This is a genomic window from Hominilimicola sp. (assembly GCF_046972485.1).
Taxonomy (GTDB): Bacteria; Bacillota; Clostridia; order UBA1381; family UBA1381; genus Hominilimicola; species Hominilimicola fabiformis.
The window spans coordinates 1-57,671 of the sequence record NZ_JBKVWU010000001.1; the positions used below are offsets into that span (position 1 = coordinate 1).

Annotated in this window: 25 protein-coding genes and 5 tRNA genes (1 of these 30 running past the window's edge); 19 read left to right on the forward strand and 11 right to left on the reverse strand. The window is 38.0% G+C overall.

Features of this window, described 5'->3' with window-relative positions:
* Window positions 1-52 precede the first annotated feature (52 nt).
* From ACLTU0_RS00005 to ACLTU0_RS00035, 7 genes are all read left to right on the forward strand, one after another.
* On the forward strand, window positions 53-7,510 hold the full coding sequence (locus ACLTU0_RS00005; RefSeq protein WP_412320881.1) for a cadherin-like beta sandwich domain-containing protein: 7,458 nt from the start codon (window positions 53-55) through the stop codon (window positions 7,508-7,510).
* 234 nt (window positions 7,511-7,744) lie between these two features.
* Entirely contained in the window at window positions 7,745-11,608 is a 3,864-nt protein-coding gene (locus ACLTU0_RS00010) for an InlB B-repeat-containing protein (RefSeq protein ID WP_412320883.1), read from the forward strand.
* Window positions 11,608-13,635: a cadherin-like beta sandwich domain-containing protein gene (locus ACLTU0_RS00015; protein WP_412320884.1), complete on the forward strand. Its 2,028-nt coding sequence runs from the start codon at window positions 11,608-11,610 to the stop codon at window positions 13,633-13,635. Before ACLTU0_RS00010 ends, ACLTU0_RS00015 begins: the two co-directional genes overlap by 1 nt.
* A gap of 40 nt (window positions 13,636-13,675) precedes the next feature.
* On the forward strand, window positions 13,676-19,423 hold the full coding sequence (locus tag ACLTU0_RS00020) for an InlB B-repeat-containing protein (RefSeq protein WP_412320885.1): 5,748 nt from the start codon (window positions 13,676-13,678) through the stop codon (window positions 19,421-19,423).
* 30 nt (window positions 19,424-19,453) lie between these two features.
* Window positions 19,454-24,190 (forward strand): S-layer homology domain-containing protein, encoded by a 4,737-nt coding sequence (locus ACLTU0_RS00025; RefSeq protein WP_412320886.1) that lies wholly within the window; start codon window positions 19,454-19,456, stop codon window positions 24,188-24,190.
* A 181-nt stretch (window positions 24,191-24,371) separates the two neighbouring features.
* The gene (locus tag ACLTU0_RS00030) at window positions 24,372-26,495 is read left to right on the forward strand and encodes an MBG domain-containing protein (RefSeq protein ID WP_412320887.1); all 2,124 of its coding nucleotides are present in this window, start codon (window positions 24,372-24,374) and stop codon (window positions 26,493-26,495) included.
* A 197-nt stretch (window positions 26,496-26,692) separates the two neighbouring features.
* On the forward strand, window positions 26,693-34,846 hold the full coding sequence (locus ACLTU0_RS00035) for an S-layer homology domain-containing protein (protein ID WP_412320888.1): 8,154 nt from the start codon (window positions 26,693-26,695) through the stop codon (window positions 34,844-34,846).
* A gap of 235 nt (window positions 34,847-35,081) precedes the next feature.
* Here the strand turns inward: ACLTU0_RS00035 and ACLTU0_RS00040 are convergent.
* The 5 genes from ACLTU0_RS00040 to ACLTU0_RS00060 all read right to left on the reverse strand — a co-directional run bounded on the left by ACLTU0_RS00040 (window position 35,082) and on the right by ACLTU0_RS00060 (window position 38,863).
* Window positions 35,082-35,168, reverse strand: a tRNA-Leu gene (locus ACLTU0_RS00040).
* 50 nt (window positions 35,169-35,218) lie between these two features.
* Entirely contained in the window at window positions 35,219-35,866 is a 648-nt protein-coding gene (locus ACLTU0_RS00045; RefSeq protein WP_412320889.1) for a YczE/YyaS/YitT family protein, read from the reverse strand.
* Window positions 35,863-36,294, reverse strand: a complete 432-nt coding sequence (locus tag ACLTU0_RS00050; RefSeq protein WP_412320890.1) for a MarR family winged helix-turn-helix transcriptional regulator — start codon at window positions 36,292-36,294, stop codon at window positions 35,863-35,865. Before ACLTU0_RS00050 ends, ACLTU0_RS00045 begins: the two co-directional genes overlap by 4 nt.
* Before the next feature lie 192 nt (window positions 36,295-36,486).
* Window positions 36,487-37,479 carry a copper amine oxidase N-terminal domain-containing protein gene (locus tag ACLTU0_RS00055; protein WP_412320891.1) on the reverse strand — a complete coding sequence of 331 codons (993 nt, stop codon included), beginning with the start codon at window positions 37,477-37,479 and terminating at the stop codon, window positions 36,487-36,489.
* A gap of 142 nt (window positions 37,480-37,621) precedes the next feature.
* A complete protein-coding gene (locus tag ACLTU0_RS00060; RefSeq protein WP_118445703.1) occupies window positions 37,622-38,863 on the reverse strand; it encodes a C40 family peptidase in 1,242 nt (413 codons plus the stop codon).
* A gap of 450 nt (window positions 38,864-39,313) precedes the next feature.
* Here ACLTU0_RS00060 and ACLTU0_RS00065 point away from each other — a divergent pair, with 450 nt between their 5' ends.
* From ACLTU0_RS00065 to ACLTU0_RS00085, 5 genes are all read left to right on the forward strand, one after another.
* Window positions 39,314-41,617 (forward strand): DNA internalization-related competence protein ComEC/Rec2, encoded by a 2,304-nt coding sequence (locus ACLTU0_RS00065; RefSeq protein WP_412320892.1) that lies wholly within the window; start codon window positions 39,314-39,316, stop codon window positions 41,615-41,617.
* Between the two features lie 2 nt (window positions 41,618-41,619).
* Window positions 41,620-42,657, forward strand: a complete 1,038-nt coding sequence (gene holA, locus ACLTU0_RS00070) for a DNA polymerase III subunit delta (RefSeq protein WP_022229571.1) — start codon at window positions 41,620-41,622, stop codon at window positions 42,655-42,657.
* 26 nt (window positions 42,658-42,683) lie between these two features.
* Window positions 42,684-46,778, forward strand: coding sequence for an S-layer homology domain-containing protein (locus ACLTU0_RS00075; RefSeq protein ID WP_412320894.1), 4,095 nt, complete (start codon window positions 42,684-42,686; stop codon window positions 46,776-46,778).
* Between the two features lie 130 nt (window positions 46,779-46,908).
* Window positions 46,909-47,772, forward strand: a complete 864-nt coding sequence (locus ACLTU0_RS00080) for a glycoside hydrolase family 43 protein (RefSeq protein ID WP_117964767.1) — start codon at window positions 46,909-46,911, stop codon at window positions 47,770-47,772.
* Window positions 47,773-47,782: 10 nt separating this feature from the next.
* Window positions 47,783-48,853 (forward strand): glycoside hydrolase family 3 N-terminal domain-containing protein, encoded by a 1,071-nt coding sequence (locus ACLTU0_RS00085; protein ID WP_412320896.1) that lies wholly within the window; start codon window positions 47,783-47,785, stop codon window positions 48,851-48,853.
* Between the two features lie 47 nt (window positions 48,854-48,900).
* On the opposite strand, the gene ACLTU0_RS00090 is transcribed toward ACLTU0_RS00085, so the two are convergent.
* Entirely contained in the window at window positions 48,901-51,117 is a 2,217-nt protein-coding gene (locus tag ACLTU0_RS00090; protein WP_412320898.1) for an EAL domain-containing protein, read from the reverse strand.
* Between the two features lie 135 nt (window positions 51,118-51,252).
* A complete protein-coding gene (locus ACLTU0_RS00095) occupies window positions 51,253-52,308 on the reverse strand; it encodes a substrate-binding domain-containing protein (protein WP_412320899.1) in 1,056 nt (351 codons plus the stop codon).
* A 208-nt stretch (window positions 52,309-52,516) separates the two neighbouring features.
* On the opposite strand from ACLTU0_RS00095, the gene ACLTU0_RS00100 reads away from it, so the two are divergent.
* From ACLTU0_RS00100 to ACLTU0_RS00115, 4 genes are all read left to right on the forward strand, one after another.
* Window positions 52,517-52,592: transfer RNA gene (locus ACLTU0_RS00100), tRNA-Val, on the forward strand.
* A gap of 28 nt (window positions 52,593-52,620) precedes the next feature.
* Window positions 52,621-52,697, forward strand: a tRNA-Asp gene (locus ACLTU0_RS00105).
* Window positions 52,698-52,700: 3 nt separating this feature from the next.
* A tRNA-Phe gene (locus ACLTU0_RS00110) sits at window positions 52,701-52,776 on the forward strand.
* Window positions 52,777-52,804: 28 nt separating this feature from the next.
* Window positions 52,805-52,879, forward strand: a tRNA-Gly gene (locus tag ACLTU0_RS00115).
* Between the two features lie 87 nt (window positions 52,880-52,966).
* Here the strand turns inward: ACLTU0_RS00115 and ACLTU0_RS00120 are convergent.
* Window positions 52,967-54,325 (reverse strand): PLP-dependent aminotransferase family protein, encoded by a 1,359-nt coding sequence (locus tag ACLTU0_RS00120; protein WP_412320900.1) that lies wholly within the window; start codon window positions 54,323-54,325, stop codon window positions 52,967-52,969.
* Between the two features lie 136 nt (window positions 54,326-54,461).
* Between ACLTU0_RS00120 and pdxS the strand changes: the two genes are divergently transcribed.
* From pdxS to ACLTU0_RS00135, 3 genes are all read left to right on the forward strand, one after another.
* Entirely contained in the window at window positions 54,462-55,334 is an 873-nt protein-coding gene (gene pdxS, locus ACLTU0_RS00125; protein WP_412294337.1) for a pyridoxal 5'-phosphate synthase lyase subunit PdxS, read from the forward strand.
* Window positions 55,334-55,900 (forward strand): pyridoxal 5'-phosphate synthase glutaminase subunit PdxT, encoded by a 567-nt coding sequence (pdxT, locus tag ACLTU0_RS00130; RefSeq protein ID WP_412275725.1) that lies wholly within the window; start codon window positions 55,334-55,336, stop codon window positions 55,898-55,900. Before pdxS ends, pdxT begins: the two co-directional genes overlap by 1 nt.
* An 86-nt stretch (window positions 55,901-55,986) precedes the next feature.
* A complete protein-coding gene (locus ACLTU0_RS00135) occupies window positions 55,987-56,181 on the forward strand; it encodes a hypothetical protein (RefSeq protein ID WP_412275728.1) in 195 nt (64 codons plus the stop codon).
* Here the strand turns inward: ACLTU0_RS00135 and ACLTU0_RS00140 are convergent.
* The 3 genes in view from ACLTU0_RS00140 to ACLTU0_RS00150 are tightly spaced (at most 25 nt apart) and all read right to left on the reverse strand, a layout consistent with a single transcriptional unit that may run on beyond the window.
* Complete coding sequence (locus ACLTU0_RS00140; protein WP_412275730.1) at window positions 56,169-56,756, reverse strand: 4'-phosphopantetheinyl transferase family protein; 588 nt, start codon at window positions 56,754-56,756, stop codon at window positions 56,169-56,171. The two genes, ACLTU0_RS00135 and ACLTU0_RS00140, sit on opposite strands and share 13 nt — an antisense overlap.
* Window positions 56,753-57,460, reverse strand: coding sequence for an NAD-dependent protein deacylase (locus ACLTU0_RS00145; RefSeq protein WP_412275732.1), 708 nt, complete (start codon window positions 57,458-57,460; stop codon window positions 56,753-56,755). Before ACLTU0_RS00145 ends, ACLTU0_RS00140 begins: the two co-directional genes overlap by 4 nt.
* A gap of 25 nt (window positions 57,461-57,485) precedes the next feature.
* Window positions 57,486-57,671, reverse strand: the 3' end of a protein-coding gene (locus ACLTU0_RS00150; RefSeq protein ID WP_308455746.1) for a 16S rRNA (uracil(1498)-N(3))-methyltransferase. 558 nt of this gene lie beyond the right edge of the window; only the last 186 of its 744 coding nucleotides appear in the window; its start codon lies off the right edge, out of view; its stop codon occupies window positions 57,486-57,488.

Genomic DNA, 57,671 nt, shown 5'->3' on the forward strand with positions numbered 1-57,671 from the left:
CTATTATACATTACGTATCAAGCATATTCCGGTTGACGTATATCTTGATGATTTGTATATCACAAAGAAGGACAATTCAAATAAGATACCGTTCTATAATTCATCATTTATAAAGACGGTTACAACTTATTCGATTAAGACTGAAAATGATTTACATGAGTATGATGTATATGCAAATGCACATGAAACACATCAGAAACTACTTGACTATGCGAAGACACAAGGCTGGAATCCTAATGATTATGAAACAAGAATCAAGATTACAGACGCAGGCAGTGAGCAAATCGACGATTTGAGTAAATATATTAAGCAGTATGTCAACAGTATGAAGACAGACGGAACAACTTCGGAATACTTCAGAATACCTATTTACTTGAGAGTTCCTCACTACACAAAAACTTATTATATAGAAGTTCATGACCCGAGCGATGAAAACCGACTTGCAGATTTACAAGTTATCGGTTATGACTTGGATCCTGACTTTGATAAGGATAATTATAAGATAAATAAGCCTACAACAGATGATGAAAAGAAACAGGGTATTTATACGGTAAATGTTGAATCAGAAAAGACAAATGCAGACATTTACGCTAAGGCATATCATAATCATGATGGTGCTAAGACGATGGTTACAATTCTTGATTCAAACAAAAAACCGATGAGTAATGCGTTTGTTACAATTACTCAAAACGTAAATCTTGAATATGGCGATAACGTATTCTATGTAAAAGTAACAAGTGAAACATCTAAGGAATTGGAATACGAACTTCATATTTATCGTAAGCCGATAGACGCAAGCGTTAAGTATGTCATGGTAAATGATATGCCTGCCGCATTGCAGCCGGACGGAACATATGTTGCATATGTTGAATCGGGTACAAATCCGATTGTTAAGGCTATGGCAAGCGATTCAAGAGCAACAACAACATTAAAGACAAATGGCGCAGCAGATGTTTCGTCTACCGGTTGGGTAACGATAACTATGCCGACTATATCGTCTGTAACTACAAATGTTGATATTAATGTTTCTTTGACAGCCGGTAATGATACAATCAGCAGAGATTATGTATTGAAGTTGATTAGTGTAACGGGTGATATTCTAAGCATCTACATGGATGTTGACAACGGCGACTTTGTAACAGATACAACTCGTCAATATGCAAATCCTATTGCAGCTGTTTGGAACAGTGAAAATAACCGCTTTGAAATAGGTATTCCGCATAATGCGACATATACACCGATGATGAGAGTAACAACTCTTGCCGAAGGTAAGACAGTTAAGATTGGTACTCTTGCTGAACAAAATCCTGATGCGGGAACAACAAAGCAGTTTACCAATAAGACATACTTGATGAATAATCCTCAAGATATAACCGTTACTGTAAAGGATGTTGCAACAGATATAACCAAGACATATATTGTACACGTAACAAGAATGTCAGGCGATGCAGACCTTATCGAACTTGAACCTGAAAGCGGCGTAGTGATGAAACCTACATTCGATAAGGATGTTCATAACTACGAAATCGATGTAGATACAGCTGTTACACAGGTGACATTTGATAAGATTACAGCAAGCAATAATGCTACAATCAAGCTTATGACATCTACAAGCAACGGTTCAAAGCCGGTTATCAACCACACAAGCGGAAATAGTTTTGTATTTGATAACTTGACAGTTGGTAACAACATATTGAAGATTGAAGTAACATCTGAAGACAGAATAACAACTAAGACATATACGGTTACAATAAATCGTAAGATTCCTGATACTGACGCTACTTTGGACGACATCAGAGTCGTTATCGGCGGTAAGTATTACAGCTTAGTTCCGATGTTCGACAGAGATATTACGGATTACTACTTTATTGTTGAAGGTGAAAATATTAATGATATTAATATTGAAGCAACACCGAGCAGTGCTGCAAGCGATGTGGCTTACAAGATTGACGGCGGTTCTACCACAAAGGGAACAAGCGTGACAATCAAAGACGGTTTGACTGAGAAATCAACAACCGAAGTTGCATTCAATGTATCGGCAAGCGGCGTAGTAATGAAAGAGTATAAGATTACACTTTATAAGAATACTAATGCTAATATCAATCCAAAGCAAAACTTCTTATCAAGTATATCTCTTGCAAATCATACATTGACAATGATGAACAGCTCATCAGATGTAGATTATAATTACTATTCAAATGTAACTAATACGGAAACAGAAGAAGCAATCACAGTAATTCCGAATACAAATGTTACGGGTACAGACGGTAATATGACTGCAACATTGTATGATGTAGCCAATAATACAACCGAAACTATGTTGTCCGGTCAGCCGACGCCGGTTAAGCTTGATGCGGGTAATAACTTGTTTATTGTCAAAGTAAGCGATGGCAACGGCAACAGTCGTTACTACTCAATTACAATAAACAGAGCAATAGATAAGAATACAAGCGCATTGCTTTCATCTCTGACAGCAAGTGGTCAAAGTATGACGCCGACATTTGATAAGAATGTAACATCATATAAGATTACTGTTGCAAATGACGTTGATTCAATTAAGATTAACGCTAAATCCGAAAATACAATGTCTGCTATTTGGGTAAGAAGCGAAGCCTTAGATATTGACGTTGATGCGGTTGGTACGATAAACACCGATATTAAGCTTGTAGAGGGTAGCAATAAGATTGTTATTACGGTAACTGCTCCTAACAATACTGCAAAAGCAGGTAATAGAACATGGAATAACACTAAGAAGGTTTATGTAATTAATATTTACAGAGGCAGTGAAAATGATAATGCTGACCTAATAGATATTAAGTACACAGCAGGCGGTATACTCACTCCTATATTTGACAGTGATGAAACAAATTATCATTTGACTTATACTTATGAGCATGAAAATGTTGATTTGATACCGGTTGCAAGAACTCCGGATGCTATAAAGGATATAACCGTTACATCAAGCGGAACTTCTAAGGTGATAAGCAGCGGAGATACATTCTCATTGTCACCGCTTGCTGTAGGCGAAACGGTAGTAACATTCATTGTAAGAACAGTAAACGGTACAGAAAAGACTTATACGGTTTCGGTATATCGTAATAAGTTTGAAACTCCGATACCTGAAATTACAGGTTTGGAACTAAAAGACCAACACTTTGATGACTATGCTATAACGCCTGCATTCGATAATGATGAACATTCATATTATGCAAGTGTTCCAAGTACATTTGAAAAGGCAGATATTAAGGTAACTGCTATATCAAATGACCCATCGGATGAAGATAATCTAACGATTAGAGTAAACGGCAGAGTAATATCAAGCGGTACATGGAATAATATCTTTGAACCTATTGAATACGGTGATAACATATTCACGATTGAACTATCGAATGCTCAGGAAAATAAAGAGTATTATACATTGGTAATCAATCGTCAACAACCTGACCTTGACCCTAAACTTATCGACTTGGCAGTTAAACAGAACTTTGCATTGTCACCGGCATTTGATCCGGATAAGACGGCATATGAAATTAATGTAGATGAATCAACATCATACATTAACCTTATCCCAACTGCCAATGATGCGAAGATTACTGTTAACAACCTTGAAGTTGTAAGCGGTATGGCATCAGAAAATATCGAACTTAAGAAGGGTAAGAATCAGATTAAGGTTGTTGTAACTGCAATAGATAATACAAAATCTCCTGCAGAGTTATCAATAACTAAGCGTGTATATCTTGTAAATGTATATCGTCCTGATTCGGATAACGATAATGCTCTAACAGAACTTGTTCTTAATAAGGGTACAGTCGTACCGGCATTTACAAGAGACGTAAAGAACTATTATGTAACAGTTCCTTATCAGGTAAATAAGGTAACTCTTGAAACAGCTGCATTAAATCCGGGCAGTGTGATTAAAGTAAACGGCACAGAATATACAGGCGCTATGGATATAGACTTGACAGACGGAGTATATAACTCAGTTGCAATCAAGGTATATGCATCAGCTGATGATTCATTGCCTGAAGTAACATACACATTGGATATATTCAGAAAGAATATGGCAGCCGATATTCCTGACCTAAGCAGCTTGACTGTAGACGGTAAGGACATAATTCCGGATTTCTCGGCAAGAGAGCTTAACTACTACACATATGTAGATGCATCAACAACCCGTGTAACAATAAATGCTAAGGCAGCAAGCAGTTCTGCAAACGTAAGCGGTATCGGAACATTTGCATTGAACGGTAATAAGACAGTAAGAATTATTACAGTCAGAAACGGTGCTACAATGCAGAAGTATTCTGTAACAATCTTGCGTGATACTGCAATCAACGGTATCAGCGGTACATTGAACGGAGATGCGATAACAAACAGCACTCTTGAAACAATAACAGTACCGGAAGGTACAACAACAATTCCGCTTAATATAACTTCAGCCGACAGCGATGCAATAATTACTGTAAACGGCAGAGAGATTGAAAGCGGAAAGGACATTGACTTTACAATGTCAACACAAAAGGAAAGATTCGACATTAATGTTGTAAGCACAATAAGCGGTATTAACAAGTCGTTCGTTGTATATGCTGAAAGCGATGCAGACAAGCCTTATGAACCGTTCATCAATCATATTATGATTGATCCGACAATCAACCAGACAGGCAAGGATGCAACATTCTTCACAGCGTTTGACGAAAAAGTATTTGTTTACAGTGCCGTTAATGACGGTGCTACACCGTACTTGTTTGCTAAGAGTGATGACCCGAATGTTTACATTGAAGTAATCAATGAAACAATGAGAGATTACTCATTGCAAGAAGGTATGGGTTCATACTTGGCACAGTCTATAGGCGAAAGCGGACAGGCAACATTCACATTCCGTGCAACTAAGTTTACTGAAAGCGGATACGAGCTTATTAATGAATATGTAGTAACTGTTTATAATACAGACGCACCTATCTTAACTGATTTGTGGACAGATAATGCTACTATGAAGACTAAGTTCTCACCGATAGTAAGAAATTATGATGTTGAAATAGGTAAGGATACCGAAGCATTTACCGTACATACAAAGAATACTTATGAAAATGCACAAGTAAGTATGAGTATCGACGGCGGAGCTTATGTAGACGGTGACGTAAGAACATTTGATAAACTTCCTCTTGATACTAAGAACTTTACCGTAACGGTTAAGATAACAGTTGACGAAAAAGACGGAATTTATGTTCTGAATGTAACTCGTCTTGATAAGTTAATTCCTGAGGCATTCCTTGAAAACATTGAACTTGAGGATGAAACAGCTGCAGGCGACGGATTATATGAAATGACTCCTGCATTTGAAGAAAAAGATGCTGAATATTCTGCCAAGGTTAATTACACAGACAATACAATTACATTGACTGTAACAGCTAAAGATCCGGCAAATGATAAACTTGCCGTTACTACAAGCGACGGTAAGGTTACAACGGTAACAAGCGGCACAGCCACTGAAATTACATTGCCGTCAAGCTTCCTTGACAGTGAACATTCAACAGAAACTGTAACGGTAACTGTTGAAAATAAGGACGGTAAGATTGGTAAGTACGAATTGAAGATTACTCGTGATGACAGAGCAAACGGAGATGCAAGACTTGCAAGTCTGACAACCGATAAGTTCGATTTGTCAAAGGTATTTAACCCTGAAATCTTTAGTTATGTTGTTAATATCTCACCTTATGATGAGGATATTACGGTAACAGCAGAAGCTAAAAACCCAACTGACAGTATAGTATTTACTCATAAGGGTAAAAATTCGGCAGAATCAATCGGCAGTGCAAGTGAGAAATTTGAGCTTGACGCGGGTGAAGCTGTAGATTATGTATTCGTAACAGTAGCTGAAACTCCATACACTTATGTAATTAAGATTGTAAGAGAGAACACAGCTTACCTAAGCAACATTATCGTAACAGATACAGTTGATGGAGACGGATACGAAGAACTAAATCCTAAGTTCGATGCAAGTGTAATAAGCTACGATGTTCTTGTAGATCCGCTTGCAACAGAAATCGAATTTACGATTAAGACTACAGAATATAATCCAATCCTAAATATGAGCATTGAAGGCACGCAGGTAGCAAGTAAGTCGGCATCAGAATTAACACATATGTTTGACCTTGCACTTAACCAAAAGTCGTTCACAATCGACTTTGAGATTGTAAGTCAGGTAAGCTCTACGGTAACTAACGGCGGTAAGTATCGTGTAACTGTTACAAGAGATACTGCCGAAACAGTTCCAGAACTTCAAACTTACATAACAGGCAGAGTTCATTCGGTTGCTCAAGGTGACGATACTGCAGAAATAAGAATGTATGACAGCAGCAATAATCTTGTTGCGGTAGATGCAGCAGGAAATACGGTTTACCAAGTTGGTCTGAACGGCAACTTTGAAATCTCGCTTCCTGATGCAGATACATATCATATTGTAATAAGCAGAACAGGTTATTTGGATTATGAAATCACCAACATTGTTTCAACCGAAACTTTTGTGAAAGCTAAATATGACTTTGGTATGATTAGAATTACACCGGGTAACGTTACAGATTATGATGTAAGTGACGGCGTCATAGATTATGTTGATATTAACTTAGTAAATGTATTCCTATATAACATTATTATGGATGACTATACAGGACAAATTATTAAGGATTCGATAACAACAACTGAAGACGAAACCAAGGATGAAACTAAGGATACTGATAAGAAAGACGATTCGAGTGATAATCCTGAACCTCCGGATAACGGAGCAACGGATAATCCGTCAACGCCGTCAACTCCTGACAGCGGAACAACGGATAATCCGTCAACACCGTCAACTCCTGACAGCGGAACAACAGATAATCCTGAAACTCCGAGTGAAACGCCGGATACACCATCAACTCCAAGTGATGGAACAAACAGTGGTGACAGTAAGGATGACAGTACAACGACTGATACACCTAATAAGGGTGAAACAGGCGATAATACATCATCAGATACTGAAACGGGAGATAAATCCGATAATACAGAAACACCGTCAGATGGTAATACATCAAGTGATAATACATCAAATGGTGATACATCATCAGACAGCAAGTCAGATAGCACAACAGACAGTGCGACATCAGACAGCAAGTCGGACAGCACAACAGACAGTGTGACATCAGACAGTAAGTCGGATAGCAAATCAGACAGTGATAAGAGTTCAGAATCATCATATTCTGTTTCAACAGCAGTAGCAGGTGTATCTGCTCATACAGAAATCCAATATGGTGATGGCACTAATACAGCCGGCGCTTATTACGAAGCAAATGGCAAGAAGATAATTTCTTGGATTAACTTTGAGGGCGGACGTGTTGAAAGAGCTGATTGTGATTTTGACGGTGACGGCTCAATCACAACAAAAGACCTTCTGTATGCAGGTATGTATTTTGGAAAGAAGACTCCTGTATTGGATAACCAAGGTCCCGACAAAGTCAAAATAAAAGCATATTAATTAGCTTTAAGGAATCGACAGATTTAATTCTGTCGATTCTTTTTTCGTTTTATACGTTTTATGTAATTTTATTAAACAGTAATAATTGTAACATTTACACAATATACGATAATGAACTGTAAAGAATAAACGGTGTTTTCTTGAATAGAAATGTTGACTTTTGGTATAAGTTGGTGTACAATTAAAGTATAAAATTACTCATAATAGGGATAATTGCAGTAGGGGGGGGAGAGCATGCATATTGGGAAAAAGAAAATCACAATAAGTGCATTTATTGTGGTTGTTTTTGTATCTGTTATTGTTTGGGCTGCAACATCTTACCCAAATGCAGCTATATCATTCAGTGGCATAAAAATGGTGGCTAACGGTTCAACAACTCAAGGCTTCGTTGATATATCTCTGAAAAATATTGATTCAACTGCAATATCTTATTGTATTGAATATGATAAAAATTACATAGAGCTTTCGGATGTGGCGACGAATACGCCGATTAAAAACCCTACAACTTCTTCGGGAAGTGTCGGATATTCATATGATATTGCTCATGATTATTTTGAACAAAATACTGATGATTTCCCAATCGGAAGCTTTGGTGACTTTAAGTTACCGTCTATGATTGGTGTAAGTATGCCGATTATAGGTATTGCAGATGCCGACAACGGCAGAGCAATAATGAACTTCTTACCGCAAGAAGGTACAACTTCTAAATACATAACTGCGGTAAAAGGTCGTGACGAACATCTTATTCTTGCAAACGGTAAAAATTTAAAACTCGGACGATTGAGCTTTTATATAAAAGACCCTGCAAAGTTTGCAAAGCTTTCAAAAAGCGAACTTAAGGATGTTATTAAAATTGTACCGTTTTCGACAATGATTACAGTGCAGGACGATACTATTACAGATGATGACGGTGTTCATATAGGTTATATCGACAGCAGTGACGGAGATGTCAAATGGTACTCAAGAGCTGATAAAAATGTTGAGTGTAATTTTGAGATTGAAGCGGCACTTTCAAATGTTAAGGCATTGAATGAGGAGCTGACAGTTACTTCTTATGACATCTATAAGAATGGTACAATAGATGATTTACTTGATTTCATAAATGATAAAATGTCGATTATATCACTCCAATATGCAGACGGTTCCGAAAGACCGGCAGTGTTTAAGTGGGATAAGACGACAAGCAATCTAAGCTCGATTTCGTGGAATCCAAAAGAAGGTGACTATACGGTTGTTCAAAAATACAATGATGATTTTGATATAACCGTTACAATACATGTGACGCCGATTAATTTGATTGGTTTCACGGCAGAAAATGAGAATTTGACGTATTGGACCGGCGCGGCGGATTATCCTGCAACAATAGACGATTTGAAACTTGCACCAAAAGCAAAACCGATACTTGATAAATATATTCCAAACGGCGGAGTGCCGGAGTTTAATATCGGATGGTACCAGCTTAGCACTGAAACATCGCAGCTGCTTGATATACCTGACGATATCAAAAACAAAGTGGTAGGCAAATATACAATTTTGGGACACATTGCGGATATAAACAAAATATCGATTAATTATCCGTGGCTTACAGTAAAGGACAGCTCTGATGTCAACTTTATAAGAAATGTTGTCGATAACGAGAGTGAGCTTCCAAAAGAGTTGGAGGTTGTAAGTGCTGTCACGGCTGATGACGGTACTTTGACAATAACAGTTAAAAATAAAGATGGGAACACAATTCCTACAGGTACAACATTTGATGTGAAAATGCCGGGCGGAGAACTTATTGATTCTTCAATGACGGGTTATAATGCTGTTGTAAATGATGACGGAACGGCAACAATTACTGTAAAGGCTGATATTGCAATAGACTCTGAAAAGAAACTTGCACAGATTATAAACCTTGGAAGTAAAGCCGGTAAGTTTGAAATATCATCAACGGAACCGGGAAAAAATCCGGGACCATATACTGAATTCAGTACAAATCCGAGAAAAAATATTTATTTAGACAGCTATACTTTTGATTATTCGGATTTGCAATCGGCAATGTTTCCTATCAAAGCGGGTGTGAGTTTGCCGACAACTGTAACGCTTCCTGTACTTTCTGATTTTGTTGGAACAACATATGATGGATACGACGGTACGGAAATAGGTAAGCTTTCGACCTTTACAGTTGATTCGTGGGATGTTATTGACGGAGACCCTACATTGGTTGGCAGTGTTGTAACTGTAAGGGGTGCGCTTTCAACAACGTCATATACAAACTACGGAAATGTTGTAAATGAGAATAATAACACAGTTGAGATTAAGTATTTGGTTGTCAACGGTGATGATAGAGATGAAATTGATGTAATACCCGATTTTACATATGACAAAAAACAAGTTGGGTATGATTATAACGATTTGCAAACAAATTCATTTACTGTTAAAAATATAGGCTCAACCGATATATACGGCTTGACAGCTGCTATTTCTTTGAGTAAAGATGGGAATAAAGAAGCATTTACCATCAGCAAAAAGTTGCCTCAGATTTTACAAAAAGGTGAAAGTGTAGACTTTGATATAACAACTAATATAGGTCTTGATGTAGGAACTTATGAATGTACAGTTTCTGTTATATCAAATGATGGAGTTCTTCGAACGTTTAAAATCTCTTTTGAAGTTACGGAAGCTCCTACATATAAAATAGAGCTTGTTTCTGATAATGTAAATTATGGTAAAGCAGAAACGGACTCGGGATTATATACTGCAAGTGAAGGTGAAGCTGTTTCAATAACAGCAACTCCCGAAGAAGATTGCGTTTTCACCGGATGGACCTGTGAAACCGGTAATGTGACATTCGCAGACAGCACATTGGCTAATACGACATTTGAAATGCCGGCAGAAAATGTTAAAATAACGGCTCACTTTAAAGAGTCGCTTGGAGCGAAACTCAGAGCGACAGAACTTATGGTTAAAGATACAAATGACAATGATCAGGATTTGCATGATCAGAATTGGAAAATTGTAAAGTTTGACCCTGTAAAACGTGAGTATTATGTTGCAGTGCCAAATAGTGTTGACAAAGTAAAGCTTTGGTTCAAACTTAGAGATGAAGCAAAAAATGCGACGCTGTCTCTTTCGCGTGAACATAATTCTGTAACTGATACATTGACCACGCCAACGGAGGACGCAACGGATAATTATTATAAGTCGGAGGATATAGAACTTGACGTCAGCCCTGTTGATAACCTGCTTACATTGACGATGACATATGATGATCCTAATGACGATCCTGATGAAGGCGAAGTTACAAGGTCGTATAAGATTCACGTTTACAGAAAAATAGAAGAGTCCAAATTGATGAAATTTAATTATGGTAACTCGCCGTATGGCTTGATTATGCGTGATACGGCAATAACGGATAAGGCGACGGCTAAAAATGAATTTGACAAAAATGATTATACATTTACTGCAGGATATACGCCGGCAGGTGCAACGGTGGGTGTAAATTATTGCGGTGAAGCTTGGACGTCGGGTGTGAATTATGATTTGGATGATACAGCATTGTTTGTTTTGAATTCGGGAACTTTTACAGACCCGGGATATGAAAGCGTTATTAATTCGATTGGCGGAGCGGTAACCGATGTCACCAAAAAGATAACGGTTAATGTTTTAACGGAAACAAATGCGGCATATCAAGATGGCGGTTCTACGGATTATTCATCTGTCAATGCACAGACAATTAATCTGCCGTCGAGCGGTACAATATCCGAATTAAATGCGGAACGAATCCGACCTGATAAATATGAACTTGTTTATTCATTCGCAGATTTTGACGGTTCAATCGTTTCAATAAAAAGACCGTTAATCTTGCTTAATACTCTTGGAGATGTCAATAATGATAAACAAGCAGATACAAAAGATGTTTCAAGAATAAGAAACAGATTCAGCGCAGATTTAGCTAACAACACAAATGTTACAGGTTATGATGTTGGCGGATTGCTCAATAGATATCGTATCTGCGATGTAAATAAAGATAGAGCGGTGAATTTGATAGATGCAAATAATATACGTGCTAAAAAAATGATTCAGTTCTATACTAATGATGGAGGTGGTGCGTAATGAATAAGATTCTCAAAAGCTTAGTGTCAGGATTTACGTCACTATCTATGTGTGCTGTATGTATGATTAGTATTCCTGCTACTGCGGATGAATACGAAAATATAGAAACACAGGCAACAAACAGAACTTTATCTGTAGATTTTATGGGCAGAGGTTCTACACCAAATGATGCAAGTCCCGGTAAAGCAGGATTTACTAAAGATGATGTAAACTTAACCAATCCTCTTGAATTTTGGGTAGGTATCGGCGTTGAAAATGTAAACGATTTACCGTTGTTTACTGACGGTGTTTATTCATTAGATGTAGCGTTTGAATATGATCCGAATTACGTAAAGCCGTATTGGGATAAAACAACTGCATCTTCAACTGCAGAACAAAGCTGGAATGATGAGCTGGTAAAGGGAAACCTGAGCTCAACAGGTGACAGCAGTGCTTGGTGGAATGATACACAATATGAGATTACATCTGTTCGTGAATGCGATATAGATACTGCGTTAAATGATAGAGAAAATAGCACAGAAGCTGCTCAACGTGCTTTAGACGGCTGGAAAATGTGCTATGTAGGTGTGGTATTTAAAGGGGACTCGCTGTTAAGATTTAAAGACTTGGCAAGTAATTCAAAGCAGTATTTGCTGAAATTGCCTTTCGTTCTTTTGAGTGCTCCCGATGAAACTGCGGCAGACCAGAATCCTACTGTATTGAGTATGGTTCGAGGTGGAGATACGTTTGCTATCGGTTCCGGTAGTGACGGTACAAATCCTTATGCATCATGGTTTGCTACGACACATCCGGCTCCGGATGATACTAACCTTAAAAATTTATTTGATTTCAGCGGCGATATAAGTCTGTTTGGAACAAATGATGCAATAGATAATATAGTTGCGGTAAAACCGGGAGAAACTCCGTCAGATCCGGGAGCGACTCCGTCACCGGATACAACTTATTATTTATCATCGGACAAGACTTTACAAGAAGATAAGTTTAAAGCGGAAACTAAAACGTATTATGTAAGTGTTCCTAATGAAACGGAACAAATCAGAATGGACGTAAGTTCATCCGAAAAGCCGACTGTAACTGTTAATTCGGCAAGCGTCAATGTGACAGCATCAGACGCTAAAAAGTATTCGTCAGATTTATTTGATCTTGCTGAATTGGACAAGACTGTGAACGACGGATATAATAATACTGTTACAATTACAGCCGGAGGTACAACATATACGGTTTATATAAGAAGACTGCTAAAACCAAAGATTACATTAAATTACGGTAATTCACCTTATGGTGAAATTATGAAGGCTTCTAATATTGCGGATGCAGATAAACAAGCTGCAAAGGATGCGTTTAATGTGAAGAATAAATATGATGCAAGTTATTTGCCAAGTGATGTTGCTTCAAAGCAAAGAATAATATATACATTGAATGCTTGGGGAAAATCAACAGATCCAGAAGTAAATATGGATAGAAATGACTATGCACTTTTCGTATATGAACAGACTGATTTTAGTGATCCGGGATATACCGCAACAGATTCTTTGGGAGAACCTTATGATGTAACACAGGTACAGAGAGAAATTGAAGTATGTCGTTTGTCTGGTGGTAACATTTCGGAAAATGTATCTGCTAAAAATTATGAAGTATATACGATTGTTAATGAGCCGAGTAATTATTTGTTTACTCAGATAACAAGCAAATCAAAGAAATTTCTTCGACCTGACATATACGATTTAAAATATAGTTTTTATGACAGTGTAGCCAATGAAACTGTGGAATGTGTCCGTAAGATAATCGTTATACCGAAAATGTCGGACACTAATATGGATGGTGCTGTAAATACAAATGATATAGCATATGTTAAAATTGCTTCACAGGGAGGAACAATTGTTGCAACAAATGTTCCGGAAAGAATAAAAAATTTATTCTTGAACAGAGTCTTTGACGGTAACTATGATACAGCAATTAATACAAACGATATAGCATATGTAAAATTAGCATCACAAGGTAAGGTATTAGAACCTTTTTATAGATAAAAAGGTTTAATATATAAATAATAAAAGGAGGAAAATTATTATGAAGAAAATAGTAGCGTCTTTGTTAAGCGTTATCATGTTAGTATTTGCGTGCGGACCGGTTGGTTTGGCGTATAATTTTTCAGATGGTGTTTTAACAAGCGGTACAACAGAAAATGATATGCCAACCCTACAGGCGGTATATATGAAACGTAATGCAGATGCACCGGATGGTACCTGCAAGTTCGAGGAAGATACTATAGGAAGTCTAAAAGCTGGTGATGACTTTTACATAGGTCTAAGAGCTAAGAATTTCTCGCATTTTTCCGGTATAACAAAAGGTTTATACTCGATAGCGGGAGGTATCGCATATAGTACAGATTATATTGAACCATATGAGTATTATGAAGACGCCCCTTCAACGATTATCAATGATGATTCAGATTTTTTGGGTGTATTAGAGGAGAGAATGGAAAATGATACAAGTTCATCGTCATTCTATAAATACAAAAATGGTAGAACAACATATGGTATAACTGGTGCTGCATTGTCAAAGAGTTCGGATGGATATAACGCAGAAATTACAAATGCTAAGGTTGTACAATTCGGTATTCAATTTGGAAGTATAAAAAAGACGCCAGGTCCAATAGCTGATGATGAATATGTTATGTTCATACATTTTAGAGTAAAAGCAACCCCAAGTGATCCGGAAAAAGTAATGGCAATTTCTAATGCTACAGAAATTGGTGTTCAGTTTGGTATGCCGGATGATATGTCTACTTTTGAGGATTATTCTTATTCAGCAACTAGTCAGTTGGAAAATTATTTGAAGTTAGATAACAGTAAAATTGATTTATTCCCTGCATCGTATGACATTAAGTTTTACGAAGATAATACATACACAAATGTGATGACAAGTGCTGACGGAAGCACAACATTTGGAGCTACAGGCATAGCAGATGGTACAGCGTATGCTGATTCGGGAATTACTATTCCAAAAGCGGGTACAGACTTTAGTCTGATAAATTCAAATAATGAATACTTTTACGGATTTAAATATGTAGATTCAACTGGTACAGAACAGTCTCTTGACGATTTATCAACAATTGATGCAAATGCTGTTGCTAAAGGTTACAGTGACTCTGTTATAAGAGTTTATCCTAAATATGATGTAGGTAAAACAATTACATTTAACAGTAACTATCCGGCAGACGTATCAACTTCGCCGAAAACAAAAGATGTTATAGTATCATTAAATCAAGATGCAACAATTCATGTATCGCAAAAACCAACAGTTGGTACATCAAGCGATGACTTTGAAATACCTGCAGGTTACACGTTCAAGGGTTGGTTTACACAAGCAACGGGTGGTGACAAAATTGAGTTTAAAGGCGACACCGGTGTAACGGCTCCAACTAATGTTTCTTCACTTTCTGCTGTTTATGCACAGTGGGACAAAGAGTTAACAGTAACATTCCATGAGAATTATGGACAAACAGAAAACACAACAAACAAAACAATCAGTGCCGGTTCAAGTTTGAAATCAAGTGATATTCCGACATTTACAAGAGCAGATTATGCATTTAAAGAATGGAATACAAAAGCAGACGGCTCAGGCACTACATACTCAAATACACAATTACAGGCAGAAACAATTTCAAGCAATACTGACTATTATGCAATGTGGACACCGGAGAATCCGGACAATGCAGTAACATTGACATTTAGTCCTACAGGATGTGACGCACAAGTAACACCTGCATCTATGACGGTTGTCAAAGGTGATACAGTTTACGCATATCAGATGCCTACTCCGACAAAGACGTCAGCGACAGGTGATGCATACACATTTAATGGTTGGTACGGAGCGGCTTCAGAATCCGATACTACTGATAAAGCACCATTTACTTTAACAGATAATAAAACGGTGTATGCACATTGGACATATGCAGGCAGAGATCAGGTAACTGTAACATTTGATTATGACGGTGCAACATCACCTACTGCTCCGACAACTATAACTGTCGGTAAAGGTGATTCGATTGGCGATGCAATGCCAACAACACCGGTGAAAACAAATTATAGTTTTGATAAGTGGGTAAATACAGCCGATAATTCAGATTTTGATAAGACAACAACAGTAAATTCAAATATAACGGTAAAGGCAACATATAAATCTGATATTACCGTAAACTTTAACATTAACGACGGAACAACTCCGGCAACACCATTTGCTACAGACAAAGGTGCACCTTCAAAATCTTATGCAGCACCTTCAGACCCTAAAAGAGCAAATTATACATTTGTAGGATGGAATACAAAGGCAAACGGTTCAGGTAAATTCATTACTGCAGCTGATTACGCTACATTAAATGATGTTTCAACAGCTGCCGGTGGAACAAATCCGGTAGAATTGTATGCATACTGGGCAGATGCTCCTGTAACACCGGGTAAATTACCGGGTAATGAAACACCTAATGATAATGGTGTAAAAGTTACATTCGACAGTAATGCATCAGGAAGTGCTTCATCAACAGTAACGGATGCAAATCCGAAGTATGTATATCCGCATCTTGGAGATGCTCTTGGTACATTGATGCCGGAAGCTCCTACAAGAACAAATTATAAGTTTGTAGGATGGAATACAAAAGCAGATGGCTCAGGTACAACATTTACAGATGCAACAGCAATAACAACAACACTTGACGGTGTAACGGCTAATGGAAGCAAATACAACTTGGTTGTATATGCACAGTGGGATATTGCTGATAATGTTGATGCTAGTGATAAAGTAACAATAACATTTAATGATAACAAAGACGGCAACGGTGGTACAAACGTTAAGACAGTAACAATTTTCAAGGGTGACTCTCTTGGCTATGATGTAACAGCACCGACCAACAAAGGTTATACGTTTGATAACTGGTATGAAGGTACAGTAACAGGCGGTTCATTGTCAATGACAACTACGGCATTTGACAAGACAAAGCAAATAAACAGTAATACTGATTACTATGCAAAATGGCTGTCGGATATTACAATCAGATATGATGTAAATGGTGGTGTAGGTACATATAATGACGTTGTGGGTGCGCCTATAGCAAACTATACAGATCCTGCACAGAATCCTACAAAAACAAATTATGTATTTATAGGATGGAATACTAAACCTAACGGATCAGGTAATTTTGTTACTTCAGCAAAATATCCTACATTGAATGATGTTTCTCTTGCAGCACAAGGCAGTGAGGCATCAGCTCCTACAACAGTAACATTATACGCATATTGGGCAGCTGCAAATGTAAATCCGGGAGAAAATGTTATTCCAGATGATATTCCTAAGAACAATGGTGTAAAGGTTACATTTGACAGTAATGTTACAGGAAACAAAACAAATGCAGCAGTGACAGATGCAAATCCAAAGTATGTATATCCATATCTTGGTGATGCACTTGGCAATATGATGCCAAATGAACCAACAAGAACACATTATGTATTCAAAGGTTGGAACACAAAAGCTGATGGCAGCGGTGTAACTGTTGATTCGACAACAAAAATAGACCAAGCGACACTTAAGGATGCACTAAAGGAAATTGCAGGTACAAATACTGCATATGAAACAACATTGTATGCACAATGGGATATAGATCCTTCAGTTCCGACATCTGACAAAGTTAATGTTACATTTAACAAGAACTTGGATCTTAAGGGTAATGACACATCTCCTCGTGTAGTTACTCTATACAAAGGTGATTCAATCGGATACGATATAACAGAACCAACAAACGGTACATTTGAATTTGATGGCTGGAAGACAGCGTTTGACGGTACCGGTACTAAGTTTGATAAGGATACAAAAATAGACGCTGATAAAACTTATTATGCAACATGGTTTAAGTATTTGAAGGTTGAGCTTGTAAATGCAAATGCTGAATATACAGGACAAGTTATTTCGCCTAAGTACAATATTTATCAAATTAAATATGATGATGCAAGCAAAACTACATATACAAAAGTAGCGGACAGCGATATTGCAAAAGATGCAACGCTTCCGGCAGGCTTTACTGCAACTGTAACAGATAAGGATAATGCTACAACAACAATTCAAAATGTCGCTGTTTATACAATAGCAATTTCTATTGATAATGCCGGAACTTATGCAAACGGTTATAAAATCGGTGTACAGGATTCAACATTTGAAGTAACATCAGCAAAACTTACAGTAAATGTAGATCCTGATACTCAAAAACAAAAAGCAGGTTCATCTCGTAAGGACCCTGTTGTCACTGTAGTTGATGCTACAGGCAATACAGTCGGAAAAAGCGAATATGACATTAAGTATTATACATGGACCGATGCAGGTGCTGCTCCTGACGGAAATATTCAGAAGAGTGAATTAAGTGAAGTTACTGACATTACAAAGGTTGGTAAGTATGTAGTTGCTGTTGAATTAAAAGCTAATTCAAACTATGTTATTGATTCGGTTAAGTCAACAACAACAGAAGCGGTATTACTTTATGACGGTAAGACAACAGGCTATGCTGAATATACAGATGCCAAAGTTGGCGGAAACATTGTTTATGAAGTACTTGCAAATGACCCTTCGATTAAAGAAATAAAAGCTAATTCTGTCAAGGGTTCAACAGTTGATTCAACTGCATTACCATTTAAGGATAGCCAGTATAAGAATGATGTAGCATTTGATAATGCGGAAACTCCTACAATTAAGGATTATTATGTAAGAGTTCCGGATGTTGATGCTGATAGCATTCAGTTTAATGCAACACTTACAAATCCTGATACTACAACAATAACAGCATCAGACGGTACAACTCTTACACCTACAAAGAATGGTGACGGTACATACACAATTAAGGCTCCTCTTACAAATAAGGGACAAACTGAAAATACTATCACTATTACAACAAAAGCAGGTACAGATAATGATGCACCGACTCTAACATATACATTCCATGTTCAACAACTTGTGACACCAAAAATCACTTTGAACTATGGTAACTCACCAGTTGGTGAAATTATGAAAGCGGATAATATTTCAGTTTCTGATAAATTGGAGGCAATAAATAAGTTTAGTGAAAAAAATACCTTTAAGAATTTAGATTCAAAATATATTCCGACAAAGGCAAATATCAAGAATGCATATACATTGAATGCTTGGAATGGTGAAACTGATTCAGATAAGAATATGGACAGAAACCCATATGCAATATTTGTCTATGAACAATCAGAATTTAAAGATACTGGTTTCGAAGCATATGATTCTTTAGGTAATAAGGTTTCGGATTCGGAAGTGACAAGAACGATTAAAGTTTCAAGATATAAAACTGCAAATGGTATAAATGCTGCTGTTGCAGATGAAACAAAAGTTTATGGAAAAAATGCTACGGATACCGATTTGGCGGCTATAACGGCAAATGATGCCGTCCTTACAGGTATTACAAGTAAGGGATTACAATTTATCAGACCTGATGTTTACACAATGACATATGAGTTTACCGATTTTGATGGGCAGAAGGTCACAGAAACGAGAAATATAGTTGTTCTTCCGCTTTTGGGAGATACAAATATAGATGGTTCTCGTAATACTAACGATATAACATTTGTAAAATTGCAGGCACAAGGATCAGATGTTGTTAATAGTACAGTACCAACATCAGCAGCTAATTTATTTATTTGGCGTGTATTCGATGGTAACTTTGATACAGCTATTAACTCAAACGATATTACATATGTTAAATTGTCAGCACAAGGTAAGTATTTAGACCCATTTTATAATGAGATTAAATAAAGATTAAGTAAAAAACAGGAGGAATGTCAAATGAAGACAAAAAAAATTATAGCATTTGCGTTAAGCTGTGCCATGGTATTGTCGACTTTTCCGGCAAGTGTTCTTGCTGATGGCGACAACGTTCTAAAGCCCGGCGTAACCGAAGCTACAAAGCCTACATTAAAGGCTGTTTATATGCGGGAGAAAAAGAGTGCAAGTGAGTATGACGCAGCAAGCGATGGTTGCCTATATGAAGAAGCATCATTGCCAAGGGATGGCTTAAAAGTAGGCGATACTTTTGTTATCTGTGTTGAAGCTGATAATTTCGATAACTTCGTTGGAAATGCTAAGGGTGTGTATTCAGTAGGTACAGGTATCGCATACGATAGTAGATATATCGAGGTGGCTGAGAGATTTACATCAGACTCTACACCGGTTAATAGTGATGATGATTTCGCTGATGCATTGAATGAAAGAATGCTAGACTATTCAGGCGGTTCAGCTAATTTTAATTCAACATACTTTTATAATAACGGTAAAAGAAACCTTTATGAAATAGCAAGTGCAGCTATGACAAAGTCAGATGATTCTAATTATAATACCGGTTTGAGTACTGATAATAGCAATATTAAGATTGTGCAATTCGGTGTTCAATATAAAAGTTTGACCGCAAAGGCTTCAGAATTCAAAAATAAAGAAAATTTAATGTACGTTTATTTTAAAGTTAAGGCTTTGCCACCTGCCGGAAGTCCGGGCGTGTCTATAACTTTAGGTCAAGATACTGGTATTCAATTGGGTATTCCGGGTACTGCTGAATTTGAAGACTATACGTATCATGCAACTACAGAATTGGAGAAGTATCTAAATATTGATACAACATCATTGCAATTATTCCCTGCAGGTGCAGCTAGGAAGACAGGTATTTCTATTAAGTCAGGTACAATGGCATCAACTCAATTTGTAGGTGATGTATTTAAACCGGGTGTGAATTTGCAATTCGATTATGACGATAGTTCACACGCAGATCTTGATACAAGTGATACTGTTACATATAAGTATGGTGCAGCAGGTATTACAGCAGCAGACGATTCAGGCTTGACTGCTATTCCTGCAACACTAACAACTGATGTAAACGGTAAGCACATATATGCAATCGTTGGTAACTTTATATGCGACCTTGGTGCATTAACAGTTAGTGAAATTAAGACTACAGAGATTACAGTAAGCGGTGCTCCGACAACTGCTTATGACGGTACAGCAATTAACTTCAATGATTTAGTTGCTACGATTAAAAAGAACAATGGTACATCAGTTAGTGATCTTAAATTCACAAACTATGAAAATGTCAGTAATGACTTGGCAATTTACAAATCTAATGCTACTGGCGACGTTCTTGACAAAGTAACAGCTGCTGACAAATATGGTAATGGCAACAACTACTTTGTAGTAGCAACAACAGACAAAACAATTAAGAGTGCAACATTTAATGTAGTATCAGATTATGATTTGATTACACTTTCAACATCAACAAACAACAAGATTAAGAGCTCATACAATGATGGTGACGCATTTGACCCATCTGGTCTTGTTATAGGTGCTAAGAAAGCATCTGAATCAGCGGCTGCTGACGTTAAATATGCTGACTTTAATACAAAATTAGGTAGCAACAAGTGGTTGGTTGTAGTTGCTGTAGATGATACAGCTGCAAAGTCTGCAACAGCATCAACAACAACTGTTACAAAAGAAATGATTGACAATAAAAATAAGATTTTTGTTGTTTACACAAATCAAAAAGGTGAGAAACAAGCACTTCAAGTTGCTACACTTGGTGCAAAGAAGATTAAGAGTGCAACAATTAGCGGTGGAAAGACAGATTATACATATGGCGATAAGCTTAAGACAGATGACCTTAAGTTGAATGTTATATATGATGGCGACTCAACAGGAACAGAAATATCATTTGATAAATTGGCAGCAGCCGGTATTACAGTTAAAATCGGTGAAACATTAGTTGATGCTAATACAGTAATAACTCCTGCCATGAAAGGCAAGACAGTTGAATTTATCTATGACGGTAAAACACTTACTTCATCAGCTAAGATTACTGTAGCTGCAAAGACAGTTTACTACACAGTATCAGACGCAACAATTACAAAGGCATATGATGGCGGATTAACTATTCCTGCAGATCAAACACTACCTACAATTTCAATTAAGGATTCAGCTACAGCATTTGTAGGTACTGACTCATACACAGTTACAGGTACATTTGCATATACAGATAAAAATGTAGGCACAGATAAGAAGATTAAACTAACAACTACACTACCGGAAACAAACGGTAAGTACACATTTGCACCGGATACAGATAAGATTAATGCTGACGGTACACTTAAGACAGCTGCAACAATTACAGCAAAGGCTCTTACAGTTAGTGCTGATGCTATAAAAGTTCCTGCAGTTAAGGCTAACCCTAATGCTACAGCTGATGTAACTGCTGATAGCTCATTGGTACTAACTAAGGATAATAATTCATCTATAGTTGATGGAGATAAGGTAACACTTCCATTTACATATAAATATGCAGTTAATGATGTAAAGACACCGGGTACTCCTGATGTAACAGTTACAGAAAAGGCTCTTACAGGTACAGATGCAGCTAACTATTCATTCACTCCTGCAACAGTAATTGTTAAGGGTAGCGTAACTCAAGACGCTATGTCAGATATCGAAGTAACAGGTCCTGACAATGTAACATACACATATCCTGATTTGAAACCTAACTTTAGCGGTTTGGTAGTTAATGCAGTATATGGTACAGGTGCTTCGGCAACAAAGGCTCCTGTTACAAACTACAAGCTATTGGATAAAGCCGGTAACGAATTTAATGATGAAGCAAAGCTTCCTTATGGAGATACAACAATAACAGTATCATACACAGAAGGCTCAGTAACAAAGACTAAGACAATTACTCTAACAGCAAAGAAAAAACCAATCAAACTTTCAGAAATCCAATTTGAGGCATCAAAAGCATATGGTGATGATAATGTAAATGCATCAGCAACATTACCAACAGGTGCTATTGAAGCAGCTGACGCTGATAAGGTTAAGCTAACATTCAAAGCTGAATTTGCAACACCAGAACAAGTTGGTGACGCTCAAAAGGTAACATTCTCAGACTTTAAGTTCGCTAAGGTCGGAGAAGGTACAGAAGATGTATCAGGCAACTATGTATTGGTTAATGATGAAGGTACAGAAATAGCTGCTGATAAGACAGTTGAAGGAACAGGTAAGATTACTCAAGGTACACAAGTGGCTCCTGTAGCTCCAACAGTAAGTGTTGACCAAAAGACAAACAACATTGTTGTAGCAGGTCCTTTGGGTGATAATATTGAATACTCAATTAACGGAACAGATTGGCAGACAGGAACAACATTTACAGGTCTTGAAAATGGTAAGGCATATACTGTTTCTGCAAGATATAAGGCTACAGAAACACTTGCAGCATCTCCTGCATCAACAGCAGACGCTACAACATACAAGAACCACCTTGTAGTTTACAAAGTAAATACTTCAACAAGCCCACTTGCTGAAATCTATACAAACGAGACATCAGCAACAAGTGATAACGATATTAATACAAAGATTCTTACAGCTAAGCCAAGCAAGTTCAAGGCATACTTCACAGATCTTGCAGGTAAGACAGCTATTACATATCCATTCACACTTTCAACAGAAACTACACTTTATATGTCTCAAACAGCCGGCGGCGGTGGCGGCGGCGGAAGCAGCGTATCAATTAAACTTGATAAGGATACTGTTTCCGGTGTTGTAGGTGATAAGATTAAAGTTACAGCTACTGTAAAAGGCTCAACAGCTAAACCAACATGGACATCATCAAATAAAGATGTAGCAACTGTTGACGAAAACGGTAACATCACATTGGTTGGTAAGGGTACAGCAACTGTTAAGGTTAAGGTTAACGGCATAGTTAAGAATATTCCTGTAACTGTTAAAGAAGCTACAGCAACACCTGTACCAACAGTTAAGCCGACAGAAGCACCTGTAATCAACACAGAATATACAAAGCCATACGCTTCAGGTTATGATGACGGTTCATTCCTACCAAATAACAACATCACAAGAGGCGAACTTGCAGCTATGATTGCAAGACTAAGCTATGGTGACGATCTACCTGACGGTATGTATCAAGCATCATTCCCTGACGTTGATTCAGACGCTTGGTTTAACAAGTACATCGGTTATCTTGAAGATAAGGATGTATTAAGCGGTTATGAAGACGGTACATTCAGACCTATGGATACAATCACAAGAGGCGAAATCAGTGCAGTTATCGCAAGAGCTCAAAGATATGATTTGATTTCATACAATGGCATCTTCACAGATGTAACTGAAAATGATTGGGCTAAGGATTACATTGAAACTCTTGCTGACAAGAATATCGTTTCAGGTTATGAAGACGGTACATTCGGTCCATATTCACCGCTAACAAGAGCTGAAGCTGTTGCAATTATCAACAGAGTTCTTGTAGAATCAACACCAATCGTGACATTTACTCCTAATGACATTGCAGGTCACTGGGCAGAGGCAGACATTCTTCTTGCAGTAAATGAAAGAATGGTTGGCGCAAATGCAGTAGTTCCTACAGTAAAACCGGAAGAAACAGCAGCTCCCGAAGAAACTGTTGCTCCTGAAACAACAGTAACTCCTGAAGAAACTGTTGCTCCTGAAGAGACAACAGCTCCTGAAGCAACTCCTGCTGCTTAATAAATATCGAATTATAATAAATGCGATAAATAAAGCAATGTAATGACACAGGGCGGTTATCGCCCTGTGTTATTGCATTTCCAATGGCATTGTCCGTATCTTTGGACAATGCTTTCGGAAATGCAATAACAATTAAAATAATAAGCTGTGTAATTGATTTAACGGAAAAGAGGTGCAATAAATGAAAAAAATATCTGCATTTTTGATTATAATGATAGCAATGCTTATGGCAGGTGTATGTGCTCATGCGGCTGACTTTAGCGTAGATACAACGTCGCTTCCTATGGGTGAGGCATATAAGCCGTACTCAGCACAAATAACAATGAGCGGTGGAAGCAATGACGGATATAGTTTTGAATTTATATCGGGTTTTAAACCAACAGGTCTTACTGTCAACGAGGACGGTTCAATAACGGGTACTCCGACAAGTGCCGGATATTATGCTAATATGAATATCCGTATAAGTAATGTAGACGGTACATACAGAGATGTTACATTTAAGATTAATATAAGAGCGAGATCTATCAAGATTAATGTAACTGCTCCCAAGAATATTATATATGACGGAAACAGTTATACAGCGACAGTTAAATGTTATGATTTGAACGGTGGCGAACTGACAGACGCTGTACCGATTATAAGATACGGTAAAGATAATCTTTCGTCTGTAACAGATGCCGGAACATATTATATTGATGTTTATGTATCGGGTTGTATCATATCGGAACGTGAGGGTGATACGCATATTCAAATTGAACGTCAAGGTGCGTCAATTTCATTAAGCGGTGACAAAGAATATCAATATGACCAATTACCTCACCCGCTTACGGCAGCTGACGTAACGGTAACACCGCCTGCGGCAGGATATGTTATTGAGTATAGCAGAAACGGCGGTGAATACACAACCGATGTGCCTGTTTCAAGCGGTATATATACTGCAAGGGTGCATACAACAAACCCTAACTATGAAACGATATATGACGAATGTACAATTAAAATCATAGGTGAAAATGTAAACTTTACGGTAACAAATACATCGTTTACATATGACGGAAACGGTCATAAGGCAACTGTTTCTTCCGATCCCGCAGATATTGGATATAAAGTTACATATACTAATTCAAAGGGTGAAACTGTAGAAAATCCGACCGATGCAGATGTTTATACGATAAAAATTACACTTGATAATGATAAAGTGTATTCAATCGGAAATGATTATGATAATAAACTTACAATAAGTCCGCAATCGGGTCACTTTACAACGGATGAAAGCTGGGTATATGACGGAAAGACGCACAAACCGAATATGACGGTTGACGCACCGTATGATGACAGTAAATATACAATAACATACCGTAAGCAAGGTACAGAAACTGACTTGACTGAAATTACGGATGTCGGTGTATATGATATAATAATTACTTTCCCGAACGGCAACTATATTGCAGATGAAACATCATCGAAAACAATAACGGTTACGCCGAAAACAGTTAATTTTACGGTTACAGACAATGTAGTTGATTATGACGGTAAGGAACATACCGCAAAGGTTACACCGACTGAAGCTTTGGCATCGGATTTGTATTCCGTAAAATACGTTAAACGTGATACAGAAACAAAACTTAACAGTGTTATAAATGCAGGTGTGTATGATATAGTAATTGAACTTGCAAACAGCAACTATACTTTAGACAATTCTTTCAGTGCAACAATGACTGTTAATGTTACATATACATTTAATTTGGGTAATTCACCGGCTGCTATGATTTATAAGGATACGACGCATGATGCGGAATGGCAGAAAGAAGCGTTGGATTACCTAAAGGCAAATCACAAATTCAGTGAAAACTATTTGCCGAAGGACTGCAGTGCCGATATTACATATAATCCTATAAATAACATTGATGCAGACGGTAACGAATATACTGTAATAACAAGCGGTCTTGATAAATTTGTTGATCCGGGCGTGAATATAAATGACGGTTCGACATCTGATACTATAAAAGGAACGGTCAGTGCCGTATCCGGAGTGGAAGGCTTGTATAAGGTTACATATCAAATCAACGATTCAACTATGGAGAGATATTTGTTAGTTGTGGACAGAAGAATAGGTGATGTCAACAGTGACGGCGCAGTAAACGGTATTGATGCAAATAATCTTGTTGGTAAGGATGCTGATGCGAACGGCGTAAAACAAGCGCGTATTTGGGATGTAAACAAGGATGGCAGGATTGACAATAATGATGTTAATGCAATCAGAAACAGATTCTCTGTAAGATTGGAAGCTTATTATCCTTGGTTATAATTTGACATTGGAGTTATGATGAAACAATTTTGGAGTTGATTTGTCATAACTCTTTTTTGTTAAAAATGTTGAGAAACGGTGTTAAAAACAGTCGTTTTCAGTGTATAATATTGACAATTTCAAGTGCTTTGTGGTATTATAAAATATATAATAAGGATAACTATACGTTGTTAAGATATATGAAAAGAGGAATTAAAATGAAAAGAAAAGCGGTTTCTATAATATTGGCTTTATCAATGCTTTTACCGACATTGAATTTTGCGGTGTCGGCTGATGAAATCAAAACAGAAATCAATTCGGAGCAGACTGAGGTTTTGGCAACTTCATCTCCGAATGAAAAAAGTACGGAAGAAAATATAGCAGCTACGAACGTACCGTTGGATAATTCAAAGGATACTGTAAATATAAATAAAAATGATGTTGCACCTATGACAGACGGAACAGACCTAAGTTCAGATTTACAAAACGGTGATGTGACAATTAATACAGCCGGTACATATTATATCGGTTCTGTTGATGTTACAAATATTGTGACGGTAAAAACAGGTGTAAAGGCGGATTTGACGATTGAAAATGTAACGATGACGTCTGCAACAAGTTCGCCTATTATAATTGAATCCGGTGCAGATGTTAATTTGCACATAAACGGCACAAATACCGTTACTGCTACAAATACAAAAAGCGGTAAGGCAGGTATTAATGTTGTAGCAAATAGTATAGAGTCGGATTATTCGATTTTGACTATTGACGGTGACGGTATTCTTAATGTAACAGGTACTGCACAAGCATCGGGAATCGGTGCGAATCTAAATCAATTACATGGTAAGATTATAATAAACGGCGGTACTATTAATGCTGTCGGAGGAATGAAAGGTACAGCTATAGGCGGAGGTGTAAAAACATCTGGTGGTGATGTCAGCGGATGTACAATAGAAATAAACGGCGGTATCATAAATGCGAGTACAGGACGATACGGAACAGCCATAGGCGGTGTGGAGCGTAAGTCTAATGCGGAGATTATCGTAAATGGCGGATATATTAAAGCAACAGCCGGTGCTTCGGTGACTTATTCCATAGGACCGGGAAGAATGGCTCCCACAACAGAACAATTTGGTGTAAATAATATATACATAAACGGCGGCAGTGTAGATGGTACGTTCAGAAGCACAGATTATGACAAAGTTCAAGATAAGTATGGAAATAAACTTAAACAAGTAGTTCTGACAATGCCGGATGCAGTTGAAATGGCAAATAAAGAAGTTACTGTCGGCTCATGGAAAACAGTAACAGACAGCGAAGCAAAGCTGTATGTATATGTAACAGAAGGTACAACGAGCTATGCCGTAACATATGCCGGTAAAATATATCGTACAGACGATATAGAAAACCAAACAATACTGACAGAATATTCGGGGTCAGACTGTACATGTACAGATGCAAATTCATCAATTAAATTATCTGTACCTGATGAAATAACTGTAAATAAAATTGTCGGACAGACAAAAATCAAATTAACAACTGATTTTGAAAAATCAAGTGACTGTACTTATCCTACTCATATTCTTAATTGTACATATACATTAACAACAGCTGACGAAAATGAAACAGCAATAAGCAGTGATTTGGCAGAAGTTGTGGACGGATATATAGTTGCACATTATAAGCAGGGAACTCATAAAATTCGTGTTAAGGTAACAGCAACTTTAAATGGATATATTTTTAATGGTTCAAAAGATATTTCTTTGACGGGTGATGATAAATCGCAGTTTGATATTTCAAAAGGAAATATCAAAATAACAAAAAACAATGATAATAACGATATAGTAACAGTTACGGTTGGTACAACAAGCTATGATATTCCAAAGAATATGGAAATATATATAGTTCAATCAACAAGTCAAACAAGTAATGTAATTGAGGTGGTACAGGGTGCAAATCCTACCATTGTTTTAGATAATATTAATATTTTATCTCGTTCATCTATAAACAATGCATTGACGATAGGTGACGATGTTGAACTGACACTTAGACTGAAAGGCACAAATAAAATTGAATCGCAATCTGTAAATCTTGCGGCGGTAAGAGGTATAACGGCTACTTCAAAACTTATCGTTGAAGATTCGGGTGATAATGACGGTGTTATAACATTTAAGTCTGCAAACGGCGCCGGTATAGGCGATATGAAACAATTTACTGTAAACAGCGGTACTGTATATGCTTACGGCGGAAATGGCGGTGCCGGTATCGGAGGCGGTAAGGACGGTTCGGGTATCAACGTACTTATAAACGGCGGTAATGTTTACGCATATGCCGATGATGATTCTGAAAGCAATGCGGCAGGTATCGGAGGCGGTACAGGCAGTGCATCGGGAACAAGCGGCCGAGGCGGAAATGTCATTGTAAACGGCGGTTATGTTAAAGCTGTCGGTAACGGCTCAGGTTACGGCATCGGTAACGGTGGAAATAAGACTCCGTACGGCGCTATTACAATTAATGGCGGAAGTGTAGACGCAACTCTCGGAACAACACCAAATAATGACCCATCATTTGATGCGTTTAATAATTCCGGAACAATTCCTGCAACTAAGTATAATCAGTATTTGGTAGAAACAACGGTTGACGGAATAACAGATGAGCAAGATGTTGAATACTCACTTGTTTCTGATAATGATACAGGTGCAGAAAAGAAAATAAAAACACGTACAGACAAAAACGGTAAGTTGTATTTGTATGCAAATGCCGGAAATCAATGGATTCGTGTATATAAAAACGGTACAACATATTACAGATATTCAAAAGTTGATTCGATGTCAAAGAATACATTTAATTGTACAAACAATACAGAGATAAGTGTTTCTTCTTTTAAAATTCCGGGTCAAATCGGGGATACTGTTATAGATAATGAGAACAGAGTAATCTCTGTAAAAGTACCTTATAACATCATATTGAAAAATATTACACCTAACATAGAATTTATCGGTGCATTTACTCAAAAAGATGCAATGAAATTTAATAATACAACATCAGCAACGTATAAAATAACGGGTAACGATAAGAGTGAAGTGACATATACTGTAAATCTTACTTTGGATTCAGAACATACCGAAAAGCAAGCCGATGTTTATGATGTTTCAAATGGCAGTGTTTATGTAACTGATCTTTATGTAACCTATGGCGGTGTACAATATAAAACCAACGATTTAGGATATGTAATAACGGGAACATCAACAGAAAATATAGTTAACCTTGATTCGGCAACGAAACTTCCGCCTGTTACATTGAAGAATCTTGACATAAAAATGTCTAATTCGGCTACTCCGATAAATATTATGGGAAATGTTGATATAACAATAGACGGTAACTGTACATTAAGATCAATGATGGGTAATGCCATTTCTGTAAAAAATTCATATTCAAACAATCCACAGCCTACTATAAAATCAACAGAAACAAATCCACTTGCCAATCTGCTTGATGTTCAAGGCGGAATAGGTGCAAATGCAGTAAATACCGAGGCGAATACGAAGCTGACAATAACAGGTGTACCGACAAATCTTACTGCTGTTACCGGAACTGCAGTCGGTGGTGACGGTGAATTTATTACAGACAGCAAGACGTATATTAATATTGCCGAAAACAGTACATCAACAGTTAAAAATGCGAACGGAGATAATCTTTATCAAGTAAAAGCAACATTGAATGGTGCAAAGGGAACAGAAAATATTTGTACATATGAAGATACAGATTATTATATTGGCGACGACCATATATTGTGCTTAATGGTTCCTAACGGTTCATATAATATGAGTGTAGGCTATAGCGAAGATGATTATTCAGGTACAATAGAAGTTGACAGTGCAATGGCAGAAGGAATTTTATATTCCGTATATGTAGAGTCGGTTACTTATGACAGCTCGCAAAAAGACAATAAAGGCGGTAAAGCTGACTTTACTGTTAAAGGTGTGTCAATTATGGGCAACGTTAAAATAAGAGTAAAGAGCCTGGAGGATATTCCTCTTGTTTTGGAAAGTGACGTTATTAAAGACTCAGACGGCAATTATGTTGCGTCGATAACTCTTCCGGAAAACCAAAGTGCAGAAAAACCTGTTGTATATGAAGTATATTATGTTGTTAAAAATAAAGAAACAAAACTTAAAAATAACTTAATAGTCGATTATGATAAAAGTGTGTGCAGTATAACGGATTTTGAAATAGACGGTCAGCTTGGTCAAAGTACAATTTATGAATCGGAAGACAGTCATACAATCACGGTTTATATGCCATATGATCATGAGTATCAAGATTATTATACGCCTTCAAAACTTACATATATCGGCGGAAGAATTTCAAATGACCAAGGTAAACCGATACAATATACTGTTGATATAAACGGCTATGCGAGAACAAAATATACGGTAACTGCTCAAGACGGTACAACGACTGCCGATTATATGATTAAGATATATAAAGAGGCAACTCCGGTGATTACATCTCTGAGCCTTAGAAACCCAACATCAAGTGCGGCTTCTACCGTTACGGTAAAAATAATCGGACGTGCATTGAGCAGTATAAAGAATGCGGAAAACGAGAATAACAGAAAGGTATATATTTATTCTGATGACGGAGTTGATCCTGTCGAGGCAACATATGACCTTGTAAACGGTGTTGATACATATACGGCAGAAATCAATATTCCTGAAAATACAAGCGATACAGAGGATAAAATATATACATTAAAAGCTAAAATCGGCGATACCGAACAAACAAGTGTTAATTCAACTATACGAGTCCCGAGAAAAGAGCGCGGACTTATCGGTATAAATGATTTTACAATCAATAATCAAATAGGCGATACAAAAATATCGGGCGAACAAGGTAAAAATATAAGCATTACAATGCCTTTTGACGCGGATATTACATCATTGCTGCCGAATGTTGAGCTTGAAGATATGTATGCGACATATTCGCCGGCTACAGAGCAGGACTTTACATCTGATGTAGTTTATACGGTTACAGCGGAGGATAAGGTTACAACTAAGGATTATACTGTTCATGTTGAAAAACAGGCAGCACCTCAAGTGAACAGCATAACGTTTGAAGACCCTAAACAAAACTCGGAAAGCAGAGTACAGGTTCGGATTAACGGTGATAATCTTGATAATGCGGCAAATGCACTAAACCATGAAAAAACAATTACCGTAAGTGCAAAACTTGTAAGCGGCGAATCTGAAGGAAGCGGTATATCAACTGCAATCGCACAGGTTGACGAAACCGGTAATTACATTGCTACGCTTAATGTTCCGAAGAATGATAATGATACAAAGAGAGTTTATGAATTATCTGTAAGTGCTTGCGGTGAAAAACAGGATTTGTCTGGAAATACAACGCTTACCGTTCCGGAAAGAAAGTCGAACAGAAAAGAATTGACAGATTTTGTTGTTTCGGAAAACCAAAGTGAAATTTCAAGAAACGGAAATAAGTTGTACTTGTATGTACCGTACAACACGAATTTAAACAATGTAATACCTAAAGTAAGTCATACAGGTGTATCATATACACCTACAGACGCACAGGATTTGAACAGTACAAAAGAATACACCGTCATTGCAGAGGACGGAACAAAAAATGTATATCAAATCAATGTATTGAGAGAAGGCGTTGCAAAGGTAAACAACGTAAACATAAATCAACCTAAAACATTTAATGATACTGATATAACAGTTGATATAACAGGTCAGTTTATACCGTATTTAAGAGATGATGAGGTTAAGGATACAATGGAGGTTGTTGCAGTACCTCGCGGTGACGGAAAAACTCAAAAGGTAATGCTTGAATATGACGGCTACGGAGGTCATGCAATCGGTAAAGTTACATTACCTCAAAATGATACAAGTGAGGATAAGAAATATGACTTTAAAATAACGATTAACGGCAGAGAACAGCAAATCGGTTTGTCGGGAATTGTTACAGTACCGCGTAAAGAAAGCTGTAGAATTACAGGCTTTAGAATTAACAACCAGACTAAGGACGCCGAAATCAATGATGACGACAATACAATAACATTGTATATGCCTTATACGACTGATTTAACGGCGTTGACGCCTAAAGTTGATATAGACGGTAAGGATTACACACCAAAGGGAACACAGGATTTCACAAATCCTGTACAATATACCGTGACAGGTGACGGAGGTGTTTCAAAAACATATACTGTAACAGTTAAGCGTTCGGGTATGCCGACAATAACAAGTGTATCGGTTTCGAATGCTCCCGAAACATTTAAGGGCAGTGATGTTAAGGTTGAAATGTCAGGTATTTTCAACGAAAGTATGAAAGTTTATGCCGTATCGGAGGACGGAAATAGCAAGATTGAATGCCATGATGCAGTTGTCGGCGATGTAACGGACGGTTTCAGAAGTGCGTCTGCAAGTATAACAATGCCTGAAAATGATGATACTGAAAATTCAAAGAATTATACATTGGTATTTGATGTTGACGGATTTGAAAATGTATCGTATGTTCCGCTAAAAACTGTTACAGTTCCGAGACGTAAGACGAGGACTATAACTAATTTCTATGTTCAAAATCAAGTTGGCAGTGCTGATATACAGGATAAGGATGTTTATGTAAAAGTACAGTATGATACTGACATAAGCAAGCTTACACCGAATCTCAGAATTGACGGTGACAGTTATGCGCCGGAAGGGGAGCAGAACTTTGATAACGAAACAAAGTCACTTGTATACAAGGTATCGGCGGCGGATGATGTGGACAGAGAATACACTGTACATATTTCAAGAGATGGTAAACCTACTATTAACGAGGTAAGTTATACTTCACCGGTAACGTTTAAGGGCGGACTTGTAACAGTAGGCTTGAACGGTATATTCTTTGAAGATGTAAAGGTGTATGCAGTGCCTATAAGCGGTGGTGCAAAGATAGAAGGAAAAACAATTTCATTTGAAGATAAATCAGCAACAGCAACTCTTAATATTCCTACTAACTACAGTACTGACAGTGAGCAGGAATACAGAATTGAATTTGTTATAGATGGTTTTGATACAAATTATTCAAGTGAAACAAAAATCACAGTTCCAAGACGTACGACTCGTAAGATAACTGAATTTACATTGCCTGATGTGCAAGAGGGTGAAACGAAGATAGATGGTACGGATATATATATATCATCACCGTATATCTATGATTTATCATCTGTGACACCGCAAATCACGTTTGACGCTGATGAAATATCACCGAGTGCCGATACCGCACAGGATTTCAGTAATTTGGACAATCCTGTTAAGTATACGCTTTCATCGGCAGCCGATGAAGATGTAACTTATACGGTACATATTGAACGTGTTGGTGATGATCCGTATTTGGAGAGCTTGACTGTTGACGGACAGTACGGTGAAACAGAGTATGAAGACGATAATGTAAAATTGGTGTTGAAGTCAAGTGCAAAGCTTAACAGTGTTGAACCTGTTTTGCAAATACACGGTGACGATTATTCGCCAAAAGGTGCGCAGGACTTTACAGATTCAGAAAAAAATCCTGTTGTCTACACAGTGAAAAACAAATATGGTGTAGAACATAAGTATTATGTAACGATAACAAAGAAGAGATCAAGCGGCGGAAATAAAGGATCATCAGCTACTCCTACACCGACTCCGACCGAAACGCCGATAACGACAGTTGAACCGACGAATTCGCCTAAACCGAATGACGGAAATCAAACACCAAATCCAACGGAAATGCCGATAACCAAGCATGAACCGTATATAAGCGGTTATGAAGAAAACGGCGTGGTACAATTCAGACCGGATAATACAATTACTCGTGCGGAAGTGGCGAAGATATTGACGGTGCTTGACGGTGACTTTGATGTAAATAAAACATATGCTAATAAGTTCAGCGATGTACACGATGGTACATGGTATCAGAATTATATCAATTTCGCAGTAGAAAAGAATTATATTTCGGGTGATGAAAATGGCTTATGCCGTCCGGAAGATATGATTTCAAGAGCAGAATTTGCGTCTATAATCGCAAGATATATTAATATTGAACCGTTGGACGGCGAAGATAAATTTACCGATATTGCAAGATTTGATTGGTGCAAAAAGTATATAAATGCCTTGGCAGAAAAGGGAATTGTTACGGGTTATGAGAATGATGAATTCTTGCCTGATAATAAGCTTACGAGAAGTGAAGCAGTCGCGATTATCAACAGAATTACTGATAGAAAAATGACTACTGAAATTCTTGAAAAATTAACTTGTCCGTTCAGTGATGTTTCTGAAACACATTGGGCATATAACGATATACTTCTTGCGGCTTGCGAGTATTAAAAAAGAATGACAATTTAAAAGAAGAACCATTAGTTTGGTTCTTCTTTTTTGTTTTGGGGTATTCAAAATAAAGATGAATATGTGAGTGGGGTTATTGACACGGTGATTTTGATTAGGGATTTAACGTCTGATATAGTATGTAGCAGCCTATACAATTTTGCAGGCGAATTTTGTTTGAAAACATTCTGTCGGAATAAAAGAAAAACCTTGTAAACATTACTGCTTACAAGGTTTGTGGTGCCGATGGTGGGGGTCGAACCCACACGATGTTGCCATCACGGGATTTTGAGTCCCGCGCGTCTGCCAATTCCACCACATCGGCAAATTACCCAATTATAATACCATAAATATCTTCTAATGTCAAGACTAAAATCAAGAAATAAGTATTTTTTCTATTCCGCCGATATATTTTTTGAAAAGTCTTGCGATAAAGCCTACAAGAATAGCGGCAACGATAGTTCCTTCTCGGACGCCGTCAAGGTGTTTGAACATTATAAACGATAAAATTGCCGCAATTACTGTCATAGACGAATCGAATGCGATTTTGGTTTTACCGAAATCGGTACTGAACACATCGGAAACCGCTCTGACGGTTGCCTCACCCGGTAACATTGCAACGTTTGCGACCATTTCCATAAACACACCGAAACCGAGAATTAAACAGCCTACTATAAGTGATACAATTTTCATAGCATATGTTTCGGGCTGCATAAATCCGAGCAATGACATTGTTAAGTCAATAAAGAATGAAAACAATGCGATAATCGGCAGCTGCAACAAGTTTTGAAGTTGAAAATTACGTCTTAAAAGAATTACTTGAAGAATTACAAGAAAAATATTAAAAACCAACGTAAACATTCCGACTGTCGGCGTAAAACCAAGACTTAGAGTGTAGGGGATACTTGTAATCGGTGAAGTGCCGAGTCCGGCTTTTGTGATAAAGCTTACGCCGAGTCCGTTGACGAAAAGTCCAACAAGTAAAAATATGTATCGTTTTATTAATTCTGTTTTGTTTGTCACTGTAATTCCTCCGTATTTGTCATATTATTGCATATTTTAAAAAATATGTTGATAAACTGCTCCTTTTCACTTTCTGAAATTCCGCTCAAAATCTCATTTTCGACTTTTTCAAAAGTATCATTCACTATTTCTTGAAGCCGTTTGCCCTCATCAGTCAAATACACATATAAAGAACGCTTGTTTCCGTCCTTTGTTTGACGTATAATAAGCTTTTTTTCTTCCATGCGTGATAGTATGCCGGTAAGCGTTGCTGGCTTGATTTGACACCCTGTAGCGATTGATTTTTGTATGCAACCGTTATGCTTACCTAAATAGTCAAGCACTTTCGGCTGACCTGCTGTGAGTTTATAGGGGGATAGAGCGTCCAATACCTTTTTTTGAAACAATGATTGGTTTACCATTATCATATAATGAAAACTTTTATCCATAAAGCACCTCTATTATTAGTATGCTAATAGTTAGCTTGCTAACTATTATAACTCTGTATGCGAATTTTGTCAATAGGAAAAATAAAAACCTAAACTCTTTTGAGTTTAGGTTTTTATGAATTATGAAACACGATTTTGTAAGGTTTTATAAAAATCTGCCCTTGATATATCGGTTCGGAATAATTTTAGTTTTTATGAACTATATACCAATCTGCGATATAAGTTGATTTTTATTACGTCATCGCTATATGGTGAATAGTTATAAAACAATACTTTGTTTAAAAGTTCATAAAAATCTTTTCGCAAAATAGGTGAATTTGCGTTTGATATATCCTCATTTTCGATAAATCCGTGTTGATATGCGGCATTATAAATATCACTTTCGCTTGCATCTGTTAGTTCAAAATTTTGGGAATATAAAGTTTTGTAGCTGTCAGCTAATCGGACTGCATAGGTCAAAGCTTGTAGATTTGTGAGATTATCTTCAAATTTTAAACCTATTATATCGTTTAAGGTTAGTATTGTAGCTGCATTGAGATGTAAAAGTGAAATCTTTTGCGTATCGTCGATATTGTCAAGCGGTTTTAGACAGTCGTAGTTATCCCATTCATTTAATGAATTTTCAGATATACGCGAAAAACAAAGTTTTGAAATCATATCAATTACTTCTTGAGTTGTTATATATTCGCCCTTGTCTAAATCATTTTCCGAAATAATACCGCATTGAATTAACGGAGCAAAATTATCTTTTTCATATTCATAGGGCGGAGTAATGTGTACTTCATATTTATCGGCGTCCCAATCTACTTGGCATAGAAATGCCTGTGCGATTACGGCAAGGGGAACATATGTTAAATCATTAATGATTTGCGGTGCTGTGTCTGTTGATTGCAATATACCGTCTACGAAAAATGCATCATCACCTATATGCAGTTCAACTTCGGTATTGGTTTTTGATATTACAACTGTCTGTGTATCGTTGTCCCAATCGACTGTATAGTCAAGATATTCAGAAATAGCACGAACAGGCACAAGTGTACGGTCATTTTCGATAATTATAGGTGCGTCCGTAACCATTTCCGTATCGTTTACATAAACCTTCACGTCACCGTCAGCCAAAGCGCATGGCACGATTTGAGCAGTAAGAGCGAGTGCGGAAAGTAGGCTTATAATTTTTTTCTTCATAACAACATCTCCTGTTCCGTAATTTACAATATTTATAGTCGAATTATATCATATCGAACAGATTTATGTCAATAATTAACTGTAAAATGAAACAAAAAAATACTGTCCTCTCATTTTGAGAGGACAGTATGATTAAATCGAATTAGTAAACTCTTACTGCACCTGCGTATTGAGAAATACGATATTCTGTGTTGATTGAAGAAATCTTAACAACGTCACCTGTTTGAGGAGCGTGAATCATATTTCCGTTACCTACATAGATACCAACGTGGTGAATGTTTCCGCCCTTACCGAAGAATACAAGGTCACCCGGTTGTAGGTTGTCACGACTTACATAAGTTCCGTTATTTCTTTGGTCTGCCGCTACACGGCTTACACTGATACCGTTCTTTGAACATACATACTGCACAAGACCGCTGCAGTCGAAACCTGATGGGGAAGTACCGCCCCAAACATACGGAACACCAAGATATTGCATTGCTGTGTTTACGATAGATTGTCCCTTGGATGAAGATGACGGAGCCGACTGTGTTTCTTCTGATTGTGAAGATGCTGACGGTGCAGATGTTGCAACGTTGGCTGCGGCTGCGTTTTGCTTGGCAATTCTTTCTGCTCTTTCAGCGGCTGCCTTTGCGTCTGCAATTTCCTGTTGTTTTTGTGCGATAGTGTCTTTTTCTATCCATTCGCCTGTGAATTGAAGGGAAGTATTGATAACGTAACCTTCTTTATAGTCATCACCGTAGCAAATCTTTATAAAATCATTTTCACCGCTTAGTACATATACATAAGTACCGTCTGAAAGTTCTTCTATAACATCTGCGTCAGTGTTTGCTGCACTTCTTACTCTTACAGATTCGCCTGAAAGTGTAACTTGAGCAATTCTGTAATTAGTATAACTCTTTTTAGCCTCGTCTGCAAGGTTTTTATCTTGAGTTATCGATTCGCTCGGAACATAACCTGTCTTACCACCGTTATAAGCTATTTTGTACCAACCCTCTGAGTTTTCCATAACTTCAACTTCTGTACATACTTCGACTTTGTCGATAACGTTAGCCTCGTCTGACGGAGTTTCTCTTACGTCAAGTGAACCGTTTGAGATAAGTACATAGCCAAGAGGGTAAAAACTCTTTGCCGCGATTTCGCTTTCTTCTGCTGTATTTTCAGCAGAAGTCTCTGTAGATTCTGTTGAAATCTCGGCAGTACCTTTAACTGCGTCTGTAATATCCTTTTGAGCGATTGTTATGCTCTGCTCCGCTGCTGCCGCATTTATTCTTTGTTCTCTTTCTGTTTTTGAATTGTTTAAGCCGGATGCTTGTGCTACTGCAAGTGAACTTATCATTGCTACTGCTATTACAGCAATAAGTGAATGCTTAAAGTTCTTCATAAAATAAAACCTCCTAATGATTTAAGTTTTCTTAACGATTACTTAAATTGCATTTGTATTTCTAATATATTTCTAAAACATTACAAACAGGATTATACACCACATTAAACCATTTGTCAACACTTTTTTAATCGTATCGTATTCTTTTTGTAACAATTCGGTAATAAAACAGTAGCTTTTGTAACATAAAACGAGGGGTAAAATGTTCAATATGTTGCATAAACAGTGCGTTTTACAGGTGAAATAATGTAAAAGTGTACAAAATTCAAATAATTCAAAAATTACAGAATTTCAGCCTAATATTACAGGTAGATTACGCGCAAAGTATGTTTCTTTGTAAAAATCGGTGCATTTATATTACAAACGCGTTACAAAGATTACAAAAGTTACATTGCCGTTGTAAAGAAAACTGCGATTTGATATAATTAAAGCATACAAGGAGTAAGAAATATGGTTGAATATATTAAAATCGCCGTATTCTTTTCGATTGGGGTGTATATTTACGAACGCATAGACATTGCGTTTGCATTAATTTTTCTTTTGTCCCTTATAATGGTATTGACAGTTGTGTCGGTTTTTAAACATAAATTCAATACAAAAATACTTGTTATGATGACGGCGCTTGTTATGGGCACAGTTCTTTGCAACGCCCAAGTGAGCGAAAATGCACATGATTTGTATAAGTATGAAGGGCGGTATGTGACTGTCGTCGGACGCGTGTGCGAGATACCGCAGGACAGTGAAGAAGATGAAAATGTACGATATGTAATCGATGTGCGTAAAGTAAATAATGAAAAGGTAAGGGATAAAATCCTTCTTACTTCCGATAATAAGCTGGAATACGGTGATACCGTAACTTTCGGCGGATTTATCAACGAACTTCCTGAAAAATTGAATAGAAATGGCTTTGATTATAAGAAATATTATAAAAAATTGGGGATTTTCTTTAAATCATACAGCAGTGAAGTTAAACTTTCGGACGAAGTGATAAAAGATTATTCACCATATGCGATTAACAATTCGTTTAAGAACTCAATTTCAAAATTAATTGACAAGCATTACAAGGGCGATTACAATGCGATAATGAAAGCTGTGCTGATAGGGGATAAAAAAGAATTTTCGGACGATTTTGATAAGATACTTACCAAAACGGGTACGAAAAGATATTTTTATTCTTCGTATCTTCATATAATGCTTTTAATGTCCTTAATGACACTTGTTTTGGGCATATTCAAAAAGAAGACACGCGATATTTTGACGGTGTTTCTTCTTATTATATATGCTTTCGCAAATGCAAACAATACCGTTTCGGTCAGATTGGCTGTGATGATAGCGGTAATAATATTTACCGAAAGTAAATTCGGACGTAAATATTATCCGGATATAGTCGGTATAACGTTGCTTGCGGTCGGAGCGGCAAACCCGATAATGCTGTTTGACGCAGGATTTGTGATGTCGGTGCTGTCGGCAATTATGATATATTACTTTTACGACTGTGTGCACGGTAAACTTAAATTTATACATATAAAATACATTCGCAGACTTTTTGCGATAGGCATAATTTGTACAATCGGACTTTTGCCTGTTTCGGCGTACTTTTTCGGTGCTGTTTCGATATATTCTATTGTTTTGTCAATAATAATGTTGCCTTGCGTGACGGTGATTATGGTGCTTGCACCGATTTTGCTTGTAATGCTTGCGGTATTCAACACCGCACCGCTGTTTAAACAGGCGGTTGACTGTGTGCTGTTTATACTAAAACTTGTGCCGACAATTTCATATAAACTCGGTCTTGTATCGCATACAGTTGCAAAACCGAATTTGTTATTACTTATTATATACACTCTTGCCGTTGCCTCGGGAGTGAAATATATTAAGAAGAAAAACAGTCAAATGCGTATTGCAATTTTTGTTGCGGCGGCATTGATGACTTCGTATGTAATAGGCGAAGTGATTAGTACAAATAATGTGGAAATTACATTCGTCAATGTCGGTCAGGGTGACGGTGCGGTAATTCAAGCACCGTACCGATTTAATGTGCTTATAGACGGCGGCGGTGGTAATTCGTATTCTGATTACAACCCCGGTGAAAAGGTGTACCTTGATTATCTTGAAACAGAGGGGATAACAAAGGCAGACAGTGCGTTTGTAAGTCATTATCATCAAGACCATGTGCAGGGAATTATAGCGGCAATGGAGAATATAAAGGTAAGAAATTTATTTCTGCCCGATAATATGGAGGGCAGTGAATGGCGTGCGGCACTTGAAAATACCGCAAGGGAAAACGGCACGACAGTGCATTACATTTCACAGGAAACACTTCTTACTTATAATAACGGAATGACAATAAGAATTATTCCTCCGTCAAATAAGACAGGGTTAAGTAATGATGAAAATGATACTTCATATGTGTATTACGTCGAGTATAACGGTTTTTCTGCAACATTTACGGGTGATATGTCATCATTTGCCGAAAAGAATTTGATTGATGACGGAAAAGCAGGCAAAACGAACTTGTTAAAGGTTGCACATCACGGCTCGAATACCGCAACGTGTGAAGAATGGGTTGAAAAATTAACTCCCGAATATGCGGTTATAAGCGTCGGTGAGAATAATCCATATAATTTGCCGAATGACGATGTACTTGAAAGACTGAAAAATGCACAGGTTTTTCGTACTGATTATGACGGCGATATAAAATTTATAATACATAAAAACGGCAGTGCCGAAACGGATATATATAATAGGAGATAAGTATGGCGGAAAAGAAAAACGGAAATTTGTTAAAACTGAAAAAACAGCTTAAAGAGGGTATTTTAGCGCCTTTGTATGTGTTTTACGGTGAGGAGGATTACCTGCGTGAAATGTACGTTAATAGGGTAAAAGACTGTGTTCCGGACGGCGGTTTTCCGGACTTTAACCACATAAAAATTGAAGGCCGTGACGTTGCGTTTTCGGAATATGACGACGCATGGGAAAGCTTTCCGATGATGACGGATAAAAAGCTGATACACATTAAGGACAGCGGTATTTTTCAGTTGAAAAGCGGAAAAGATGAGGCATCGACAGAAGAAAAAAAGGAATTTTGGACCGAAAAGTTTAAAAGAATATCTGACGATACGGTCGTGATTTTCGATGAAACAGCGGTTGATAAAAGAAGTGCTTTGTATAAGGCGGCGGCAAAGGTCGGAACAGTGGTTGAATTTACTTATTTGAGCGAGGCTGACCTTGTGACGTGGGTTGTCAAGCAATTTCTGAACGCAAAAAAGAAGATTTCAAAAGAAAATGCGTATTACCTTATAACTATATGTGACAGTGGTTTGGCGAGTATTAATAATGAAATTAAAAAGCTGATTGATTTTTGTGATGAAGAAATATATAAAACCGATATTGACAGAGTTGTTGCAAAGTCAATGGAAGTTATCGTTTTTGAACTTACGGACGCGATTATGCTCGGCAATACACAAAAGGCAATGGAAACGCTTGCCGATTTAAAAACGGTCAAAGAAAATGTGTTTACGCTTATATATTTAATGCTTTCGACATTTGAAAAAATGCTCCGTGTAAAATTAATGAACGGTGCGTCACAAGCTGAGGTTGCATCGGGAATAGGCGTTCCGTTGCTTGTTGCAAGAAAATATATAAACAGCGCCAAAGGCTTTTCGGAGGATTCGCTTGTTTGGATGCTGAGGCGAGTTGCGGAGATTGACTTGGCGATAAAAGAAGGACGTGTTGAAGAGTGGAATGCATTGGAACAATATGTTGCGGAATGTATTTACAGAAGTCACAAATAAAATTTATATAAAAAGAGGGAGAAATTATGAAAAAACAACTTATTGCAATGGTGTCTGCGTTGGCAATGACGTTTGCGTCATTACCGTGTGTGAGCATTGCGGCGGAAAATGTACCGAAACCCGTTTTACAGTACACGTTTGACGGAAACAAACAGCTTGCCGACCAAAACGGCAAGAATGAATTGAAACTGTCGGGCGATGCAAGTGTAACTGATGACGGTAACAAGGGTAAAGGTCTTTTGCTTGACGGTACTGACGGCTATGCCGAATTGCCGGATAATATTCTGTCAAGCGATATGACGATTACAACGTGGGTGAAGATTAATAAATTCACAACATGGGGCAGAGTTTTCGATTTTGGTACTGACTCAAACCAAAACTTTTTCTTTGCACCGTACAGCGGCGGTGCTTCAAGAGTGGAGATAAAAAACGGTGCAACCGTTGATACAATGGATTGCACGCAGGAAACCGCAAAAGATTGGGTAAACTATGCGATAACAATTAAAGGCGACACCGTTTCATATTACAGAAACGGCAGACTTATAAAGAGTAAGTCGGGTATAAAGGATATATCCGAACCTACAAACACTGCCAATTATATAGGTAAGTCGCACTATGACGGTGACGCATATTTGTCGGCGGTAGTGGACGATTTCAGAGTTTATAACACCGCACTTTCACAGGACGAAATATTAAAAGTTATGGCTGACGGTGAAATAAATGCCGATGTTATGCTTGATTCATATGCGATAGACGATGAACAGATTGTGACAGGCGACAGTATAACTTTACCGCAGGCGGACGGTATTGTGTGGAATGAAACGGATAATCTCGGACTTATAAACACCGAAACAGGTGCGGTTAAGCATAATAAAACCGCCGAAACAGTAACACTTGTGCAGTCATACGGCAACACAGAAAGAGAGTATACACTGTATGTGACGGGCAGTGAGGAAGATCCTTATTCGATTAATATTGACGCTTCGGACAGAAGTAAGGACGTTTCGGACGATATGTGGGGATTGTTCTTTGAGGATATTAACTCTGCCGCAGACGGCGGACTTTATGCGGAAATGGTGCAAAACCGTTCTTTTGAAAAGAGTGATGAAAAAGAAGGACATTTATATAATTGGGGACTTTATTCAATATACAAAGAGCCTAACAGAGAGGACGGCAAATATTATACCGCCGAAAATATACAGGTTAAAACAGATAAACCGATGAACGAAAATAATCCTACATATATTACCATTCCGAAAGGTGAAATGATTTGTAATGACGGTTTTTATGACGGAACCGAATGGGATTGCGATAAAGGTACATCTTTCAGCGGAATGGAATTTAAAAATGGCGAAAAATATGATTTTTCGGTATATGCACGCGGCGAGGGTGAACTGACGGTGTCGTTGGGAATTGTAATAGATGAACATAAGGCTAGTTTTGAGGTTGAACCTTTTAATGAGGCTGCTGCCGTTATAAAATGTAATTCAAAAGACGATTGGAAAAAGTATTCTGTTACATTCACTGCTGACGAAGAACTTGAAAGTGACGGCAGCGGACTTATCGTTACAAATACAGGCGACAGTGACCTTGATGTAGATATGGTTTCGCTTATGCCGGAGGATACATACAAAGGACACGGCTTGCGTAAGGATTTGATGGAACAGCTTGAGGCAATGCACCCTAAATTCTTGCGTTTTCCGGGAGGTTGTGCCGTTGAGGGACAGACAATGGATACGGCTTGGAACTGGAAAGATACAATCGGTGATGTGTCGGAGCGTAAGGAAATGATAAACATATGGAATCCGTCTGCGATAGAGCCGTATATGATGACTTACGGACTTGGTTTTTATGAGTATTTCCAAATGTGTGAGGACTTGGGAATGGAGCCTGTTCCGATTTTGAATTGCGGTATTGCGTGTCAAGTCCGCAGCGGAAGTGCAACAGACGAAGAACACCTTGTTCCTATGGATAAATTACAGCCGTATATTGATGATGCGCTTGACCTTATCGAATTTGCAAACGGCACTGATGAAAGTAATGAATGGGTGCAGAAGCGTATTCAAATGGGACATAAAAAGCCGTTTAATATGAAGTACATAGGTATCGGAAATGAGCAGTACGGCGATATTTACTTTGAAAGATACGAAGAATTTGCAAAGCAGATACACGAAAAATATCCCGATATTAACCTTGTAACAACATCCGGTACTGCGTCAAGCGGAAGTTCAAACGACCTTGCATGGAATTGGGCGAATGAACACGAGGAACTTGCCGACCGTATGGACGAGCATTATTATGAAACAGCCGATTGGTTCAGACAGCACGCTTACAGATATGATAATTACAGACGTGACACAAATACAAAGGTATTTTTGGGTGAATATGCGTCAAAGGGTAATGCTTGGTATAACGCACTGTCAGAGGCGGCGTTTATGACAGGTCTTGAAAGAAATGCGGACGTTGTGCGTATGGCGAGCTACGCGCCTATGTTTGCGAAGTACGGCAATACACAGTGGTCGGCGGCGGATATGATTTGGTTTAATAATTCGGATTACGTTCTTACACCGAATTATTACGTTCAGTCACTGTTCTCAAATAATCAAGGTGATTATTCTTTGCCGACAGAAGTTAAGCTGAACGGTATCGAAAAAGATGGCGCACTTCAAGGCGGTGTTGCAGTCGGCAGTTGGGGAACACATAACGAATTTAAAGATATAAGATTATATTCGGGTGATACTATCGGTGTATTGACGCCAAGTGAGTCTGAAGAATATGATGATGAGGACGATTATAACTTAGATGAAGAATATTATGAGGACGATTATAATTTAGAAGATAGGGGTTGGAAGATTGGCAAAGGCGAATGGACAATGAATAAAGAAGGCGCACTTGTCCAATCCTCTGATGAAACAGGTGCGATATGTTATTTCCCGTATCCGGATAACAGACAATATACTTTGTCGCTTAAAGCACGCAAATTGAGCGGCGGCGAGGGTTTCCAAATAGGAGTTGCGGCAGATGATGCATTGAATTATTACAGAGTTAATATAGGCGGTTGGGGCAATACAACCGCAAAGGTACAGCACATTGTAAACGGTGTAAGTTCTTCTTCGGGTAACGTTGCGGAACAGTCGTATGTCGGTAACGTGCATATAAATGATAATGAATGGTATGACGTTACGGTTGAAGTGACTGATGATGAAATCAAAGCATATTTGAATGATGAATTTATATGCTCATATAAAAAGCCTAAGGAATACGGTCCTGTGTATTCGTCAAGTGTGTATGATAAGGAAACAGGTGACGTTATCGTTAAGGTTGTCAATACAATGGACAGTGACGTAAATATCGGAATGAATGTATCGGGCGAAACGGTAACGTCAAATATCGCAAAGACAACTGTTATGTCGGGCGATACAAATTTGGAAAACAGTCTTGATAATAAAAATGCAATCGTACCGAAAGAAATCGAATTAACAAATGCAAGCAATAACTTTACATATAATGCGCCTGCCGATTCATTCAGTATTATAAGACTTAAAACAGGAAACGGTGGAAGTAAAGCGTATATTTCGGGATATGAGGACGGCACGTTCAGACCGGATAATACAATAACCCGTGCTGAGGCGGCGGCAATTATAGCAAGATGTTCGTCTGATTTTGACGAAAATAAGACGTATTCAAGTAATTTTACCGATGTATCGGGTGATGAATGGTATGCGAATTATGTCGGATATGCCACTGAAAAGGGGTATATTTCGGGTTACGATGGCGGTCCATTTAAGGCTGACATAGATATAACACGTGGAGAATTGGCAGTTATTTTGAGTAAATACGGCTCATTTGACGGAGATGGAATATGTACAGAATTTTCAGATGTGCCAAACGATTATTATGCAACAGGATATATAAAGTCGTTGTATGATGAAAATATCGTAAGCGGATATGAGGACGGCACGTTTAAGCCTGATAATTCAGTAACTCGCGCGGAGGCGGTTACAATGATGAATAAAGTGCTTGGTAATCCGATAGCGGAAAATGCAGAAAATCCGTTCGGTGATGTTTCACCAAATCATTGGGCGTATAATCAAATTATGACCGCAGTACGGGGAAAGTAGTCCACTACTTTCCCTCGTAGGGGCGACCATTGGTCGCCCGTTGAAGAAAACACAAAAAGGGCGACCGATGATCGCCCCTACGAAAGCCACTCTTTAAAGGAGAGGTGGCAAAAATAAAAGGAGAAACACAATGAAAAGAGAAGATATAAACATACGTGATCCATTCATATTGCCGTATGAGGGCAAATATTACCTATACGGCTCACGCGGAAGTGAAGTGTGGGAGGACAACGCGACAGGGCTTGACGTATACGTCAGTGACGACCTTGAAAATTGGTCTGAACCAAAAGAGATATTTACGCGAACGGCAGATTTTTGGGCGGACAGACATTATTGGGCGCCTGAAGTTTATGCGTACAACGGCGCGTTCTATATGTTTGCGTCATTCAAATCGGCGGACAGATGTCGTGGAACTATGGTATTAAAGGCAGACAAGCCGGACGGCAAATTTACGGTACACAGCGAGGGTACAATTACACCGCCGGATTGGGAATCTCTTGACGGCACGTTATACATAAGCAAAAGCGGTAAGCCGTATATGATTTTCTGCCATGAATGGGTACAGGTAAATGACGGTGAAATGTGTGCGATTGAAATGAGTGCAGATTTAAAAAGAGCAGTCGGTGAACCGATTTTGTTGTTTAAAGCGAGTGAGGCGAGCTGGATTGCCGAGGCACAGAAAAACAAAGGTATATACGTTACGGACGGTCCGTTTCCGTACAGATGTGCTGACGGTACGTTACTTTTGTTATGGTCAAGTATGGGCGAAGAAGGATATACAGAGGCTATTGCAGTGTCGGATAACGGCGACATAGACGGTAATTGGGTACAACGTGACGAACTGCTGTTTAAAAAAGACGGCGGACACGGTATGATTTTCAAAACGTTTGATGACAAATTACTGTTATTGTTACATTCGCCGAACAAGCATCCGCTTGAACGTCCTGCGTATTTTGAACTTGAGGATAAAAACGGAATGTTGTATGTGAAATAGGGGAAAAGTGATGAAAAAAACAATATCTATAATTATAAGTATTGCGATGTGTGCAATGCTTGCGTCCTGCGGCGGTGTGAAGAACGGAGTATCCGATACAGAACAGCCGACGCTCATGGATACAATGAGCCTTGAAGAAAAAGTCGGACAAATTCTGTTTGTGCGTTGCGTTGATGACGAACAAACAGATGATTTAATGAGTATAAAACCGGGCGGAATATTGATGTTCGGACGTGACTTTGAGGGACTTACAAAAGACGAAGTAAAAGAAAAAATACAGAGTTATCAAGATAAAAGCGACATACCGCTTATAATCGGTGCGGACGAGGAGGGAGGAACGGTTGTAAGAGTAAGTTCAAACCTTAATCTTGCACCCGAAAAATTTAAGTCACCGCAAGAGATTTACAATGAGGGCGGAATGGACGCAGCAGTTGAAAATGCAACGGAAAAATCGGAACTCCTTTTGAGCTTGGGAGTTAATATGAACCTTGCGCCTGTTGCGGACGTTTCGACAAATCCGTCTGATTATATGTATGACAGAAGTCTTGGACAAAATGCGGAAGTTACGGCTGATTTCGTTTCAAAGACGGTAACGGCAATGAATAACGCAGGAATTATGAGCGTATTAAAGCATTTCCCGGGATATGGCGGTGTAGGCGGTGACAGTCATCAAGGGACTGTTTATGACGATAAAACTGCCGAGAGCATACGCGAAAACGACTTGCTTCCGTTTAAAGCCGGAATTGAGGCAGGTGCAAGCAGTGTGCTTGTGGCACATAATACGGTCAATGCACTTGACAGTGAAAACCCCGCGTCACTTTCGCCGACAATTCACAATATGCTTAGAGATGAGTGCGGTTTTGACGGTGTTATAATGACAGACGACATTGCTATGGGCGCAGTCGCAGATATGGAGAATGTGTACGTTAAAGCGGTAAATGCGGGTAATGATTTACTTATAACGACCGATTATCAAACAGGTTATAATCAGATTTTAAATGCGGTTAAATGCGGCGAAATCAGTGAAGAGACACTAAACAGTGCAGTAGAGCGAGTGCTTAAGATGAAAGGGCAAATATAAAACAAAGGCTGTCGAAATCGACAGCCTTTTATAATGTCTGTAATTTATCAGCCTTTGATTAGGTTTTCGTAATCGTCCTCAGGCATTGGCTTTGCACAATAGAAACCTTGAATTGTATCACAATGCATTTCTTTTAATAAATCGTATTGACTTTTTGTTTCAATACCCTCTGCCGTAACCGACATTTGAAGTGTATGTGCAAGCGATATTGCGCTCAAAACAATAGCCTTTGACTTATCGTCTGTTTCAAGTTTATCGACAAAACGTTTGTCAAGTTTAACGACGTCACAAGGCAGAAGATTAAGCATATTAAGTGAAGAATATCCGCTGCCGAAGTCATCAAGCAAAACTTTAATTCCGTGCTTTTTACATTGCTTTGTAAGCGAAATAAGCAAGCTTTCGTTTTCTGCAAGAATACTTTCGGTAAATTCAACTTCAATCAGATTTAGCGGTATTCCGTATTTTTCAACTGTTTTGATATGATCCTCAACAAAGTTTTCGTCCAATAACTGCAGGAGTGATACGTTTACCGATATTGGCGAAACGTCATAGCCTAAATCGAGCCATTTTCTTATTTTGGCACAAGTTTCTTCAAGTACATATTTGTCAAGCTTAACAATATCGCCGTTCTTTTCAAACAGCGGTATAAACATACCGGGTGAAATTATTGTTCCGTCAGGCTTTTGCCAACGTACAAGTGCCTCTGCACCGTTGAATTTGTTTGCGTTAATATTGAATTTAGGTTGGAAATAAACCTTAAATTCTTTGTTTTTAATAGCATCCTCAAAGCCGTTTTCAATCGTTTTCTGCATCATAATATCATCACGTTGCTTTGAAGAATATATTGCATATTGCGATTGTGAGGACTGTCCTTTCAAATGCTTTTGTGTTGTTCTTGCACGATTAAGCATTGAATTTATCTTCATATCTCTGTCATCCACAAGATAAATTCCGACAGATACCGTCATATTATATACACCGCCTGCCGGACTGTATAATTTAAGCGAGTTAAAGAAATCTGCGCAAGCGTTATCTAACGACTTAGTATTGTCGTATGTGATTAATGCGACAAAGTGGTCGTCAAAAATTCTTGAACACAATTCTTTTGGCTCAAGTCGCTTATAAATGGCAGACCACAAAAATTTTAAAGCTCTGTCGCCTTCGTCATCACCGAAAAAGTCATTGATATATTGGAAATTGTTTATATCAAGGTTAATTAAAGCATAATTTTCATCGGGATTGTCTTTCAGTGTTTTCTCAGCCTCAAAAACAAATTTTGTATATGACATACCGCCTGTAAGACTGTCAACGTAAGCCATTTCCTCAAGCTGCTTTTGACTGGTGGTTTTTGCTTTGATTGCCGTATGCAATAGGTAGAAAAATACGATTGAGCAAAATACGATGAACAGGTAACAGCATATAAGAATTTGAGTTGTGTACTTTGTCACAACGTTTTTTGGCACAACGGTAAGTATGTACCAGTCGTTTATATTAAGCGGTGTATAATAAATGTATTTTTCAATGCCGTTAAGCATTATTATTCCGTCTGATTTACCTTCTTTTAAATCGGCTTGCATTTGCTGTATGGCACTGTCATTTTTGCTTGACGCTTGACTCATTTCATCAAACAGATTGTCGAATGTCAATCCGAATGAACCATTATGAGATGAACCGACAATTCTTTTTCCGTCGCTGTCAATGACGTAAGAATATCCTTTGTTTTCAAATGTAGGCGTTGAAATTGAATCTGCATATTGGGAAGTCAGATATGTAGAGAAAATTACGAATTTATTTTCGCCGTCTATTCTTATGGGTGTAGTGCATACAAGAAATGTAAAATCATTATATGAATCGCAAAAGAATTTAGTTTCTTCGCTGTTAAAAGCCTCTTTTGTATTAGGAAATTGAGATAAGTCGATTTCGACTCCGTTTATGTCGGTAAGCTTGCCGTCAGGTGTTATAATTCCTAAAAGATGCTGTTGATCATCGATTTGGCTATGCTTTAAAAATGTAAGAATATCGTCAAAAGAGGCATAACCCAATTTTTCTATATAAGATGCCGCATTTTCTATGATTTTTGCATCTCTTCCGAGTTCAAGACTGAAAATAGTCTGATTTTGGTGTGAAATTTCAGAAAGAGTAGAAATCGTTCGTTGATTTGCCGCATAGGTAATATAACTGGCATAGCTGATTATAACAATAGCAATAGTGACAAGCAGGGCAATTGGAAGTCTCAATCTTTTTGATATTGTTTTTTTATACATATATTCTGTGCCTCCCCAAAAAAGAAAATATGAATAATTAATTATAAGTATAATTATATTATCATAATAGGCAGAACAGTGCAATAATTTCAAATAAAAAAACACATATAAATGTGTTTTTTTGGAGATTTTACACTAATATATATCCGATAATGAGTCGATGTTTGTGCGGTCAAACATAATCGGGTCGCCGAGTATTATTTCGCTTGCATTGTCCTTGTCAGCGGTGATTGTCTTTTCGCCGAGTGAACCGGCGGTAAATGTTTCACCTATGCTGCCTGTTATTTCATTTTCGTCAAGGGCTTTAAGCGTGTAGGCGGTAAGGTAGCCGAGATCGGTCGTATTCCATATGTACAATCTGTCGCACGTTCCGTCTTTTATGTATTCGGATAATTCACTCGGAAAACCAAGTCCTATAAGATTTACATCCTTGCCGGATTCTTTAAGTGCTTTGGCGGCGGAACTCAAGCCTATTGTCGTAGGAACGATAATAGTTTTAATAGCGTCATTTTGCAAAAGATATTGTGTTTCCGTGTAAGATTTGGTTGCATCATCATCGCCGTAAGCTATTTCGATAAGAGGCATATTGCTGTATTTTTTGGGATTTTCTTCTATTTCGAGCTTTAGATAGCGTATCCATTGATTTTGATTCGGTGCACTGCCTGTGGAAGTTAAAATCGCAAAACCGCCTTCACCGTTTGAAACGTCATACGCACTCTTTATAAAATTTCGTCCGAGTACTTCCGGATCGGCTTGTTGAATATGTGTTTTTCGTGAAATTGAATTTACGGGTGCATCAACCGATATTACTTCAATGCCTGAATTCAGAGCCTCGGTAAGTGAAGATTCAAGTGCGTCGGCATCGTTGGCGGAAATGGCGATTCCGTCCACGTTATTATCTATAAGTTCATTTATAATTTCAATTTGTTTGTCAGCGGTTGCGGAAGTCGGTGCTTTGTAAACCGCCTCAATGCCGATTTCGTTGCAAGCGGTTTCAAAACCCTCAAAAACTTTTTGGTTGTAAGGATTTTGTATATCTTTTCCGACAAAAGCATAGACGGTTTCATTTGCTGATTTCTCCGAAGGAGAAGGAGTCGATTCGCTCTGCGGAACAGAACACGCAGTAAGCAATGAAATGCTTATCGCCAATATAGGGGGAATTGAAATTAACTTTTTTATATATTTCTTCATAAGTGTTTCCTCCTCTAAGTTATACATTTTATATTAGTAATATTATACACCATAAAAACATAAAAATAAATATAAATATCAGTCAAAAATAACCAAAAAAAATCTTTTTTAAAAAAATAAAAATTTTTTTTGAAAAAGTGTTGACAAAGTAAAAAAGGTCTGCTATAATAGTCAATGTTGTTGGCCGACACAACAGGTCAGCGCAAATGGGAGTTTAGCTCAGCTGGGAGAGCGTCTGCCTTACAAGCAGGATGTCACAGGTTCGAGCCCTGTAACTCCCACCAAATACACTTTATGAAAATAAAGTGTTATGGCCCGGTAGTTCAGTTGGTTAGAACGCCAGCCTGTCACGCTGGAGGTCGTGAGTTCGAGCCTCATCCGGGTCGCCATATGCCTTTGTAGCTCAGTCGGTAGAGCAAGGGACTGAAAATCCCTGTGTCGGCGGTTCGATTCCACCCGAAGGCACCACTTCACAATTCTATGAATTGTGAAAAATGCGGGAGTGGCTCAGTGGTAGAGCGTCACCTTGCCAAGGTGAACGTCGCGAGTTCGAATCTCGTCTTCCGCTCCATTAAAAAAGCTCCGATTTTATCGGAGCTTTTTTCAGATTGTCGATAAATTGTCCGGAACGTGCAAAATATTATTTTTATATTTTAATTTATATAAATTTATCAAATATACTTTTCAGTAATTCAATATCATCATCTTCCGCACCGGCATAGCCTATGATGATTGAATTGCTTTTTTTATTTTCAGTCATATAATAATCGTCCATATCGTAAAGTTTCACGTCACATTTTAGAGCATACTCTATTATTTCCTTTGCCTTATCCGTTTTAACGACTATATGAAGTCCGACTCTTTCACCGCTTATATCTGCGTTACCGAGCGACTGGATAATCTTATCGCGTCTTTTTTTATAGATATTTTTCACTCTGCTCAAATGTCTTGAATAGTACCCTCCCGAAATAAATTTATTTAACGTATGCTGTTCAAATCGCGGAACGGTTGACGAATATGTACCGAAATGCTTGTCGAATTTTTCAAGCATTTTTTTCGGAAGTACCATATATGCAATTCTGATTGACGGTGCAAGAACTCTTGAAAACGTGCTTAAATACACGACTTTATCACTGCTTGCAAGTCCCTGCATTGCGGGAACAGGCTTAATCGAAAAATTAAACTCGCTGTTATAATCGTCCTCAATTATATATCTGTCCTCCCCTTCTTCCGCCCACGAAAGAAGTTCCATTCTGCGCCATACAGGCATTACCGCACCTGTCGGGAATTGGTGTGACGGTGTGACATACACTACATCCGAATCTGTTTGTTTTAAACAATCCGTACAAAGTCCGTTTTCATCTACGTCTATATAATTTATTTTTCTGTTGTTGTTTCTGAGTATTGCCGATATTTTTTTATAACCGGGATTTTCAACGGCAAACACTTTATCTCTGTCAAAAAGTTCTGTAAGGAGCATTGTCAAATACTCAATACCCGCACCGACTACAATCTGCATAGGCGAACATTTTACTCCGCGAAATTCGTGCAAATATTTTGCAATACTCTCTCTCAATTCATAATCGCCCTTTACATTTCCGGAATTAAGATACTCCGGTGTTGAGTACATAACCTCCTTTGAAAGCTTTATCCAAGTCGAATACGGAAACGAATTTATATCGACTTTATTTGTCTTAAAATCCGCCTTATATGCTGTTACACTCTCTTGTTCTTCTTCATATTCAAAGTTTCTGTCACCAACGGGAATATCAACCTTGCAAACATAAAAACCGCTCCTTGCAACCGCTCTTAAATACCCCTCCTGTACCAAAATCGAATATGCTGTTTCAACGGTATTTACGCTTATTCCGAGATATTTTGCCAGTGCTTTTTTTGACGGCATACGCTCATTTTCTTTAATATTTTTATTTTTTATTTCATCTGCGACATACGAATAAAGCTGTTCGTAAAGCGTTTTTTTTGACGCTTTATCGGCTGTAAAAATAAAGTTAAACATAATCTGACCCCATAAAAAACTTGTATTTTGGCACTTTTAATAGTGTCAATCAGTGGTATAATTATAACCAATCCCAGGGAAAAAGTCAACAGACGGCTGATTTATTTAAGCCGATCAGAAAGGAATGTTAATAACTATGTCAACACAAATGGAACTAAACAGAAACTTTGCCCAAATGCTAAAGGGCGGAGTAATTATGGACGTAACAACACCTGAACAAGCTAAAATTGCCGAGGAGGCAGGCGCTTGTGCTGTAATGGCTCTTGAACGTATCCCTGCCGATATTCGTGCCGCAGGCGGTGTGTCGAGAATGAGCGACCCTAAAATGATTAAGGGTATTCAAGACGCAGTTTCAATTCCTGTTATGGCGAAGTGCCGTATCGGTCACTTTGCAGAGGCAAGAATTTTGCAAGCAATCAAAATTGACTACATAGACGAAAGCGAAGTGCTTTCACCTGCCGACGACAAGTACCACATCAACAAGAACGATTTTAAAGTACCTTTCGTATGCGGTGCAAAGGATTTGGGTGAGGCGCTAAGACGTATAAACGAAGGTGCGGCTATGATAAGAACAAAGGGTGAACCGGGTACAGGTGACGTTGTTCAGGCAGTACGTCATATGAGAATGATGATGTCTGAAATCAGACGTATTCAAAATATGTCGGAAGACGAACTTTATGAGGCTGCAAAGCAACTTCAAGTGCCTTACAACCTTGTTGAATATGTTCACGAAAACGGTAAATTGCCTGTTGTAAACTTTGCCGCAGGCGGTGTTGCAACACCTGCCGATGCCGCACTTATGATGCACCTCGGTGCAGAGGGTGTATTCGTAGGCTCGGGTATATTCAAGTCAGGCAACCCTGCAAAAAGAGCGTCTGCCATTGTTCAAGCCGTTACAAATTACACTGACGACAAACTTCTTGCAGAGCTTTCAGAGGATCTTGGCGAAGCAATGGTCGGCATAAACGAAAACGAAATTGCACTACTTATGGCGGAGCGTGGTAAATAATGAAAATCGGTATACTTGCACTTCAAGGTGCATTTATTGAACACAAACATTCGCTTGACGCACTTGGTGTGGAATCATTTGAAATACGTCAAAAAAAAGACATTGAAAAACCGTTTGACGGTCTTATTATCCCGGGCGGAGAAAGTACGGTAATCGGCAAACTTCTTCACAAGCTCGATTTATATGAGCCGATTAAAAATATGATTGAAAACGGTATGCCTGTTTTCGGTACTTGTGCCGGACTTATCGTTCTTGCGAAAAATATTGAGGGCGAACAGGCACACATAGGTACTATGGATATTACCGTAAGACGCAACGCATATGGCAAGCAAATCGACAGTTTTTCCGAAGAAGTCGTTATCCCAGAAGTATCGGATAAACCGTTTCCGCTTGTATTTATCCGTGCACCGTGGATTGACAGTGTCGGCGATAACGTAAAAATTTTGTGTAAGCTGAACGGTCATATAGTTGCCGCAAGAGAAAACAATATGCTTGTAACTTCGTTCCACCCCGAACTTACAAAAAATCTTGATTTTCACAAATATTTCATAAATATGATAAAATAGAAAAAATCCCGATGACATAATTCATCGGGATTTTTATAATACTAATACTGCTCCGAACTAAATTTGAGCAGAAAGGTTATGATGTTATGAAAAGGAAATATCCGAATCACGTTATTTTCCGTAACAGTAATTTTGACTTTGACGTATGCAATGCCATATCCGCAACTGACTGTACAGGGCTTATTCCGTGGGCGCCTAACAGTGAAGATCAGCTTGACGCTTATGACGAAATTGTAAACTACTCACCCGAAAGTGCAAATATCTACAACTACGACAAATAGCAGACAAACATTTTATAATCGTCTTCTCCAACCGAATACTCTTTAAAGCAATATGTTTTACCGTCATACCGGGTTGTATCGGAAAGCACCGAAAAGCTGTTTAACGGAATTGTAAGTCCGGTACCGATTGCCTTGACAAAGCTTTCTTTCTTTGTCCACACCTCAAAAAACGCATTATTTTTATCGGCTGAACAATTTATATATTCGGTTTCTTCCGCCGTAAAAAATCGTTTTGCCAAATTCATATCACATTCTCGCAAGTGCTGTATGTCAATGCCAACATCTTTGTTATGTACGGCACATACCGCATATCCGCCGGAATGTGATAGATTTACATACAAATCTTTGTTTTGCGTTAAGTAAAGTTTTCCGCCGTTTTCTGTGTCCCACTTTACCGTTTTTTTTATATCACCGTTCACCGCATAATTTAGCAGCAGTTCCGCACCTATTGACTGTGATTTTTTATTTGTCTTTTTTAACCTATTGACTTTTTCAATTCGTTTTTGCGACAAATACTTAAACCATTTTTCATCATCGGCATTTATGCTTTTGACGTTCATATAATATACTTTCATATTTTAAGACTTCCCAAAACTTCGCCTATCGGCTCGCTTATAACAAGATCGGCATTTTTATCGGCAGAAGTGGCGGCTTTATTGATAATAACAAGTTTACTGCCTTTGAAGTAATTTATAAACCCTGCCGCAGGATATACGTTAAGCGATGTACCTCCGATTATAAGTACGTCCGCATTACTGATATACTGCACCGATTTTGTGATTGTATCGTCATTTAACATTTCTTCGTACAGCACAACATCAGGCTTGATTATACCCCCACATTCGCATTTCGGCACGCCCTTGCTGTTTTCAATATAATCAATATCGTACGATTTTCCGCAATCCATACAGTAGTTTCTAAGAGTCGAACCGTGAAGTTCAAGCACGTTTTTACTGCCTGCCATTTGATGAAGTCCGTCTATGTTCTGTGTTATAACCGCTTTTAACTTTCCTTTTTCTTCAAGTTTTGCAAGTGCAATATGTGCCTTGTTCGGCTTAACACCTTTTACAATCAGCTTGTCACGATAAAATTTGTAAAATTCCTCCGTATTATTCATAAAAAACGTATGACTTAAAATTGTTTCCGGCGGATAATCGTATTTCATATTATAAAGTCCGTCAACACTTCTGAAATCCGGTATACCGCTTTCTGTTGACACACCTGCACCGCCGAAAAATACAATATTGTCACTTGAATCAATTATCTCTTGTAAAGTCATTGCAATCATCTCCTAAAACATGCTCTCAGTTTATATCGCCTATCTCATACATTGTCATTGCCAAAACCGCCTCACCGGCTGTTTCCGTACGCAGTATTCTCTTACCGAGCGTTACTGTATCTATACCGCTTGAATGAAGTTTTTCGGTTTCGCTTAAATCAAAACCGCCCTCCGGACCTATGACAAATCCCACCGACTTAACGTCACTTTT

Coding starts and splice junctions, on each gene's coding strand:
- ACLTU0_RS00010 (WP_412320883.1), top strand. CDS start 7,745: ATGCATATTGGGAAAAAGAAAATCACAATAAGTGCATTTATTGTGGTT.
- ACLTU0_RS00015 (WP_412320884.1), top strand. CDS start 11,608: ATGAATAAGATTCTCAAAAGCTTAGTGTCAGGATTTACGTCACTATCT.
- ACLTU0_RS00020 (WP_412320885.1), top strand. CDS start 13,676: ATGAAGAAAATAGTAGCGTCTTTGTTAAGCGTTATCATGTTAGTATTT.
- ACLTU0_RS00025 (WP_412320886.1), top strand. CDS start 19,454: ATGAAGACAAAAAAAATTATAGCATTTGCGTTAAGCTGTGCCATGGTA.
- ACLTU0_RS00030 (WP_412320887.1), top strand. CDS start 24,372: ATGAAAAAAATATCTGCATTTTTGATTATAATGATAGCAATGCTTATG.
- ACLTU0_RS00035 (WP_412320888.1), top strand. CDS start 26,693: ATGAAAAGAAAAGCGGTTTCTATAATATTGGCTTTATCAATGCTTTTA.
- ACLTU0_RS00050 (WP_412320890.1), bottom strand. CDS start 36,294: ATGGATAAAAGTTTTCATTATATGATAATGGTAAACCAATCATTGTTT.
- ACLTU0_RS00055 (WP_412320891.1), bottom strand. CDS start 37,479: ATGAAGAAAAAAATTATAAGCCTACTTTCCGCACTCGCTCTTACTGCT.
- ACLTU0_RS00060 (WP_118445703.1), bottom strand. CDS start 38,863: ATGAAGAACTTTAAGCATTCACTTATTGCTGTAATAGCAGTAGCAATG.
- ACLTU0_RS00065 (WP_412320892.1), top strand. CDS start 39,314: ATGGTTGAATATATTAAAATCGCCGTATTCTTTTCGATTGGGGTGTAT.
- holA (WP_022229571.1), top strand. CDS start 41,620: ATGGCGGAAAAGAAAAACGGAAATTTGTTAAAACTGAAAAAACAGCTT.
- ACLTU0_RS00075 (WP_412320894.1), top strand. CDS start 42,684: ATGAAAAAACAACTTATTGCAATGGTGTCTGCGTTGGCAATGACGTTT.
- ACLTU0_RS00080 (WP_117964767.1), top strand. CDS start 46,909: ATGAAAAGAGAAGATATAAACATACGTGATCCATTCATATTGCCGTAT.
- ACLTU0_RS00085 (WP_412320896.1), top strand. CDS start 47,783: ATGAAAAAAACAATATCTATAATTATAAGTATTGCGATGTGTGCAATG.
- ACLTU0_RS00090 (WP_412320898.1), bottom strand. CDS start 51,117: ATGTATAAAAAAACAATATCAAAAAGATTGAGACTTCCAATTGCCCTG.
- ACLTU0_RS00095 (WP_412320899.1), bottom strand. CDS start 52,308: ATGAAGAAATATATAAAAAAGTTAATTTCAATTCCCCCTATATTGGCG.
- ACLTU0_RS00120 (WP_412320900.1), bottom strand. CDS start 54,325: ATGTTTAACTTTATTTTTACAGCCGATAAAGCGTCAAAAAAAACGCTT.
- pdxS (WP_412294337.1), top strand. CDS start 54,462: ATGTCAACACAAATGGAACTAAACAGAAACTTTGCCCAAATGCTAAAG.
- pdxT (WP_412275725.1), top strand. CDS start 55,334: ATGAAAATCGGTATACTTGCACTTCAAGGTGCATTTATTGAACACAAA.
- ACLTU0_RS00135 (WP_412275728.1), top strand. CDS start 55,987: ATGAAAAGGAAATATCCGAATCACGTTATTTTCCGTAACAGTAATTTT.
- ACLTU0_RS00140 (WP_412275730.1), bottom strand. CDS start 56,756: ATGAAAGTATATTATATGAACGTCAAAAGCATAAATGCCGATGATGAA.
- ACLTU0_RS00145 (WP_412275732.1), bottom strand. CDS start 57,460: ATGACTTTACAAGAGATAATTGATTCAAGTGACAATATTGTATTTTTC.